The 56,621-nt window shown below is 65.7% G+C and carries 51 protein-coding genes, 1 pseudogene and 1 riboswitch (2 of these 53 only partly in view); of the genes and pseudogenes, 30 read left to right on the top strand and 22 right to left on the bottom strand.

Features of this window, described 5'->3' with window-relative positions:
* The 8 genes from OU995_RS03660 to OU995_RS03695 form a co-directional block, all read left to right on the top strand.
* A protein-coding gene (locus OU995_RS03660; protein WP_267834062.1) for an alkaline phosphatase family protein crosses the window boundary here: on the top strand, positions 1–1,374 show its 3' portion. Its footprint begins 366 nt before the window's first position; 1,374 of the gene's 1,740 nt are visible here — the last part of the coding sequence; its start codon lies off the left edge, out of view; the stop codon is at positions 1,372–1,374.
* Positions 1,375–1,528: 154 nt separating this feature from the next.
* Positions 1,529–2,458 (top strand): glycine betaine ABC transporter substrate-binding protein, encoded by a 930-nt coding sequence (locus tag OU995_RS03665; protein WP_267834063.1) that lies wholly within the window; start codon positions 1,529–1,531, stop codon positions 2,456–2,458.
* A gap of 211 nt (positions 2,459–2,669) precedes the next feature.
* A complete protein-coding gene (locus tag OU995_RS03670; protein ID WP_267836166.1) occupies positions 2,670–4,589 on the top strand; it encodes an ABC transporter ATP-binding protein in 1,920 nt (639 codons plus the stop codon).
* 84 nt (positions 4,590–4,673) lie between these two features.
* Positions 4,674–5,135 (top strand): hypothetical protein, encoded by a 462-nt coding sequence (locus OU995_RS03675; protein WP_267834065.1) that lies wholly within the window; start codon positions 4,674–4,676, stop codon positions 5,133–5,135.
* A gap of 173 nt (positions 5,136–5,308) precedes the next feature.
* Entirely contained in the window at positions 5,309–5,974 is a 666-nt protein-coding gene (locus tag OU995_RS03680; RefSeq protein ID WP_267834066.1) for a hypothetical protein, read from the top strand.
* Positions 5,974–6,282 carry an HPr-rel-A system PqqD family peptide chaperone gene (locus tag OU995_RS03685; RefSeq protein WP_267834068.1) on the top strand — a complete coding sequence of 103 codons (309 nt, stop codon included), beginning with the start codon at positions 5,974–5,976 and terminating at the stop codon, positions 6,280–6,282. Before OU995_RS03680 ends, OU995_RS03685 begins: the two co-directional genes overlap by 1 nt.
* A complete protein-coding gene (locus tag OU995_RS03690; RefSeq protein ID WP_267834069.1) occupies positions 6,279–7,193 on the top strand; it encodes an HprK-related kinase A in 915 nt (304 codons plus the stop codon). The genes OU995_RS03685 and OU995_RS03690 overlap by 4 nt, the downstream gene beginning before the upstream one ends.
* Positions 7,190–8,356 carry a nucleotidyltransferase family protein gene (locus tag OU995_RS03695; protein ID WP_267834070.1) on the top strand — a complete coding sequence of 389 codons (1,167 nt, stop codon included), beginning with the start codon at positions 7,190–7,192 and terminating at the stop codon, positions 8,354–8,356. The genes OU995_RS03690 and OU995_RS03695 overlap by 4 nt, the downstream gene beginning before the upstream one ends.
* Positions 8,357–8,359: 3 nt before the next feature.
* Here OU995_RS03695 and OU995_RS03700 read toward each other — a convergent pair whose 3' ends face one another.
* Positions 8,360–9,919 (bottom strand): S41 family peptidase, encoded by a 1,560-nt coding sequence (locus OU995_RS03700; protein WP_267834071.1) that lies wholly within the window; start codon positions 9,917–9,919, stop codon positions 8,360–8,362.
* 211 nt (positions 9,920–10,130) lie between these two features.
* On the opposite strand from OU995_RS03700, the gene pssA reads away from it, so the two are divergent.
* Both pssA and OU995_RS03710 read left to right on the top strand, forming a co-directional pair.
* Positions 10,131–10,748: a CDP-diacylglycerol--serine O-phosphatidyltransferase gene (gene pssA / locus OU995_RS03705; protein ID WP_267834072.1), complete on the top strand. Its 618-nt coding sequence runs from the start codon at positions 10,131–10,133 to the stop codon at positions 10,746–10,748.
* A 10-nt stretch (positions 10,749–10,758) separates the two neighbouring features.
* Complete coding sequence (locus OU995_RS03710) at positions 10,759–11,283, top strand: GNAT family N-acetyltransferase (RefSeq protein ID WP_267834073.1); 525 nt, start codon at positions 10,759–10,761, stop codon at positions 11,281–11,283.
* A 146-nt stretch (positions 11,284–11,429) separates the two neighbouring features.
* Here the strand turns inward: OU995_RS03710 and OU995_RS03715 are convergent, their stop codons facing one another.
* From OU995_RS03715 to OU995_RS03740, 6 genes are all read right to left on the bottom strand, one after another.
* Entirely contained in the window at positions 11,430–13,013 is a 1,584-nt protein-coding gene (locus OU995_RS03715) for a S41 family peptidase (RefSeq protein ID WP_267834075.1), read from the bottom strand.
* A gap of 366 nt (positions 13,014–13,379) precedes the next feature.
* Positions 13,380–14,501: an alpha/beta hydrolase family protein gene (locus tag OU995_RS03720; protein WP_267834077.1), complete on the bottom strand. Its 1,122-nt coding sequence runs from the start codon at positions 14,499–14,501 to the stop codon at positions 13,380–13,382.
* Positions 14,502–14,671: 170 nt separating this feature from the next.
* Positions 14,672–15,643 (bottom strand): DMT family transporter, encoded by a 972-nt coding sequence (locus OU995_RS03725; RefSeq protein ID WP_267834078.1) that lies wholly within the window; start codon positions 15,641–15,643, stop codon positions 14,672–14,674.
* Positions 15,644–15,664: 21 nt separating this feature from the next.
* Entirely contained in the window at positions 15,665–16,492 is an 828-nt protein-coding gene (locus tag OU995_RS03730; protein ID WP_267834079.1) for an AraC family transcriptional regulator, read from the bottom strand.
* 49 nt (positions 16,493–16,541) lie between these two features.
* Positions 16,542–17,570, bottom strand: coding sequence for an AraC family transcriptional regulator (locus OU995_RS03735; protein ID WP_267834080.1), 1,029 nt, complete (start codon positions 17,568–17,570; stop codon positions 16,542–16,544).
* The gene (locus OU995_RS03740) at positions 17,567–18,460 is read right to left on the bottom strand and encodes a GGDEF domain-containing protein (protein ID WP_267834081.1); all 894 of its coding nucleotides are present in this window, start codon (positions 18,458–18,460) and stop codon (positions 17,567–17,569) included. Before OU995_RS03740 ends, OU995_RS03735 begins: the two co-directional genes overlap by 4 nt.
* A 188-nt stretch (positions 18,461–18,648) precedes the next feature.
* On the opposite strand from OU995_RS03740, the gene OU995_RS03745 reads away from it, so the two are divergent.
* Positions 18,649–21,318, top strand: coding sequence for a TonB-dependent receptor (locus tag OU995_RS03745; protein ID WP_267834082.1), 2,670 nt, complete (start codon positions 18,649–18,651; stop codon positions 21,316–21,318).
* 40 nt (positions 21,319–21,358) lie between these two features.
* Positions 21,359–22,990 carry a phytase gene (locus OU995_RS03750; RefSeq protein ID WP_267834083.1) on the top strand — a complete coding sequence of 544 codons (1,632 nt, stop codon included), beginning with the start codon at positions 21,359–21,361 and terminating at the stop codon, positions 22,988–22,990.
* Between the two features lie 52 nt (positions 22,991–23,042).
* Here OU995_RS03750 and OU995_RS03755 read toward each other — a convergent pair whose 3' ends face one another.
* Positions 23,043–23,588, bottom strand: a complete 546-nt coding sequence (locus tag OU995_RS03755; RefSeq protein ID WP_267834085.1) for a diguanylate cyclase domain-containing protein — start codon at positions 23,586–23,588, stop codon at positions 23,043–23,045.
* 294 nt (positions 23,589–23,882) lie between these two features.
* Here OU995_RS03755 and OU995_RS03760 point away from each other — a divergent pair, with 294 nt between their 5' ends.
* From OU995_RS03760 to OU995_RS03815, 12 genes are all read left to right on the top strand, one after another.
* The gene (locus tag OU995_RS03760) at positions 23,883–24,437 is read left to right on the top strand and encodes an ECF-type sigma factor (RefSeq protein WP_267834086.1); all 555 of its coding nucleotides are present in this window, start codon (positions 23,883–23,885) and stop codon (positions 24,435–24,437) included.
* Between the two features lie 151 nt (positions 24,438–24,588).
* Positions 24,589–27,369: a serine/threonine protein kinase gene (locus OU995_RS03765; protein WP_267834087.1), complete on the top strand. Its 2,781-nt coding sequence runs from the start codon at positions 24,589–24,591 to the stop codon at positions 27,367–27,369.
* Complete coding sequence (locus tag OU995_RS03770; RefSeq protein ID WP_267834088.1) at positions 27,366–27,776, top strand: hypothetical protein; 411 nt, start codon at positions 27,366–27,368, stop codon at positions 27,774–27,776. The genes OU995_RS03765 and OU995_RS03770 overlap by 4 nt, the downstream gene beginning before the upstream one ends.
* A gap of 408 nt (positions 27,777–28,184) precedes the next feature.
* Entirely contained in the window at positions 28,185–28,361 is a 177-nt protein-coding gene (locus OU995_RS03775; RefSeq protein ID WP_267834089.1) for a hypothetical protein, read from the top strand.
* 38 nt (positions 28,362–28,399) lie between these two features.
* Positions 28,400–28,624: a hypothetical protein gene (locus OU995_RS03780; protein ID WP_267834090.1), complete on the top strand. Its 225-nt coding sequence runs from the start codon at positions 28,400–28,402 to the stop codon at positions 28,622–28,624.
* 528 nt (positions 28,625–29,152) lie between these two features.
* Positions 29,153–29,389 carry a hypothetical protein gene (locus OU995_RS03785; RefSeq protein WP_267834091.1) on the top strand — a complete coding sequence of 79 codons (237 nt, stop codon included), beginning with the start codon at positions 29,153–29,155 and terminating at the stop codon, positions 29,387–29,389.
* Between the two features lie 192 nt (positions 29,390–29,581).
* Positions 29,582–29,746, top strand: coding sequence for a hypothetical protein (locus OU995_RS03790; protein ID WP_267834092.1), 165 nt, complete (start codon positions 29,582–29,584; stop codon positions 29,744–29,746).
* A gap of 156 nt (positions 29,747–29,902) precedes the next feature.
* Positions 29,903–30,127, top strand: a complete 225-nt coding sequence (locus OU995_RS03795; protein ID WP_267834093.1) for a hypothetical protein — start codon at positions 29,903–29,905, stop codon at positions 30,125–30,127.
* A 201-nt stretch (positions 30,128–30,328) separates the two neighbouring features.
* On the top strand, positions 30,329–32,485 hold the full coding sequence (locus OU995_RS03800; RefSeq protein WP_267834095.1) for a peptidase domain-containing ABC transporter: 2,157 nt from the start codon (positions 30,329–30,331) through the stop codon (positions 32,483–32,485).
* A gap of 1 nt (position 32,486) precedes the next feature.
* Positions 32,487–33,737 (top strand): HlyD family secretion protein, encoded by a 1,251-nt coding sequence (locus OU995_RS03805; protein ID WP_267834096.1) that lies wholly within the window; start codon positions 32,487–32,489, stop codon positions 33,735–33,737.
* Between the two features lie 93 nt (positions 33,738–33,830).
* A complete protein-coding gene (locus tag OU995_RS03810; protein ID WP_267834097.1) occupies positions 33,831–34,346 on the top strand; it encodes an outer membrane protein assembly factor BamE in 516 nt (171 codons plus the stop codon).
* A gap of 135 nt (positions 34,347–34,481) precedes the next feature.
* Complete coding sequence (locus tag OU995_RS03815; RefSeq protein ID WP_267834098.1) at positions 34,482–36,458, top strand: RDD family protein; 1,977 nt, start codon at positions 34,482–34,484, stop codon at positions 36,456–36,458.
* A 19-nt stretch (positions 36,459–36,477) separates the two neighbouring features.
* Here OU995_RS03815 and OU995_RS03820 read toward each other — a convergent pair whose 3' ends face one another.
* Entirely contained in the window at positions 36,478–36,978 is a 501-nt protein-coding gene (locus OU995_RS03820; RefSeq protein ID WP_267834099.1) for a TerB family tellurite resistance protein, read from the bottom strand.
* Between the two features lie 32 nt (positions 36,979–37,010).
* On the opposite strand from OU995_RS03820, the pseudogene OU995_RS03825 reads away from it, so the two are divergent.
* Positions 37,011–37,175 (top strand): annotated as a pseudogene (locus OU995_RS03825) (transposase domain-containing protein); the annotation flags it as partial.
* A gap of 297 nt (positions 37,176–37,472) precedes the next feature.
* A complete protein-coding gene (locus OU995_RS03830; protein WP_267834100.1) occupies positions 37,473–38,261 on the top strand; it encodes a DUF3800 domain-containing protein in 789 nt (262 codons plus the stop codon).
* A gap of 298 nt (positions 38,262–38,559) precedes the next feature.
* On the opposite strand, the gene OU995_RS03835 is transcribed toward OU995_RS03830, so the two are convergent.
* From OU995_RS03835 to glpD, 7 genes are all read right to left on the bottom strand, one after another.
* On the bottom strand, positions 38,560–40,257 hold the full coding sequence (locus OU995_RS03835) for an ABC transporter substrate-binding protein (protein ID WP_267836167.1): 1,698 nt from the start codon (positions 40,255–40,257) through the stop codon (positions 38,560–38,562).
* Between the two features lie 140 nt (positions 40,258–40,397).
* Positions 40,398–40,706 carry a DUF2160 domain-containing protein gene (locus tag OU995_RS03840; RefSeq protein WP_267834101.1) on the bottom strand — a complete coding sequence of 103 codons (309 nt, stop codon included), beginning with the start codon at positions 40,704–40,706 and terminating at the stop codon, positions 40,398–40,400.
* Positions 40,707–40,763: 57 nt separating this feature from the next.
* Positions 40,764–41,576: a carbohydrate ABC transporter permease gene (locus OU995_RS03845; protein WP_267834102.1), complete on the bottom strand. Its 813-nt coding sequence runs from the start codon at positions 41,574–41,576 to the stop codon at positions 40,764–40,766.
* Positions 41,569–42,453: a carbohydrate ABC transporter permease gene (locus tag OU995_RS03850; protein ID WP_267834104.1), complete on the bottom strand. Its 885-nt coding sequence runs from the start codon at positions 42,451–42,453 to the stop codon at positions 41,569–41,571. Before OU995_RS03850 ends, OU995_RS03845 begins: the two co-directional genes overlap by 8 nt.
* Complete coding sequence (locus OU995_RS03855) at positions 42,450–43,577, bottom strand: ABC transporter ATP-binding protein (protein ID WP_267834105.1); 1,128 nt, start codon at positions 43,575–43,577, stop codon at positions 42,450–42,452. The genes OU995_RS03850 and OU995_RS03855 overlap by 4 nt, the downstream gene beginning before the upstream one ends.
* Positions 43,577–44,647: an ABC transporter ATP-binding protein gene (locus tag OU995_RS03860; RefSeq protein ID WP_267834106.1), complete on the bottom strand. Its 1,071-nt coding sequence runs from the start codon at positions 44,645–44,647 to the stop codon at positions 43,577–43,579. The genes OU995_RS03855 and OU995_RS03860 overlap by 1 nt, the downstream gene beginning before the upstream one ends.
* Entirely contained in the window at positions 44,638–46,269 is a 1,632-nt protein-coding gene (gene glpD, locus OU995_RS03865) for a glycerol-3-phosphate dehydrogenase (RefSeq protein WP_267834107.1), read from the bottom strand. The genes OU995_RS03860 and glpD overlap by 10 nt, the downstream gene beginning before the upstream one ends.
* Positions 46,270–46,401: 132 nt before the next feature.
* On the opposite strand from glpD, the gene OU995_RS03870 reads away from it, so the two are divergent.
* Both OU995_RS03870 and glpK read left to right on the top strand, forming a co-directional pair.
* The gene (locus OU995_RS03870; RefSeq protein WP_267834108.1) at positions 46,402–47,166 is read left to right on the top strand and encodes a DeoR/GlpR family DNA-binding transcription regulator; all 765 of its coding nucleotides are present in this window, start codon (positions 46,402–46,404) and stop codon (positions 47,164–47,166) included.
* A gap of 63 nt (positions 47,167–47,229) precedes the next feature.
* Positions 47,230–48,723 carry a glycerol kinase GlpK gene (gene glpK / locus OU995_RS03875; protein ID WP_267834109.1) on the top strand — a complete coding sequence of 498 codons (1,494 nt, stop codon included), beginning with the start codon at positions 47,230–47,232 and terminating at the stop codon, positions 48,721–48,723.
* A 71-nt stretch (positions 48,724–48,794) separates the two neighbouring features.
* Here glpK and OU995_RS03880 read toward each other — a convergent pair whose 3' ends face one another.
* The 3 genes from OU995_RS03880 to OU995_RS03890 all read right to left on the bottom strand — a co-directional run bounded on the left by OU995_RS03880 (position 48,795) and on the right by OU995_RS03890 (position 52,298).
* Positions 48,795–49,373: a TMEM165/GDT1 family protein gene (locus tag OU995_RS03880; RefSeq protein WP_267834110.1), complete on the bottom strand. Its 579-nt coding sequence runs from the start codon at positions 49,371–49,373 to the stop codon at positions 48,795–48,797.
* 2 nt (positions 49,374–49,375) lie between these two features.
* A riboswitch (yybP-ykoY riboswitch) is annotated at positions 49,376–49,608 on the bottom strand.
* Complete coding sequence (locus OU995_RS03885; protein WP_267834111.1) at positions 49,588–51,030, bottom strand: M16 family metallopeptidase; 1,443 nt, start codon at positions 51,028–51,030, stop codon at positions 49,588–49,590. (Overlaps the previous riboswitch by 21 nt.)
* A complete protein-coding gene (locus OU995_RS03890; protein WP_267834112.1) occupies positions 51,027–52,298 on the bottom strand; it encodes a M16 family metallopeptidase in 1,272 nt (423 codons plus the stop codon). Before OU995_RS03890 ends, OU995_RS03885 begins: the two co-directional genes overlap by 4 nt.
* 308 nt (positions 52,299–52,606) lie before the next feature.
* Here OU995_RS03890 and OU995_RS03895 point away from each other — a divergent pair, with 308 nt between their 5' ends.
* On the top strand, positions 52,607–52,990 hold the full coding sequence (locus tag OU995_RS03895) for a VOC family protein (RefSeq protein ID WP_267834113.1): 384 nt from the start codon (positions 52,607–52,609) through the stop codon (positions 52,988–52,990).
* 45 nt (positions 52,991–53,035) lie between these two features.
* Here the strand turns inward: OU995_RS03895 and OU995_RS03900 are convergent, their stop codons facing one another.
* Positions 53,036–54,340, bottom strand: coding sequence for an NAD(P)/FAD-dependent oxidoreductase (locus tag OU995_RS03900; protein WP_267834114.1), 1,305 nt, complete (start codon positions 54,338–54,340; stop codon positions 53,036–53,038).
* 61 nt (positions 54,341–54,401) lie between these two features.
* On the opposite strand from OU995_RS03900, the gene OU995_RS03905 reads away from it, so the two are divergent.
* Positions 54,402–55,094 (top strand): helix-turn-helix transcriptional regulator, encoded by a 693-nt coding sequence (locus tag OU995_RS03905; RefSeq protein ID WP_267834115.1) that lies wholly within the window; start codon positions 54,402–54,404, stop codon positions 55,092–55,094.
* A gap of 21 nt (positions 55,095–55,115) precedes the next feature.
* Here the strand turns inward: OU995_RS03905 and OU995_RS03910 are convergent, their stop codons facing one another.
* Entirely contained in the window at positions 55,116–56,201 is a 1,086-nt protein-coding gene (locus tag OU995_RS03910) for an acyltransferase family protein (RefSeq protein ID WP_267834116.1), read from the bottom strand.
* A gap of 271 nt (positions 56,202–56,472) precedes the next feature.
* Positions 56,473–56,621, bottom strand: the final stretch of a protein-coding gene (locus OU995_RS03915; protein WP_267834117.1) for a CoxG family protein. 436 nt of this gene lie beyond the right edge of the window; the window shows 149 of its 585 coding nt (coding positions 437–585); its start codon lies off the right edge, out of view; the stop codon is at positions 56,473–56,475.

Consider the following 56,621-nt stretch of genomic DNA (forward strand, 5'->3'; position numbering starts at 1 on the left):
CGCAGCGGCATCATCGGCAACGAGTGGCGTAACCCGAAGACCGGCGAGGTGGTCTACAACACCGAAGACACGCGCTATCACTACATCGACCACGCCACCGACCCGCATGCCGGCACCAGCCCCAGCAACTACAAGGCGGAGACGGTGGGTGATGTGCTGAGAACGGCGCAACCGGCGTCCAAGGTGATTGGCATCTCCGGCAAGGACCGCGGCGCCATCCTGCCGGCCGGCCACAAGGGCACGGCCTACATGTACATGAGCAGCGATGGCCAATTCGCCTCCACCACCTATTACATGAGCAGCCATCCGGCGTGGGTGCAGGCCTTCAACCAGGCGCGTCCCGCCGATCAGTTCTTCCACAAGTCGTGGTCCTTGCTGCTGCCGGAAGCCGCTTATGCCCGCAGCGCGCCGGACGGCCAACCCTGGCAGAGCGATGCGGGCAACGGCAATCGCCTGCCCGCCGTGATGGGGGAGAAGCTGGACAAGCCCGGCCCCAAATACTATGCCGGGCTGCTGCCGTCGCCATTCGGCGATGAGCTGACACTGGCATTTGCCCGTGCCGCCATCGAAGGTGAACAACTGGGCGCGGACGACCAGACCGACATCCTGACGGTCAGCCTCTCCAGCCATGACTATGTGAACCATGCCTTCGGACCGGAATCGCGGCTGTCGCAGGACCATTTGCTGCATCTGGACCGCTATCTGCAGAGCTTCTTCCAGTATCTGGACGCCCGCGTCGGCCGTGACAACTATGTGCTGATGCTCACCGCCGACCATGGCTTCATGGACACGCCCGAATGGGCCCGGCGCCAGGGCCGCGACGCGGGCCGCGTGGCGCCTGCGCAGGTGATCGCAACCCTCAACAGGGGCTTGTCGGAACGTTTTGGCGATGGCCGCTGGGTCACCCACTTCTCTGCCACCGGGCTGCTGTTTGACGAGAAGCTGATCCAGTCCAAGGGCCTGAAGAGCGACGACGTGTATGCCGCCGCCAAGGCCCTGGCCGAGCAGATTCCCGGCATCCAGGCGGCCTTCACCCGCGCCCAGCTGGCAGGAGACGACACCGCCACGCCCTATCTGGCGCAGATGCGCCGCTCCTGGCATCCGGACGTGGCGGCGCCGCTGCAACTGGTGCCCAGACAGGGCTACATGTTCTCCAGCCGTCCCACCGGCACCACCCACGGCTCGCCGTATGAATACGATAGCCATGTGCCCCTGCTGACCTGGGGCCCGACCTGGGTGGGCCAGGGCGAAGTGAAGGCCCGCGTGGAGATGGTGGACGTGGCGCCGACGCTCTCGCGCCTGCTGGGCATTGCGACGCCTGCGCAGTCGCAGGGTCAATGGCTGCCACTGCCGGTCAAAGCCGCCCCGCAATAAGGTCAGGAACTGGCCAACGTCCAACACAACCGTTGCGCTTGGAGTTTCAAGCGCGGGCGCAGACTGTTTCTCCACCGGCCCCCTTCATCAGAAGGGCCTCGCCGGGAATGATCACCGGGTACGCCGTGATGGCACGGTGTCTGGAGATGTTTGCATGACCGTTCATGACCGCCGCACCTGGCTCAACAGGTTGGCTGGCTTCGCAGGATTTGCGGGATTGGGCGCGGGATGGGGAGCCGCCCCCGCCCTGATCGCCAGCAAGTCGGCCCTGGCTCAGACGCCGCGGCGCAGCATCCGGCTGGGCGTGATTGACCTGAGCTTTCACCATGCCACCGCCGCCGTGGTCGCCGCCCTGCTGCAGCGGTTGGGGCACCCCGTCGAGCGCACTTTTGCGCTTCACGAAGCATGCTTCGAGCACTTGCGGCAGGGGGAAGTCGACATGGTCGCCTCGGCCTGGCTGCATTCGAGCCATGGGGTGTACCGGGCTCGCGTGGAGGAGGTGGTCTCCACCACCGCCCTGGGGCTGCACTACACCCCTTACGCGCTCTGGGGCGTGCCGGACTATGTGCCGGCCTCGGCCGTGGCCAGCGTGCCGGATCTGCTGCGTCCGGAAGTCCGGGCGCGTATGAACCCGCTGATCCAGGGCATCGGCCCCGGGGCCGGCATCACCCGTTTCTCCATCCGCATGATGGAGGCCTACGGCCTCACCGAAGCCGGTTACCACTTCCAGACCGGCACCCCGGACGACTGCTTCAATGCATTCGAAACCGCCGTCGCCCGGCAGCAGTGGGTGGTGGTGCCGCTGTGGCATCCGCAGTTTCTGCATGCCCGGCACCGCATCCGCGATCTTCAAGACCCCAAGCAGTTGCTTGGTGGCGTGGACCATGCCGTGCTGCTGGCGCGTGACGATCGGCTGAAGACGCTGCCGGCCGACACGGTCCGGGCGCTGGAGCGGGTGCGGCTGTCCAACGCGGTGGTGGCGCAATTGGATCACGCCATCAACCGGGAGGGTCTCACCGCCGACCAGGCCGCAGCCCGCTGGCTGGCCGACCATCGCGACTTCGCCCCCCCAGGGGCGAGCTGATCGGTTTGCGCCCATCCACCGTCCCCATCCACCGTCCCCATCCACCGTCCCCATCCGCCATCCAGACACGCCCACGGCCACTGATCGCAGGGAGATGCCCAGGCGTCACCGAGCTCCTGTAGGCTTGCCAGTCTTTGCCAACACTGTGCCGATCGGCGTCGTCCGCGCCGCCGATCCGCTGGCATTTCTGCATCTGATCCGGGAGACGGCCGTGATGGGCTGGTTCGAAAAACTTGTAGACCCTTTCCCCAGCAGCCCGGCGCCGCAGCCGCCGAAGGGCTTCTTTCCCTTCGTCTGGGCGGCGACGGCGGGCATCCGCGGCCTGCTGCTGATCCTGATCCTGCTCACCGCCGGCATCGGCGCCTTTGAGGCGCTGCTGTTCTCGATGCTGGGTTCGGTGGTGGACTGGCTCAGCCAGGTGGCACCCGCGCAATGGTGGGCCACCCAGCGGCATCACCTGCTGCTGCTGGGCGGCATTCTGCTGGCCAGCCCGGTGCTGATCGCCTTGCAGGCATTGGTGAAATACCAAGGCATTGCCAGCAACTTCCCGATGCGCTTGCGCTGGAACTTCCACCGCCACCTCCTGGCCCAGAGCATGAGCTTCTACCAGGATGAATTCGCCGGCCGGGTGTCGGCCAAGCTGATGCAGACGGCGCTGGCAGTGCGCGAGTGCGTGATGATCGTGACCGACATCCTGGTCTTCATCAGCATCTACTTCGTCACCATGCTCAGCGTGGTGGGTGGCTTCGACCTGCTGCTGCTGGCGCCGTTCCTGGGCTGGCTGGCCTGTTATGTGCTGGCGCTCATCTACTTTGTGCCACGTCTGGGGAAGGCGGCGGCAGCCCAGGCCGATGCCCGCAGCCTGATGACCGGGCGCGTCACCGACGCCTACACCAACATCAGCACCGTCAAGCTGTTCTCCCACAGCCAGCGCGAAGCCGGCTTTGCCCGCAGTGCGATGCTGGATTTCCTGAGCACCGCCTACCGGCAGATGCGCCTGATCAGTGGCTTCGAGGTGGTGAATCACGCCCTCTCCATGGGCCTGATTGCCGCCACCGCCGGCATGACCCTGTGGCTGTGGACCCAGGGCCAGGTGGGTGTGGGGGCCGTGGCCGCCGCCACTGCCATGGCGCTGCGGCTCAATGGCATCTCCCACTGGATCATGTGGGAGATGGCCAGCCTGTTCGAGAACATCGGCACGGTGCAGGACGGCATCACCACCCTCTCCCGCCCGATTGCCATCACCGATGCCACGGAGGCCCGTCCGCTGCAGGTGAGCCAGGGCGAGGTGGTGTTTGATCGGGTGGACTTCAGCTACGGTGGCAAGAAGCCGGTGCTGCAGGCCTTGACGCTGCACATCCGCCCCGGCGAGAAGATCGGGGTGGTCGGGCGTTCCGGTGCCGGCAAATCGACGCTGCTGAACCTGCTGCTGCGGTTTTATGACGTGGACCGAGGCCGTGTGCTGATCGACGGGCAGGACATCGCCCACGTCACCCAGGACAGCCTGCGGGCCCAGGTGGGCATGGTCACCCAGGACACCAGCCTGCTGCACCGCTCGGTGCGGGACAACCTGCTGTATGGACGGCCGGACGCCACCGACGACGCCATGCGTGCTGCGGCCGCCCGGGCTGAAGCCGAGCACTTCATCGACGGGTTGACCGACCCCAAGGGCCGCAAGGGCTATGACGCGCATGTGGGCGAGCGTGGCGTGAAACTCTCCGGCGGCCAGCGCCAGCGGGTGGCGATTGCCCGGGTGATGCTCAAGGACGCGCCCATCCTGCTACTGGACGAAGCCACCAGCGCCCTGGATTCGGAGGTGGAAGCCGCCATCCAGCGCAGCCTCTACCGGCTGATGGAGGGCAAGACGGTGGTGGCCATTGCCCACCGCCTCTCCACCATTGCCGCCATGGACCGCCTGATCGTGATGGACCAGGGCCGGATCGTCGAGCAGGGCGACCATGCCAGCCTGCTGGCGGCCGGCGGCCTGTATGCCAAGCTCTGGGCTCATCAGAGCGGCGGTTTCCTGGTGGAGGACGGGCTGCAGGACAGCGTGCAGGCGGGGGGCGACCCTGCAGTGGCCCGCGCCACCCCCAGCGCGGATCAGGATTGTGTGGAGGACGCCGCAGACTGACGCCGGCCCCTACGCGTTCACACGGATGCCGGTCGGCGAGGGTCCGCTGAAGATCAAGCGCGGACATCGTGGGGACAAGATCCGGTGAAACTCGATATTCACGCCTTTGTGCAAGGTCCATTTCAGGCGCACGGGCAGATCGAGATGTGGCGCGAAGGTCCGGTGGTGCGCTTGCGCGCCCAGGGCCCCTTCAACCGTGAGGCGGTGCTGGCGCTGGGCCGGGCCATGAGCGACCTTCTGGCCGCCGACCCGCCGCCAGAGCGCTTCGGCGACATTCTCGAACTGAGCGTGAGCATGGTCACCTCGCCTGAATCCATGGAGGAGCTGGAGCGCTTCCTGGAACAGATGGGAACCCGGCACCTCCCGCCCGTCGCCGTGGCCTATGTGGCGGGGCTTGAGGTGGAGGGGCGCGATTTCATGATGCCCCTGTTCGAGGCGCTGTACCTGCGGCAGGGCCGTCGTTTTGGTGCATTCGAGACGCTCGACGCCGCACGGACCTGGATGCTTCAACAGCTCGCCTACGAACCGCAGGCCAATAGCCGGTGAGCAAGTGCAAACTTATCCTCACAATCAAGGACAGGGGATGCCACCCGTTCAAGGGGTCCATCGGCTTGGCGATGGCGTGCCTTGTATGAAACACTTCCATTGCAGCCCGGTCCTTGCCGGGCGGCATGAGCATCCGCCCAATTTTTGGGCACATGCACACGAAAGCTTAGCTTATGGATCACCACAGCGACTCACAACAGCCATCGGCCCCGGCTCCGAACGCGGGCCCCGTGGTGTCGTCGCGCCGCCGCCGCTTTTTGCAGGCGGGTGTGCCTGTGGGCCTGACCCTGGCCAGCCGCCCTGTCATGGCCTGGCATTGCAACACCACCTCGGCCTGGGGCTCGGCGGTGCTGCGCAATGGCGGCGCCAGCGTCCAGGCCCGTGCTGCAGCAGCGGTGCTCACCAACACGGAATGCTGGACCATCAGCAACTGGGTGAACAACACCGCGCGCTCGGCGGTGTCGACCTCGCCCCCGTGGAGCTTCATTGCGGCGTATTGGTACTCCGGCCGCTCGGTCAGCTACTGCAAGAGCAACCTGACGGTCGCCAAGGTCTACCCGGGCGGCCTGAAAAACGTGTCGTCCTCCGCCAAGGTGGCCGACCTGTTTGCCGCCAATGCTGGCAGCTACGCCACCATGATGCTGGTGGCGCGCCTGAACACGCTGTTTGCCGGCCATAACGTCGCGCAGTGCGTGGTCTCCTCCACCGGCGAAGACATGCTGGTGAAGATGGCGTCGGTCGGCCCGAACAGCTTCAAGCCGAACAACGCCGGCAGCACGGCGGCCTGGACGGAAAGCGACTTCCGCAGCTACCTCTACAGCAATTACCTTGTGAGCTGATGGCGCTCACGGCGACGTGGCGCTGCGCACATCGATTGAATGAGGTGCTGCGCGCCTGGGAGGGCGAGCAGCATGCGGTGTTTTTCAACCCCGCCAGCGGGGACACCCACCTGGTGGCTGCCCTCGGTGCCCAACTCGCCGAGTGGCTCAGCGCGGCCCCGTTGACCCGCACACAGTTGCTGCATCGACTGACCCATGAGGTGGATTGGGACGAACAACCGGACCCGGATGCCCTGGCCGACCTGCTGGACCTGCATCTGCGCCGTCTGGTCGACATCGAGCTGCTGCTGGAGGAGCCTGCGGCGTGAAACTCGCCGAGCTGTCACGGGACGATCTTCGCCGGCATCTGCGGGGTGACGGCCTGGCCCTGCGCCTGGCGCCCTTCACGGTGAAGGTGCGTTCGGACCTGCCGCATCTGGCCGACGACCTCGCGCAGATGTACGACCGCTTCGAGCTGGTACCACCGCAGGACTTCATCGACTTCCATGTGGCCGTGCTGCGCAGCCCGCACTGGCGCTCCCGGCTGATGGGCCGCGCCGAATTCTGGTTCGACGGCCAGCGGTCCTTCACCCCGCTGCCCGGCGCCCAGGCGCTTGCCATGCTGGAGTGGGGCATCAACTGGTGCATTGCCGCCCATGCCCATCAATACCTGCTGATCCATGCGGCGGTGCTTGAACGGGGCGGCCGTGCCCTGGTGATGCCAGCCCCCCCCGGCTCCGGCAAAAGTACCTTGTGTGCGGCCCTGGCGCACCGCGGCTGGCGGCTGCTCTCGGACGAGCTCGGCTTGCTGGACCTGCGCACCGGTCAACTGCACGGCATGGCCCGGCCGATCAACCTCAAGAACGCCTCCATCCACCTGCTCAAGGACTTTGCGCCCCATGCTCGCTTCAGCGCCTCCATGCCCAACACCAGCAAGGGCACGGTGGCCCTGGTGCGCGCCCCCGAGGAGGCCATCGCCCGCCGCCAGGTTCCGGCCCTACCGGCCTGGGTGGTGCTGCCCGCCTGGGTGCCCCAGAGCAGCGCACGGCTGGAGCCGATTGAGCGGGCCCGGGCCTTCATGACCCTGGCGGAACAAAGCTTCAACTACGACCTGCATGGCCAGATCGGCTTCCATGCACTGGGCCAGTTGGTGGACCGATGCGAGTGCTACCGCTTTGAATACAGTGCGCTGGACGAGGCCATCCGGCATTTCGACTCGCTGGCGGAGGGGGCGGAATGAGCGCACGCCTGCAGGCCGGCGCTCTGCCCGCACCGCAACACTCCCCGGCGCCCGACCGACCTTTGCTGGTGCGGGTGCTGCTGGCACCAGCGCTGGGGCCAGGCTTGTCACTGACCGAATGGGATCTGCTGCTGCGGCAGGCCCGCCGGGCCAACCTGGCCGGCAAGCTTGCGCATCTGGCGCAGTCAGGCGGCTGGCTGGACGAGCTGCCCGCCCCCGTGCAAGCTCACCTGCGCTCAGCGCTGCTGCTGTCTGAACGACAGGCGCAGATGCTGGCCCGGGAGGCTCGTTTTCTGGCGCAGGCCCTGGCCGAGCTGGCCGGGCCGGTGATTCTGCTCAAGGGTGCGGCCTATGCGCTGGGCGGCCATGCGCCGGCCCCGGGGCGGATGTTCACCGACATCGACCTGCTGCTGCGCGCCGACCAACTGCCCCGTGCCGAGATCGCCTTGATGGTGCATGGGTGGGACTTCGATCCCCTGGACGATTACGACCAGCGCTACTACCGCGAGTGGATGCATGAACTGCCGCCGCTGCATCACCGCCGCCGCGGGACCTCACTGGATGTGCATCACAGCCTGCTGCCGCCGACCGCGCGAACCCCGTTGAACACCACTGCATTGTTCGACCATCCGCGTGCCCTGCCCGGCCATCCGGGCCTGTCGGTGCTGCCGCCGGAGGACATGCTGCTGCACAGCGCGGCTCACCTGTTCCATGAAGGCGAGTTGCCCAATGGCTTGCGGGATCTGTTCGACCTGGATGCCCTGATCCGCGAGTTCAGCGTCATGGAGGGCTTCTGGCCGCGCTTGCTGGGGCGTGCAGCCCACATCGGGCTGCAGCATCCGCTGGCCCTGGCGCTGCGCTACGCCCAGCGCTGGCTGGACACACCGGTGCCGGTGGAGGCCACTGCAGCGCTGGCGGATCAGGTGCGGGGCTGGCATCAGCCGCTGCTGGACGCCGCCTACCGCCGGGCGCTACGGCCACCGCATGACAGCTGCCGACTTCCGGGGCAGGCGCTGGCTGAACTGGCGCTGTATGTCCGAGCCCACTGGCTGCGCATGCCCGCGCCGCTGCTGGCCCGGCACCTGGTGCGCAAGGCCTGGGGTCGCCTCACCGCCGCCCCGCAGACCGTCAACGACGGTCCACGCCCGGGCGACGGCGCCTGAGCCTCACTGCACACGCGAGCGCCCGGTGCTCAGATCCAGCGGCGCCGTCCGAGTCGTGAGCGGACGCAGGGTCTGGGTCGCACCGGAGCGCGCACCACCCGCCTGCGCGGTCGCTATCGGACATTGGCCGGAGGATCGGAACGACAGCGCTGTGGCCAGCATCTGTTCCTCCGGATCGCCGAGCGCATGGGTGAGGTCGTCCTGTGCGTTGCACCCGGGCAGCCCCGTCGGCCCGGTGCCGCCGGGCTGGAAGCCATCGACGTAATCCCCAAAGCCCTTGGCATTGGTGGCCTGCATCTCGATGGCGAAGGTGGTGACACCGCAGTTACTGGCCCCTTCATACCCGTAGGGCTTGCCACAGGTGCCGCTGCCCACCTGGATCACTTCGATGTCGACGCCACGCAGACCATTGATCAGCAGCTCGCTGGCGGAACAGGTGTTGGGGCCGGTGAGGACAAAGACCCGCCGAAGGTTCAGCGTTGGCAGGGGCTCGCCGGGTTGGCAGCGGTCGTCGCCGTCCAGGCAGGTCGTGGCGATGAAGGGCATGTCGCTGGCTTGCCCTGCAGCGGTTCGACGCGCGTTCATCCGTACCCGGTTGAACACCCGGTTCGGTGTGGCCTGCCCGGCCACCATGTAGGCCAGCTGGCTGGCGATGAACCCCTGCCCACCGCCGTTGTAGCGCAGGTCGAGAACAAGGTCCCGCACTTGAGCGGCCGCCAACTGGGTGAAGGCGACTTTCAGCGCCTGCTGGGCGGGCTGAGTGAACTCATTGAAGAGCAGATATCCCACCGGCCCGGGCGCACCGTCGGCGGTGGGCAGCACCTTCACCTGGGGCACGGCCAGCGACTGGAAGGCCTGGGCCACCACGGTCTGGCTGAACTCTGTGGTGCCCCCGCGCCGCCAGACCCAGCGTGCGGAGGTGCCGGAGGGCGCCGACAGCAGCCGGTCGTCCAGTTGCGCACGCTGCGCGGCATCCTCCACGGAGACGGCCACGCCATCCAGGGAGACGACTTCGTCCCCTCGCTGCATGCCTGCCTGAGCGGCCGGACCAAGCGGATCGATCCAGGTGATCGCGATGCGCCGTGGGTGCTCCGTCACGGCGGCCAACTGCACGCCCCACCCGGCCACCGTTCCCGTGTCAGCCGCGTCTTTTTCCGCCGTGTTGATCCGGTAGCTGAAACGATCCCGGCTGGTGTCGCCATGCGGGCGCACCAGATCGTCCAGCCAGCGGTTGAGCGCCGTGACATGGTCCACCGGTTGGCCGGGTGCCCCCTGGTAGACCGGTGCGCTCATGTTGAGCGACGGCAGGTCTTCGTTCCAGAGATAGCGCTCCTGCAGCATGGCCCGCAGCCAGGCCATTTCGGTACGGCGGCTGCCGCTGCGTTGCGACGGGTCGGCATCCGGATTGTCCGGGGCGCATTGATTGGCATAGGCGGCGCTGGGCAGGGACAAGGTTGCAGTCGCCGCCGGGTCGGAGGCCTGCCCACCCTCACCACAACCGGTCAGGGCCACCACCGTCAGGCCGGCGAGCCACGCGGCGTGCGTTCGCTTCCATGGGCGCATGGGAAGTCTCCTTCATCGTCTTGAGGTCGATGCGGACTAGTCGCTGCGGGGAGGTGCCGGGTTCACGTGGCGATGCAATATAAGGGTTCGACGCATCCAGCCAGGGCGAGTGAGGCTGCTGTCTGTCGGTGTGAGCCGCCCGAGACCGGTGCCAGTGCGGCGGGCGCGGACTTTGCCGCGAGGGGGCAAGACCTTCGCTTATGCTCGCATCATGAACAGACCCAAGCCTTTTTCGATGATCCGCGAGTTCCATCTCGCCGACTGGTTTACGCTGGGAAATGCTTTCTGCGGCGTCGGCGCCCTGTTCTCGGTGATGACCTATCTCCAGAACCGCGAGCTGCTGCACCTCTTCTACGCCTGCGGACTGATTCCGGCGGCCCTGGTGTTTGACGTGCTGGACGGGCGCATCGCGCGCTGGCGTCAGAAAAGCTCGGCCATGGGCCGGGAGCTGGATTCGCTGGCCGACGTGATCTCGTTCGGCGTGGCGCCGGCGATGATTGCCTACGGTTGTGGCATGCAGGGTCTGTGGGACCGCATCATCCTGGGCTTTTTTGTGGCTGCGGGTGTGTCGCGGCTGGCCCGCTATAACATCACGGCAGAAACGCTCAGCGCCGATACCGGCAAGGTGACGTACTTCGAGGGCACACCGATTCCCACGTCACTGCTGCTGGTGATCGTGATGTGGGTGGCCGCCGCGCAGGGCGCCACCGGCGATGCGCTGTGGTTTGGGGAATGGAAGCTGGCGGGCTTCGTGCTGCATCCGCTGGTGCTGATGTTTGCGGTGTCGGGCTCGCTGATGATCAGCCGGATTCGGATTCCCAAGTTCTGAGTACGGCGCCATGCCCCAGCACCTTGTGGAACTGCAGCCCTGGTCCGACCTTTCCGAACGACTGCGCAGCGAGGTGCGATCTCTCGTCATCTCGCCGCAGCAGATCGAGTACGCGGGCTCGGGGGACGCGCAGATTCGAAGGGTCGAGACGGCATCGGGCAACAACCTGGTGGGGCTGGCCATCGTTCATGGTGACGAAGCCGTGGGCTTTCTTGTCCTCAAACGCGGCAGCGAAGCGCCGGATTGGGCGGAGCCAGAGGCTGCCGTCATCAGCGGCATGCGACTCGGGGCGGCGCATCAAGGCAAAGGGCTGGGCCGCACGGCCCTTCTGGCACTGCCGGCATGGCTGTGCAAGCACTGGCCAGCGTGTAGCTCGATCACCTTGTCTGTGGACGAAGACAACGTCGCTGGCATCAAGGCCTATGCGGCTGCAGGCTTTGTGGACCTTGGCCAGCGAGTTCAAGGCCGGATCGGTTGGGTCCGGTACATGAGCCGACCGCTGGAGGGGCGATGGTCGGCGCAACGCATGGCTTGAGGACCCGAAGCCCATTGCGTTGCTCGGCCTGGTACAACAAAGGGCGCCCCTTCTGAAGGCCCCTCCAGAGCTTGGACGGGTGTCCGACTTCCGGGGTGCCATTCATTCAGAGCGCCCTTGGGGGAGGGATTCGAACCCTCAACCGATTACGGACGGCCCCCCGCAATGCGGTTGCTACGAGCCGCCAGGCGCTGAAGGCTGATGGCCACGGCATCTGACGACGACGCGGCCGACAGTGCCGATACACGCCCGCTGGCGCCGACCGGCTTGGCCGGGCAGGTGCCATTGCTGCGGTATTGCAGTGCCGCAGCCAGCATGCTTTCCGAGGTATCACCCAGTTGACGCGACAGATCGTCCGTCATCGAGCACCCCGGCACGCCCGTCGCACCGCTGCCAGCCGCCACAAAGCCATCGGCATAGTCGCCGAAGCCCTTGTTGTTGGTGCCGACAAACTCGATCGGGAAGTAGCTGTAGCCGCAATTGTCCTTGCCGGTGAAGCCATAGGGCTTGCCGCAGGTCGTGCCGCCAATCAGCACCACCTGCACATCCACGCCGCGCAGGCCGTTGATGATGGCTTCGCTGGCCGAGCACGTCCCTTCCTGAGCCAGCACAAATACGCGGCGCAGATTCAGCGTGGGCAGCGGCTTCTCGTTGGTGCACTTGCCGTTGGAGAGGATGCAGGACGTGTCATAGAACGGCGTGCGAGAGTCGCTGCTGTTGGTGTCGGCATTGCGCTGGCTGTTGTAGCGCAGTTGCTCAAACACCTTGCCGCTGGTCGGGGTGGCGCCGGCAATCATGTAGGCCAGTTCGCTGGCGATGAACAGATAACCGCCGCCGTTGTAGCGAATGTCCAGCACCAGGTCCGACACGTTCTGGCTCTTGAAGTCCTCCACCGCAGCAATCAACTGCGCTTCGGACGTGGCCACGTGGTCGTTGAAGACCATGTAGCCCACCTTCGCTCCGTCCCCGGCGGTGATCACCTGGCGCTTGAGCACCGGCGTCTTGGTCACATTGCTGGCCACCAGAGTGACATCACGTGTGCCCCCGCCGTTGGGCGTCAGCACAAAACGGTGGCTGATGGTCGCACGCGACGGGAACAGCGCTTCATTCAGCACGTCCACACCTGCGGCGGTGCTGTCATCGGCCCCCGTGCCGTCGGCAGTGACCAGCGTGTCACCCCGCTGCACGCCTGCGGCGGCGGCCGGGCTGTTGGGCTCCACATAGGCGACACGGATCTTGCGCGGCGGCGTGGCCGAGGCCAGATGCCATTCCATGCCGTACCCCAGCACCACGCCGGAATCCGACAGCGCATTCCACTCGCGGGTGGACATCACAAAGCTGAACTGGTCCTTGTGCTTGCCACTGCTGGTGATGGCGGGCGTCAGGAGCGCGGTGAAGTAGGCATTCAGGGCGGCCCCCACATCGCTGCCACTGTATTCGGAAGCGCTGGCGTTGACGCTCGGGACTTCATCGCGCCAGAGGTACGCTTCATTCATGTAGGCGCGCACCCAGTTCTTCTCAGTCGTCAGGCTGGCAGTGCGCAGGCTGGACGCTGCTTCCACGTTGTTGGCGGCGCATTGCTGGGCGTAGCTGCTGCTACCCGTCGGCGGCGCGGAGCCGCCGCTGTCGCCATCGGAACCACCCCCACCGCCACAGGCTTGCAGAACCAGAATCGCTACGGCGCTGGCCACGGCCAGGCGCGCGCGCCGCAGAGTTGCGGGCATCGTCATCGAGCTTTCCTCCCTAGGGATGTGAAGCCCGCTTTTTATCGACTTGCCCACATCCGTTAACCAACTTGAAATACTTCGAGCGCGATTTATAGCCCCAAATCGAGGCCAGACAACGACTTAAACAATTGGTTCCAACTTTAGGGTGATCTGCAGATCGCCCACACCGCTGGCGATCAGCCGCAGACGGCGCAGACGCAGCCGGTGGAACTGCGGCGTGAGGTCCAGGCTGGCGCCGGGCTGTAGCGGGAGATCCTTCGGCCAGACGGACCGGGTGATCCAGACCTGACCCTCGTGGGCTTAAAAGCGGGTGAGGCTGCAAGCCTGCGCCTGCGTCGTCCCGTCCCGTCCCGGCCCGCGCGTGCCGACCTACCCCTGCTGCCAGCTATCGCCGCGCGCCAGACCTTGCGGCTTCTTGAGCCGTTCCGCCGCTGCGACGTCCTCCAGCAGCCAGGCGCGCCACCAGTCGGTGGTGACACTTTTGATCACGGCTGAGTGATGGTCGGCCAGGGTCTGCGCCTCGGCAGGCCGACCGCGCCCCATCAGACGCTGGGCACGGCCTGCGCCAGGATCCCCGCTGCCGCCGAAGGTCTTGTGGTCCGCCCCCTCCAGCCAGAGCTGTGCCTTGGCGCCGGCTGGCAGATGATCGTAGACGGCGCGTCGGTATTCGCCGGAGCGTTCTTCCCCGAGTGGGTCGCCGTCCAGGCTACCGGTCATGCAAAGCATCGGGCGGGTGATGGTGCGCAGCCCGTCCGGATGGGTGCCCGCCGCCGGACTGAAGGCGGCAAACGCCTTGAACCGGGGCTCGGCCAGCTCGTCCCCCAGGCGAGCGGGAAAGGCGCGCCCGGCCACGGCCAGAGTGGTGTGGGCGCCGAATGAATGGCCGGACATGCCCAGGGCGTCCGGCCGAATGCGTGCCCAGCCGGGCGCGCCAGATTGCTGCAGTTGCAGCAGCTGGGCCACGGCAAAACGCACATCACGGCAGCGCGCGACCAGTTGCTCCACCGTGGCCGCCGCCTTGACGGCGCGAAGCCCACCGGACCAGATCGCCCGGTCGCTCCCGGGATGCTGGATGTGCAGTGTCGCCATGCCGGCGTCGGCCCAGGCGCGGGCCCATTCCGTGCCGCTTTCAAGGCTGCCACCCAGGCCGTGCGAGAAGATGATCAGCGGGACCAAAGCTGGGTTGCTGGATGCGCTGCGGGTTGCGCTGCCGGTTGCGCCGGCGGACGCACCGCTAGATGCAGGATGGGATGAGCCCAAAGATGCACCAACCGCCGAGCGACCGGTCGAACCCGCAGCCGTGCCGGGCATGCGGAGGCGCCAGGGCACATCCCGCTGACGAGCGGCGTCCCGCCAAAGACCTTCCGTGACGGAGCCCGACTCCGTGCCACCCTGGCTGGCTTCGGCCTTGGACCAGGCGCCGGTGGGCAGGCCGGCCGCGAGAAGCGGCAGGGCTGTGATGCTGAGGAAGCGGCGGCGAATCATCTGCATGGCTTATTGTGCAGATCTTGTCTGTGCTGCTGCGGGAATTTACGCGGTGATCACCAGCGACTTACCAAGCCTTTACCGGCTTCCCGCACCACCGCACCACTGCACGCCAAACACCAAACACCACGCCACCGCTTGAGCGCTTTGGCGCTTGACCGCCGTGCAGCGCAGGCTTACGCCCCTGGCGCCGCCCGCTCGGGCCGCACCGTCTTCAGCCTCAGCGCCCAGCAGACCCCACCCACCAGCAGCAGCACCCCCGCCACCGACAACGGGCTGGACCACTCGCCCCGCAGCACTTGCGCATAAGCCAGCGCCGACAGCGTTTCAAACACGATCAACTGCCCGACCAGGGCGGTCGGCAGGCGCTGGCTGGCCTCATTCCAGCACAGGGTGCCCAGCCAGGAGGCCAGCAGCCCGACTGCCAGCATCAGCCCGATGTAAGCCCAGGGCCGGGGCCCGGCCGGCATCGCAAAGTCCACAGGCAACACCGCCACGCCGGCTCCTTGCAACACCCCGATCGCCAGGAAGGCCAGCAGCGCCATCGGCAGTGTCACCAGGCCCTGTGCCGTGGCCCAGGCGCGGGGGCTGCGGTCCGTGTGGGTGCGCAACCAGTCCGCATTGCGGATGGGGTACCAGGTCCAGCAGGCCACGGCCACCACGGCCAACAAGGCCCCTTGCAGATATCGGGCGCGGTCGCCCACGGCCACCGCCGCCTGCTCCACCTGATTCACACAGGCGATGCCTGCGGCGATCAGCAGCAACGCGGGTGCCAGTTGCCGCCAGCGGTAGTGGCCATCCCGAACGGCGTTGCGCCGGTTTGAACACAGCGCAATCACCACCGGCAAGGTGCCGATCAGCATCGTCGGCAACGGGCCCCCAGCGCGCTGGATGGCGGCGGACAGCGTCAGGTAGTAGAGAAAGTTTCCGACGGCGCTGAGGCGGCAGGCGGACCACCAGTCAGCCCGGCTGAGCCGGGCAAGTTCGCACCGGTCCAACAGGGCCAGCGGCACGGCGATCAAACCAAACGCCAGGTAGCGCCCGGCCGTGAGCAGGGCCGCCGGGTAATCCGGCAACAGCAGGGGCGCCACAAACACCAGGCCCCACATCAGCCCAGCCGCCAGCGCAAACAGACATCCGATCCACATGCCTGGCAGTGTGCCCGGGCTTCAGCGGCGCGGTCTTGTACCCAATTGCTGCTGATAGCGGGCGGGAGTGACGCCGTAGCGGCAGGCAAAGTTGCGGGTGAGATGGGCCTGGTCGGTCAGGCCGACGGCGGCGGCCACCCCAGCGGGGGCCTCCCCACGCGCCAGCAGCCGCTTGGCTTCATTGAGCCGAAGCGCCATCAAGGCCTGCTGCGGCGTGGCGTGGTGATGGGCCTTGAAGCTGCGCAGGAAATGAAACGGGCTGAGGCCGGCCACGGCGGCCAGGGTGCCGGTATCCAGGCTCTGATCGAGATGGGCCCGCATGTAGTCGATCACGCCCTGGAAACGCGGCGTGGCGCCGTCCCGATGCACCGGCGCACGACGCGCGTGGCGGCTCAGGCTCTGCACCAGTTCCAGCAGGGCACTGTCGAAGGCCAGCGGCTCGCGGGCCTGCCACAGCGTGGCGATCAGTGCGGCCGCCCGGGTGGCTGCGGCGGCGTCAAACGCCACGGCGGCATCAAATCGCCAGGCAGGGCCGCCATACAAGCGGCTGAGCAGCGCTTCATCCAGATAGACCATGCGGTAGCCCCAGGCCTGCGGTGTGGCGGCCTCCCCGGTGTGGATGTCCTCCGGATTCATCAGCATCAGCGTCGCGCTGGGCGCGAGATGCTCACCGCCGCGCCAGCGAAAGCGCCCGACACCCTCGGTGATGGCACCCAGCCCGTAGGCTTCATGGGTGTGGGGGTCGAAACTGTGGCGAAGGATGTGGGCATGGTAGAGCTCCACCCCCTCGCGGTGGGCAGGGCGGCGGTACTCGGCCTGGTCTTCGGCATGCTCGAATGAGGGCGGCATGGCCGTAGTCTAGGCGGGCTCGGCAGTGCGCTCGTGTGGTGTCCCGCAACTAGAGCATCCCCGGTGTCATTCCCGTCCAGCGCCGGAACGAGCGGCGGAAGTTGCTCTTGTCATGGAATCCCAACGAGCGGGCGACGGCCTCGCCTCGCTGCCCGTGCAGGGCCATCAGGTAGAGCGCGGCCTGGGCACGGACCTGATCCAGTTGCGCCTGGTAGTGCGTGCCCGACAGGGCCAGTTGGCGCTTCAGCGTGGCGGGGCTGATGTTGAAACGGCGTGCGCAAGCGTCCAAGGTGGGCACCTCGCCCAGCGACAACAGCAGATGGTCATCCAGGGCCGCCAGTTGGCCCCGCCACAGGGCCTGTGGGTCCGCCCCCTGCGCCAGCGCATTGGCCGCCATGGCCGACGGCCTCGCCGCAGCCGGCCACGCTTGCAGCGCCTCCGCCAGCGGCAGCCGCATGGCGTCCACCTGGCAGCCAAACTGCAGGTCGGTGCCGAGATAGGCCGCATGCTGCGACAGCTCCCGCGGCCGCGTGCGGTTGAAACTGAAACGCCAGCGCAGCGGCTGCCCACCCAGCCAATGCGCCAGTGCAACAACAGCGGTCATCTGCATGTCCACCAGCAACGGTTGCAGCGCCGGTGGTGCGCCGCAGGCTTCGGTCCAGACCAGCAGCAGCTCATCGCCGGTTTCCAGCAGACGGGGCGTCAACAGCGGCGACAGGCGGGCCGCATAGGCACACAGCACCCGCAGGGCATGACGCAGATCGGTGGCCTGCTGAAGGGCCTGGCTGGCCAGCCCATAGTGACCCGGCAAGCTGAGCTGGCCCAGCACAAAACCGACATCACGCGCGTGCCCCTGCAACGCGGCCAACATGCTCAGCAACTGGCGCGGCGAGAGCATCTGCCCGGGAGACAGGCCCAGCGGGGTCAGCCACTCCTGCACCGCCAACCCGCGGCTGTGGGCCAATTCAGCCAGCAGCGCCCCCTGGTAGGCCCACGGGATAAAGGCGGTGTCCGCGCCGTAATGCGGCGGCGTCCCGGCGGGCAAGCTGCTGCGCAGCAGCGCCAGGGCCTCGCTCACCGCAGTTGCTCCACCAGGCGCAGAAGCTGAACTTCGGCATCTTCCGAGCGGCCCAGTGGCGCGTGGGCCATGCACGACTCAAGCCGTACCCGGGTCCGCCCATCGGCGCAGGGGTGCACATGGGCGGACAGAGCGGCCAGCAGATCGTCCGCCATGGTGCGGTCGGCAGCGGGCAGCAGCGCCACAAAGCGGTCGGCGGCGTAGCGGCACAGCAGGTCCCCCGGCCGCAGTTGCAGCAACAGCAGTGGGCCGGTGGCCTGCAGCAGCCGGTCCGCCTCGGCCAATCCGTGTTGACGGGAGAGTGCGGGCAGATCCGCCCACCCCAGCATCACCAGCGTGGCAGGCTCCCCGCTGTGCTGCTGCCGGCGCAGCTGGTCCAGCAGATAGGCGCCATCACCGAGCTGGGTGAGGCGGTCGATCTGGTCATGCTCCCGGTAGGCCCGCTCCCGGCCGCTACGCATGGCATTGAGCGCCAGTTGCTCCTGACGCCACAGATGCAGGCCCCAGGTCAGGGCGATCATGCCCACCAGGTGGAAGCTGGATTCCATGCCCAGCAGCAGCGTGTAATCACGCGGCAGCTTCCAGAACTCATCCATCAGGTCGGCCCAGCCGCCCATCAGCATGCCGGCCAGCCCCAGACACAGCCAGGTGGTGACCCGGCCCGCCGGCCGGCTGGCCCGCAACTGCACCAGCCAGAGCGACAACAGCGCCACCACCAGCCCTTCGCTGAGAATGTCGATCCACCGCCAGATCGCCACCGGCTTGGCAACCGCCCAATGTGCAAACAGCCAGGTGATGCCGCACATCACCAGCATCAGCGCGTGACCAAAATGGCGCGATCCCGCCACCGGGGCGAGCACGAGCGGCGGACGCGGCAGCACGAGTTTCATGGCGCACCATGCTATGAAGGCTTTGTGACAGTTCATGGGGGCTGCGCCCCAGGGGGTGCAAACAGCTCACGGCGCGGGGCGGAATGCGCTGTACGGCAGCCGGCATGGCGCGGATGCCGCACTGTCACGCAAGCGCCATGCAGGGTTTTGATCATCCGCTCCCATTGCTGACTCACCCACCCCTGACCATGCGCACCCCGCCTCGCCCTACCCTGCTCGCCCTGTGCCTCTCCAGCCTGTGGCTGCCACCGGCCCTGGCCCAACAGTCCGGCCCGGCTGCGGCTGCGCCGGCCACGGCAGCGTCTGCGGCTGCCACTGGAAGTTCCGCTTCGGCTGCCGGTTCGAGAACTCCGGCATCCACTGCGGCTTCCACTTCGGCTTCCACTTCGGTGTCAGCGGCTGCCGCCCCCTCCACAGCCGCGTCCGGTGCGGCCGGCACCCACAATCCGCAGAAACTCGAAACGGTCGTGACCGTCGGCCAGGCTGCCGCCCTGCGCTCGGCGGTGGACAAGCAGGCGTCCGCCAGCGGCATCGTCAACGTCGTGCATGCCGACGGCATCGGCCAACTGCCGGACAACAATGCCGCCGAAGCGCTGGCCCGTCTGCCGGGCGTGTCGGTGGAACGTGATCAGGGCGAAGGCCGATTCATCCGGGTGCGCGGCCTGGGGCCCGACTACAACATGGTCACCATCAACGGTGCCGTGGCACCGGCCTCGCAATCGGACAAGCGCGCACCCGGGCTGGACCTGGTACCCGCTGGCCTGATCCGCTCGCTGGAGGTCGACAAGACGCTGATGCCGGAGCAGGACGCCAACTCACTGGGCGGCACCGTCACGGTCCGCACGCTGAGCGCATTTGACCAACCGGGCCGCCTCTTCACCCTGGAGGCTGGAGGCAACTACGACGCCAATGCCGGCAAGACCCGTCCCCGTGGATCGGTGGCTTTTGCCGACCGCTTCGCCGGTGGCACGCTGGGCCTGGCCGTGGCCGTCTCCGCCGACCAGCGCCGCTTCGCCAGCGACAACGTCGAGACCGGCGGCGACTGGGACGGCGGCAAGCTCAACAGCTTTGAGCTGCGTCGTTACGAGATCACCCGTGAGCGCGTGGGCGCTGCGCTGAACCTGGACTATCGTCCGGACGCGTCCAACCTCTTCTACCTGCGCAGCTTCAGCAGCCGCTTCACCGATCAGGAAAACCGCCAGTCGATGAAAGTGGAATTCGACGAGGCGCAAGCGCCCGGGGAGACCGGCGACGGCACCGTCAGCCGTGGCCTCAAGCAACGTCGGGAGGTCAACAAGTCGTCGGCCGTGGTGCTGGGGACCGAGCTGACACGCGGCGTGTGGAAAGCCTGGGGTGAAGTGGGTGCTGGCCGCGCCAGCGAAGACAAGCCGGACACGCTCAGTTCGTCGTCCTTCACGGCGGATTTTTCCGGGTTGGGTTACACCAGCACCGTACGCACGATGCCCACCTCGGTGGCGGGCCTCAACGACGCCGCCAACTACAGCTTCAACAAGGCCAAGATGGAGCAGAGCCACGCCACCGACGAGGTGCGGCATGCCAAGGTGGATCTGCAGCGGGAGCTGGAGATTGCCGGCTGGGACGTCGATCTCAAGGCCGGCCTGAAGGCCACCCGGCGTGACAAGGACAATGAGCAGGAGGTGTTTGCCCCCACCGCCAAGGCACTGAAGAAGGCGCCCTACAGCCTGACCTCGTCGCAACTCAAGCTGGGCAACTTCCTCACTGGCGGCTCGGTGGACTACCCCTGGACCTCCTTCGGGCCGGCCATCGATGCGGGCAAGCTGCGCGCACTGTATGCCGGTTCGCTGCAGGACTTCCGCGATGACGTTGATTCCGAAGTCAACGACTACCGCATGCGCGAGCGCACTGACGCTGGTTATCTGCAGGCGAAGATCGAGCAAGGCGGCACGCAGTGGATTGCGGGCGTGCGGGGTGAACGGGTGCGCTTCGAAGCGGACGGCATGTCCTCCGCCGATGACACCTTGACGCCCACCCACACCAGCAACAGCACCCATCGCTGGCTGCCCGCCCTGCTGCTGCGCCAGCAGATGAGCGCGGACACGGTGCTGCGGGCAGCCATCACTCACAGCATGGTGCGGCCGTCGTTTGACCAGCTCAGCCCTGGCGTGACCATCGACGGCGATGAGGCCACCCTGGGCAACCCGCAGCTCAAGCCGCTGCGCTCACGCAACCTGGACCTGGGCGTGGAGCGGCGGCTGGGCCGTGATGGTGCGGTGTCGGCCTATGTCTTCCACAAGCAGATCCGCAATTTCGCATTCCAGACGGATCTGGCGGGCACGGCGGGTTGGGAAGGCTTCAGCCATGTGGAGACCTTTGCCAATGGCGGCAATGCCACCGTGCGCGGGCTGGAACTGTCCTGGAGCCAGGCGCTGAGCACCCTGCCGGCGCCGTGGAACGGGCTGGTGGTGGGGGCCAATGGCAGCTTTGTTCGCTCACGCGCCACCATCGGCGGTTACGACAGCGGTGTGTATACCGAGCGCCGCATCGCCTTGCCCAGCCAGTCGGACCGCAGCATCAACCTCAGCCTCGGCTGGGAATCGCCGGCATTTGCCGCCCGCCTGGCACTCAATCACAAGTCGCCGTATCTGCTGGAGGTGGGCGATGTGCTGGACGCGTCGCAGGACCGGCGCGTGGACACCCAGAACCAATTGGATGCCTCGATGCGCATCCGCCTGGCCAAGGGCTTGGACCTGCATCTGGAAGCCCTCAATCTGAGCAATGAGCGTTACTACGTCTACCAGGGCGACAAGGCGCACAACGTGCAGTACGAGCGCTACGGCCGGGCTTACAAGGTCAGCGTGAAGCTGGCGATGTTCTAAGGGGTTCGGCTTGAGCAAGAGCAACAACATGAGCAACTGCATGAGCGACATCAAGAGCAGCATCATGAACAGAAGGAGCGCCCCGCGTGGCCCATGGATCCTGGCAACAACGGTGACGGCAGTCGCGTTGGCGCTGCCCTCCGCCGGAGGGGCACAGACACTGGAACTCGCCAAGTCCGGGTTGCGGCTGCTGGACGGCCAGGGGCAGGTGAAGGCGGAGATGCCGATGCGGGCCAAGCGATGGGATCAACGCCGCCTGCCTGACGGCCGCACCGTCGCGCTGGTGCAGGACGCCGACAGCGGGGCGCTGCGCCTGATCGAGGCGCAGCAGGGGCAGTTGACCGAGCGCCGTCGCTGGGAAGGCCCGTCGTTCAACGTGGAGGCCTTGTGCCTGTATCGGCCGCCGGCCCAGCCGCTGCTTCAAGCCTTTGTGCTGGGGGATGACGGCATCGGGGAGCAGTGGCTGGTGGATGACTCGGCGGTGTCCACGTCTCCCTCACCGGTGATGCGTCGGCTGGCCAGCGTGCCGGACGCCAAGGGCTGCACGGTACGGGATGAAGAAAGCCGCCTGTATGTGGCCGAGGCCGGGGTGGGCCTGTGGGCGCAGAGCGCTGATGCGGAGCGGCATGAGCGGCGCCTGGTCGCGCCCGGGCTGGCGCCTGCGGACCTGGGCTTGTGGCTCTCGGCCCATGCGGCCGAACCGGCGCCCAGCATCCCGGTGGTGGTGCCCAGCGCCCAGACGACGCCGGTGCGCGGTAGCGGCGATGCGGCGGATGATCCGGCGATCTGGGTGAATGGTCCGCAGCCATCCGCCAGCCGCATCCTGGGCACCGACAAAAAACTGGGCCTGGCGGTGTATGACCTGCAGGGACGAGAGACTCAGTTCCTGCCCGTGGGCCGTGTGAACAATGTCGACCTGCGCCAGGGCCTGCAGTACGGCGGCCAGCGCTGGGATCTGGCCGTGGCGTCCCAGCGGGATCGTCGCACCGTGGTGCTGTTCGAGATCAATCGTCAGGGTCAGGTCAAGCCGGTGGCGGAATTGCCGACCGGGCTGGAAGAGGTCTATGGCATCTGCAGCGGCCGCAACCCTGCGGGCGGGCTGGATGTGTTCGTGAATGACAAGGACGGGCGGGTGCAGCAACTGCGGGTGACGCGGGAGGCCCAAGCGTGGCGCGGCGAATCCGTGGCGCAGTTCAAGCTGGAGACCCAACCGGAAGGCTGCGTGGTGGACGAAGCGGGCCGGCAACTCTTCATCGGCGAGGAGAAGCGGGGCATCTGGCGGGTGGCGCTGGAAGCGGACGGCCGCATGGGGCCGGCCCGCATGGTGCTCCCGGTGGGCGACTGGCTGACGGCGGACGTGGAAGGCATGGCCGTACACCGCAGCGCCAAGGGCGCCTGGCTGGTGGTGTCCGCCCAGGGCAGCGACAGTTTCGTGGTGCTGGGGGCGGACGCGCCGCACGCGGTGAAGGGCCGGTTCCGGGTGGGGGTGAATGCCGAGCGCGGCATTGACGCTGTGTCGGAAACCGACGGGCTGGATGTCACCACGGCCAACCTCGGCGGGGTCTACGGCGAGGGCCTGCTGGTGGTGCAAGACGGCCACAAGCGGTGGCCGTCTGGGCGGCAGAACTTCAAGCTGGTGCCGTGGGCGGAGGTGATGCGGGTGATGAAATAGGCGTCCATCGCTCATCCCTCATTGCTTGACCAGGTCGCGGACGCTCTGCTGGTCACCCCGCTCTGGCCTGCAAATCTGCGCGGGCCAACTGCGCCAATTCAGCTGCACGGGTACCACCTTCGGGTGAGGCGGAGGCGCCAATCTGCAGGCGCACATGCATGACCTGGCCCTCTCCCACGCCATACGAGCCCGCCAGAGCATGGTGCAGGCGCACCCTCACCAGTTCCGCCTCGGGCGCGCCGGCATCGATCAACAGCACACCAAAGCTGCCCTCCCCCACCTGCAGTACCGTATCCGTGCCACGTACGCGGCTGCGCAGGCGGCGCCCCACGGCCGTCATCAGGCTCGCTTGCAGGTCGTAGGGAGAGGCCGGGTCCACCGCCTCCACGGCCTGCGCCTCCAGCCACATCACCGCCAGCTTGGCGCCATACCGCCGGCACTGTGACAACTGGCGAGTGATCATCAGCCCGAATTCGCCCACGGAATCCACCCGCGGGATGCTCAGTTGTGGAGCCTGGCGCGGTGGCTTGGCCACCTGGGTGTCTGACGCGCCCGCCTGCGCCGGACCGGCCATGACGGGGGAACTGAACGAACTCATCGTGATCGACTCCGGACCGGGTACCTCATTCCCATGCGCGCAGCGCCCTCTACGCTGCGCACACGGTGAGGGCACAACCTGCCTACAGCAGCCCGTGTCATTCCGGCCTCCCTTGCCACATCTCAAAGTCGTGCCCTCATCAAGAAAAACGGAGATCGGCGGCCGGACCCGACATCCAATGACAACAATCTTCTAAGTGAAAACCCTTGATTGATGTCAATCCGTGCGCTTTGGGGGCCCTCATCATGATCTAGATGTAACAGTTTCATACGGTGCCCGTTAGAGTGCGGACCTATGACTGACATCACCCAACTGCTGCAAGCTGCTGGCCAAGGCGACCGCCAGGCCGCCGACCAGGTGGTGTCACAGCTGTATGGGGAGTTGCAGCGGCTGGCGAGGCAGCGCATGCGGATGTCCGGAGGGGTGACGCTGCTGGACACCACGGCGCTGGTGCACGAGGCCTGGTTGAGGTTGGCGGGTGCGCAAGCCAAGACCTTTCCGGACCGGCGTCACTTCCTGGCATACGCCGCACGGGTGATGCGCAACGTGGTGATTGACGTCGTGCGTGCGCGACGAGCTGAGCGCCGCGGTGGCGACCAACCGGAGCTGACGCTCAACACGGCGGTCGTGGAGATGGGTCCGCAATCGGACGACAACATTCTGCGCATTCATGAAGCGCTGGATGAACTCGCAGGCGTGGAACCCCGATTGGCTCAAGTGGTGGAGATGCGCTACTTTGGCGGATTGCTGGAGCAAGAAATTGCTGAAGCGCTTGGCGTGACAGAACGCACGGTGCAACGGGATTGGCAGAAGGCAAGGCTGTTTCTCTCCATCAGCCTGAAAGATTAAGCCCGGCACACTAGACGTTCTCACCCCGACCTCTGTGGGGCAGTTGTGCAGAGGTCTCCCGGAATCACAAGAAGTACACAGGCCCGAAAGAGTCCTGCACAGCGATGGGCGCCTGTTGTTTGCGCCCCCGAGAGAAGCCACAACAACGCCCATGGAAGCCCTGGATAAAGAACGCTGGATTGCATTGAGCCCGCTGCTGGATCAATTGCTGGACCAAGACGAGGAGGACCGGCAGCGATGGCTGGCGCAATTGCGCGCGCATGACGCTGCGACAGCGGATGAATTGGAAGCTTTGCTGGCAAAGGACAAAGCGCTGCATGAGCAGAACTTCCTGGGCCGGCCGGCGGCCGAGCAGATTGGGAGCCTGCCGGATGCGGCGCCAGCGCAGGGAACGGCCGCGCCGGATCTGTCGGGGCAATCGATCGGCCCCTATCAGTTGGAACGAGAAGTCGGCCAAGGGGGCATGGGCGCCGTCTGGCTGGCCCACCGGGCGGACGGGCGGTTCCAGGGCGAGGTGGCCATCAAGTTCCTGAAGGCCGGATTGTTTGGCCAAGGGGACAACGGACGATTTGCCCGTGAAGGCCAAATCCTGGGGCGCCTGTCTCACCCGCACATTGCGCGGCTGCTGGATGCGGGTGTGCATCAAGGGCATCAGCCCTATCTGGTGCTGGAGTATGTGGATGGATTGCCGATTGACCGCTATTGCCATGTGCATGGGCTGGACATCGAAGCGCGCATCCGGCTGTTCCTGGATGTGCTGGCGGCAGTGGCCCATGCGCATCAGCGGCTGATCCTGCATCGCGACCTGAAGCCCAGCAATATTCTGGTGACGGCCGATGGGCAGGTGAAACTGCTGGACTTCGGCATTGCCAAGCTGATGGATGACGCAACGCAGCCGGCGGCGGCCACTGAATTGACGCAAAGAGCGGGCAGTGCGTTTACACCGCAATACGCGGCACCGGAGCAGATCCAGCAGGGGGATGTGACGACAGCGACCGATGTGTATGCACTCGGCGTGCTGTTGTATCAGTTGCTGGGGGGGCGGCATCCGACGGCGGATGACACGCAGACGCATCTGGATCGATTGAAGGCCGTGGTGGAGTTGGTGCCGAAGCGGCTGTCTGAAGTGGCGTCCGGTCAATTGGACCCGGTGATTGCGCGTCAGGCCAAGCTGTTGAAAGGGGACCTGGACACGATTGTGGCCAAGGCGCTGAAGAAGTCAGCGGCGGAGCGTTATACCAATGCGGAGCAGTTCTCTGCGGACCTTTATCGCTGGCTAGCTCACGAACCTATCGCGGCCAGACCCGACACCCGCTTTTACGTGCTGGGCCGTTTTGTCAGAAGGCACCGGCTGGCAGTGGGCGCCAGCAGCCTCGCCGTATTGGCTCTGGTGGGGATGACAACCCTCAGCGTGGTGCAAGCACATCGGGCAGAGTTGGCGGAGCGTCAGGCACAACAGCGTCGGCATCAAGCGGATGACTTGCTGAGCTTCATGCTGGGTGAGTTCGCGGACAAGCTGCGCCCCATAGGGCGCTTGGAGTTGCTGGACAGTGTCGGCACCAAAGCGTTGTCCTATCTTGCTAGGGACGATGCGACCACCCTACAGGAGCGGCTACAGCGCGCCAAAGCTCTCACTGTGCTAGGTGAAGTCCGGGTATCGAAGCGGGATCTGGACGGCGCACTGATTCCCTTGGCCGCAGCACTGAAGTTGCTGGAGGGACCTCCGCCTGCTGACCCGACTCTGTTAGAAGACTGGTACAAGTCCAAAGGAGCTGCAGCGTTCTGGGAGGGACACAGCTACTTTTCGCAGAGGAACTTTGCAAAGGCGTCGGAAGCCATGAAGCGATACCGGCTGATATGCAAAGAATGGCTCACCGCCATTCCGAACAGCAAGGACGCACTCGCCGAACTTTCCTATGCGGAGAACAGCGTAGGATCAGTTAGCCTTGACATGGCTGACTTCCCCGGTGCCATTTCCAGCTTCGAATCCTCCATACAACTAAAGAAACGCGCAATCGCAAACGCGGATAGCCCTCCTGATCCTTCCCTTCGACTGAACTTGGCTGACAGCCTAAGCTGGCTCGGAACAACGCTTTACTGGGAGGGAAAACTCGCAAAGGCGGCCGAAGCCTTTGAACAAGCGATCGCAGAAGTTGTGGATGTCCGCAAGACCGCTCCCGGCAATGGAACATGGGCCTATCGAGAGGCTGTGTTACGCAGGTGGCTTGGAGGCGCGAATTCATATTTAGGGAGGACGCAAATTGCTGACCAACAATTTGCACAATCACTGACTATCCTTCGCGCACTAAGTGCGGAAGATCCGAGCAATCTGAGTTGGGGTATCAACCTCCTACTTACGGAGTCACTTCAGTTGCGGAATGCGGATCAAGAAGTTGAGGCGAGGAACCACTTGCCACAATGGAAGGCATTGAAGGATCGGTGGGACGAATTGGACAAGCGGTTTGGACCAGCGACCCGCAGGCAGCGACTGGAGCATCAATTTTTGGTCTACGTTGGCCTCGCCAATGCGCTTGCGAACTCAAATGAGACGGCAGCTAGCGTTGCTTTGCTTCTTGAGGTTCTCGGCTTATTGCGCACAGCTCTCGACAGCACACCCAACGACACTCATCTCCTTGGCGCTCTTGCGGAAGCCGCCGACCAAGTGTTCAAACTCGATGCCCGCATGAATGGGGAACTTCTTGCTCAGCGACGAGTGCAGATTTGTGGGGACTTAGTTGACAGAATTGAGAAGATGCGGCCTTTGATTGGGGTTCATCTGCTTATCACTTCCTCTTGGGTTCAGGCCCAATCCTGTCTGGGGAGAGGAGGCCGGGAAGATGTCCAGCGTGAAGCTGCCTGGTTGACGCAGCAGAGAGCTGCGTCCTCCTCTGTTCTCACCCCAGACAAGCCACGAGAGAAAGGAAAACTATGACCTCAACCTTCTATGTATCTGCCACCGTTAGCACAGATGGCAACTTCGCAGATTGCACCTACTATCAAAATCAGGACGGCACCGGAAAAATCATTGGATCCACCTTCAGCATTCCAAAGGACGCAGGACAGTGCACGTTCGCTTCCACTTTTGACTCGCCACTGCTCCTGATCGGCGCAACGTTCAGTACTCTTGGCAGCAACCCAAGTCTCAATTCAAGTAACTTTAAGGCGGCTGATACCAGCGGTGGTGTCGCGGTCACAATGCCGACCACCTATGTAGCCACCAAGGGAGTCGTGCTGCTTTTCTCTGATCGCGAAGTGGTGGACAACCTGTATCCGAGCAGTGATCCTCAGATCATTAATGATGGTGGCATGATCACCTCCGCAGCGCCCACCGCCAGCTGAGCGGGTCACCAACAAGCTGGTCCCAACCTGAGCTGAGCCACTTTTCGCTTGCCGGTCGGCTCCCATCTACCTCGCGAGACCTGTCCATCCCGTCACGTGGAAAGATGGAGCCCTTGATTGAACAGCGCAAAGCAGTCATTAGCAGCCCCCTGCTTGCGGCCGTCCTGGCCGCAGGCGTGGGCGGCCCTACGTCATCCCACTTATAGGATGTACGCTTGCGCTCTTGATTGAGCAGCGGCGAATTGATTGCCTGTACTGTCAAAAGATTAATGCACCGGTCTCGAGTGGGAGAAACATCATTCCGTATGCGAATCATGACAGTGTTAACACCAACGTCAATTGGACTCAGCCATGTTGACGTTACGAACGCTCAGTGTAGATACTTCGGCTCGAGTCCAAGGAGGAAAAATGAGCCCTAAAGATCTTCCGCATCAGGAAGCCGATCCCACGCTAGAGAATCAAGCTCGCGCGGGAGCTGACCTCATCCGAGAACTAACGCCGAAAGAAGTGCTTTGTATCTCCGGTGGCCCACAGATCATCAACGACGGTCTCTACCCGCCCACCCTGGATATCAGTGGTGACTGAAAGTCCCGTCGCCGCCACCGCCTAATCGGAACTACACCATGCAAAAAAAGACCTCTCCCCCCCAAACAATACGTGCTTTGCCGATTGCCATGGAAGCTGGGCTTCGGGCACTTCATGCGGACGAGCTCATTTCGGTTTCCGGAGGGCCACAGATCATCAACGACGGCGCAACGATCGGGATTCAGGAACTGACGTCTGAAGAACTGCTTGGTGTGTCCGGTGGACCGCAGGTACAAAATGACGACGTGGTGCCGCTCGGCTGAGCTTCGCGTCACTGCTTCCATTCTGTAGGCACGATCACCTAAAAGGCCAGAAGCAGCGACGTACTCTTCAGGGGGTGTTCCTCTCGCCTCTTTCCGTTTTGGCTTTCATGATGCCCCGGCCCTAGGGTCGCGTTCTCGCGACCCTTTTCCTTTTCCGCGCCCCCCTCGCATCCCTTCTCCGCCCACCCAAAGAGCCCCCCGTTGATTCCCCGCCTCGTCAACTGCCCGGCGAGCCGCGGCTTTTGCGCCGCGGATCTTCACTCGATGTGGCCGCTTTCAGGGCGCTCCCTGCAAAGCCTGAATCTCGGCATGGTATACGGACCGTATCAACTTTTCAGTTGTGTCAATTCCTTTTCTGCAGCAGTTAAAAATATGAAGACCGCACTCCCGTCACCTTCGTATGCTTACGAGGAACGCTGCTCGCAAAACTTGCCATGCCAGTGTTAACACCAAGGCCGAATCTCGTCTCCAAGGTTGACGCGGTGACATATGAGTGCTGATACTTGGGGACAATTTTCGGGAGAGAAGATGAACCAGAAAGATCCGCACTGGCTAACAGTCAGCGACTCGTTCCAAGTCGGAGCACCTTCGGGAAATGAGTTCATTCAAGAACTCACATTTCAAGAAGTCCTCAGCGTCTCCGGAGGGCCACAGATCATCAACGATGGTGGCACCATGAACTTCAGAGAACTTACCGCCAGCGAGATCCTCGGCGTAGCTGGTGGTCCTCAAATCACGAACGACGGCGTCACGCCGCCTCCATGAACCTGCCCGGTCCAGCGCAGCCTGACCCACCTTTCGCTCCTTCTGGGCGTACGGGGATGCCCTTAAATCCGCAAAAGGTGCCTGAGACTGTGTCTTCATCGGGCCGCAGTTGAGCTGGCAGAACCAACGCTGGCTTGTGATTTGGCCTTGCCCCCTCTCCCTGACTTACAGACCTATTCAATGGAGGACAGCATGGACGACGAAGCATCCAAAGTCCCTGAGATGGAGCCCGCTCCGGCACCGAAGTACATCGTGACGGAACTCTCCCAGACCGAACTAGCGGAAATTGCTGGCGGCCCCCAGATCATCAACGATGGCCTGTTGCCTCCACCACCGGCAGTTGCGAACTTTGCCTGAAGGTTTCCCGCTCTTGCTTGGATACAGCATGCCTCGTAGATGGGCCCTTCTGTACTCAAGCTGAGCGGACATGAAATTGAAGGCTATCGGCTTACCTCAATGAGGTAAGCCCAACCTAGCGCACAGAGGTCGCCACCTCCAAACCGTACCCACGCCATGGAAAACAGTAACGTTCCCCCTCAATCACAAAGTGCTTTGCCGATTGCCAGAGAAGCTGGGCTGCGCGCACTTCATAAGGACAAGCTCATTGCGGTTTCCGGAGGGCCTCAGATCATCAACGACGGCGCAACGATCGGGATTCAGGAACTGACGTCCGAAGAACTGCTTGGTGTGTCCGGTGGCCCCCAGATACAAAATGACGATGTGATACCGCCCAGCTGAGCTTCGCGTCACTGCTTCCATTCTGTAGGCACGATCGTCAGGAAAGCCAGAAGCAGCGACGTGCTCTTTAGGGGGGCGTTTCTCTCGCCTTTTTCCGTTTTGGCTTTCATGATGCCCCGGCCCTAGGGTCGCGTTCTCGCGACCCTTTTCCTTTTCCGCCCCCTCCGCATCCCTTCCCCGCCCACCCAAAGAGCCCCCCCGTTGAATCCCTTCGATTGGATGCGTGGCAAGCGCGCGCTGCCGATGTTTCACCAGTCCGAGGTCGCCGAATGTGGCCTCGCGTCGTTTGCCATGATCGCGGCCTATCACGGCCACCAGGTGGACCTCAACGGACTTCGCCAGCGCTACGCCCTCTCCCTCAAAGGCGCGACCCTGGCTGACATCGTCAAGATGGCCGACAGCCTGGACTTCGCCTGCCGCCCCCTGCGTCTGGAGCCAGAGCACCTCAATCAATTGCAGTTGCCCTGCATCCTGCATTGGGACATGAATCACTTTGTCGTCCTCCGCGAACTCCGCGGCGACACGGCCGTGATTCACGACCCCGCTCTGGGCATTCGCGAAATCTCTCCCCGCCAGATGTCCAAGAGCTTCAGCGGCGTCGCCCTGGAGCTCACCCCCACCAGCCATTTCAAGCCGGTGGAGGTCCGCATACGCGCACGCCTGCGTGACCTGTGGACCCGCGTCCGAGGCTGGCAAGGGCCCCTGCTGCAGACGCTGGTGCTCTCCATCATGCTGCAGCTCTTTGCCATGGCGGCGCCGGCCTTCCTGCAGCTCGCCATGGACGACGCCGTTTCCCGCATGGACCAGCATTTCCTGCTCATCCTCGCCGTCGGGTTCGGCGTGATGTATGCGCTGCAAGCGCTCACTGAGGCTCTGCGCAGCCTCACCGTGCTGCAGCTCGGCCAGGCCATGAGCTTCCAGCTCACCGGCAATGTGCTTCGCCATCTGCTTCGCCTGCCGGCAGAGTTCTTCGAGAAACGCATCGTCGGCGACATCCTCTCCCGCATGGGTGCGATCCGCCCCATTCAGGAAGCTTTGACGCAATCCGTCGTCACCGCGTCCATTGACGGCGTCATGACGCTGGCCACCGCGGCCCTGTTACTCATCTACAGCCCCGCCCTCGGTGGCGTGGTGCTGGGGTCGATGCTGCTGTATGCAATAGCGGTGCTCTGTGTCTATCCACTGCGCCGCCAGCGGGAGGAAGAGCAGCTGGTCGCGCAGGCCGAGGCGCAAACCTATCTGATCGAATCCATTCGCGCATCCAAGACGGTCAAGCTGTATGGGCGCGAGGCCCAGCGTGAAATGGTCTGGCGCAACTACTTCGCGCAGGTGGTCAACGCCACCATGGGCAGTGGCAAGGTGGAAGTGGCCACCTCATTCGCGCGCAGCCTGCTGTTCAACCTGCAATTGGTGGTCATCGTCTATCTGGGCGCCCAGCGCGTCATGTCCAATGAACTCAGCGCTGGCATGCTGTTCGCCATCCTGCTGTATCGCAATCAATTCGGCGACCGGGCGGAAGCCCTGATCCGGCAACTGGTGCAGTTCCGGCTGTTGCGTCTGCATATGGAGCGTTTGGCGGACATCGTCACCACACCCCGCGAGGCGGGCCTCGATGCGGCCGCTTCCCTGCCGGAGCGGGAGGTGAAGGGCGCCCTCAGTCTGCGCAATGTGGCCTTCCGCTATGCGCAGAATGAACCGCTGCTGTTGCAGGACATTTCGCTGGACATCGCTCCCGGCGATTACGTCGCCATCGTCGGCAGCTCCGGCGGCGGCAAGACTACGCTGCTCAAGCTGATGCTCAGCCTGCTGCCGCCCACACAGGGCGAAATTCTGGTGGACGGCATGCCGCTGCAGTCCTTCGGCATTCAGGCCTGGCGCCGCGCCATCGGCGTGGTGCAGCAGGATGACGGCCTGCTGATGGGCACCATCGCCGACAACATTGCGTTCTTCGACCCGCAGGTGGATATGAACCGCGTGGTGGAAAGCGCCAAGGCGGCCGCCGTGCATGACGAGATCCAGGCCATGCCGATGGGCTACCTGAGCATGGTGGGTGATATGGGCAGCACCCTCTCCGGCGGTCAACGCCAGCGGGTGCTGCTGGCCCGTGCGCTCTATCGCAAACCGGCGGTGCTGTTTCTTGATGAAGGGACGGCCAACCTGGACCCGCAGGCCGAGCGTCGCATCGCCGATCTGGTGCAGGACATGCCCATCACCCGCATCGTCGTGGCCCATCGGCCGGAGCTGGTGGACCGGGCCACCCGCGTGTTTGAACTCAGCCGCGGGCGCTTGATCGAACGACGGTCACCGGAGGCCCCGTCCGCCCTGAGCCCCCCTGCCACCTCCGAGCAGCACGCCTGATATGAGCACCAAGTCCCTGTTCCGCAAGGAGGCGATCGAGCATCGCGGGCAGCGCCTGCTGGGCGAGGTCATCCTGCAGGTGCCTGCGGGCGCCCGCTGGGTCACCGCCATGGTGGTGCTGGTGTTTGTGCTGGTGCTGGTGTTTCTCTTCTTCGGCACCTATGCCCGTCGCGAGACCGTGACCGGTTGGCTACGGCCGGAAGGCGGCGTCATTCGCGTCGAGGCCCAGGTGGATGGTGTGGTGGAACAGCTTCAGACGGCCGAGGGTGATTTGGTGAGCCGTGGGGCCCCCATTGCGTCGCTGCGGCTGGATGGCGAGTTGAGCCAGGGTCAGAGTCTTTCGACGCGGCTGCTGGCGGAACTGGGCCGTGAGCGGCAGCAGTTGGCGCAGCAGCGCGAGGCCATTCGCGCGCGCTATCAGCAGCGCGAGGCCCGGCTTCGCGAGGAAATCCGCAGCCTGGAGGCCGAGTTGGTGCAGTACCGACGGCAGATCGAAAATCTGGACCGCCGCGCAGCGCTCGCCCAACGGCAGGTGCAGGACCAGGCCGACCTCGCCAAGCAGGGCTATTTGTCTCGCCGCGATGCGGACAAGCTGGAGGACGCCGTTCTGTCCATCACCGAGAGTCGGGAATCCGTCCGGCAGGACATGCTGGCGCGGGACACCACCCTGCGCAACACCCGGCACGAGCTCTCTGGTGTCGGCAGCGAGCGGGATGCCGCGTTGGCGGAGGTCGGTGAGAAGTTGGCCGCGCTGGAGCAGCGCGATGCCGAGGCCGCACGGCGCGGACGGGTCCAACTGGTGGCGCCAATCGCCGCAAGGGTGGGCAATGTCCGCGTGGAGCGGGGCGCGTCGGTGCGCGCCGGTGCCCTGGTGGCGGACCTGTTGCCTGTTGAAGGCAGCCTCCGTGTGGAGTTGTTTGCCCCCAGCCGCGCCGTCGGGTTCGTGAAGGCAGGTGACGAGGTCCGCTTGCGCTTTGATGCCTTCCCCTATCAAAAGTTCGGCATTGGTCGCGGACGAGTGATCAGCGTGTCACGTTCCGCCGTGGATCCCCGCGAACTGCCGATGGGTCAATCCGCCTCAGGGCCGGTCTACCGCGTGCTGGTGAGTCTGGATGAGGGTGTTCCCGGCCTGGAGGGGCGCCAGGACGTGCTGCGCGCCGGCATGACACTACAGGCGGACCTGGTGCTGGAGCAGCGCAGCGTTGTGGAATATCTGTTCTCGCCGGTGCTCGGCTTGGCCAAAAACAACTGACGCACACTGCGCCGGCCGCCCCATGACCGATGCGGGACTTGCCCAGGGTCGCACAATCCGTCCATCCCCTCACGTGGAAAGACGGAGCCCCTGATGCGACAGCTCAAAGCAGTCATGAGCAGCGCCCTGCTTGCAGCCTTCCTGGCCGCAGGCCTGGGCGGCTGCGCCACCCCACTCAAGGACGAACGCCTGCGCCCGGGTGTGAGCACCGGCGCCGACATGGTCCAGTATTACGGCCAGCCCAGCCGTATCTGGCCGGAAACCGATGGCGGGCGCACCCTGGAATACGCCACCCAGCCCTTCGGCCAGACCTGTTACATGGTGCGGCTGGATGCCCAAGACCACTTTGTCAGCGCCATCGACGCCCTGGCCCCCGCCCAGCGCGAGCGCGTGCAACCCGGCATGACGCCCGACCAGGTCACCCGGCTGCTCGGCCGGGAGCGCAGCCGCGTGTTTTTCAGCAACAGCCAGGAAGACGTCTGGGACTGGAACGTGCCGCCGGAGATGAACGGCTATCTGCTGCGTTTTAATGTTCATTTCAAGGAAGGCGTCGTGCTGCGCACCAGCTACAGCGTCGTTTATCCCGACAAACGATTCCTCTGGGACTGAGCCCCGCCGCCCCTGCCGTGCGGCTTGCGCTCCCCCACCACCTGTGACGGATTGAGCGTCCATCCCCCGGAGGCAGGATCGAAGGTCGCACACGGTTCACTACACTTCCCCCTTGTTCGAGGGGGAAGAGACAACATGCGGAATCATTCGGCGGCACCGTCCACGCGGGCATTGGCCATGGTCATAGACGGCCTGCTGTGGGCAACAGGCAGCGCCGTGCTGATGTGGGTGTTTTATGGTGACCCGGTCAGCCGCTGGGATGACCTTCGCCCCGGCACTTTGGCCATCAACTGGCTGCTGCCGCTGGCCATGTGCGTGTTGTTCTGGTCCTGGCAGGGCGCCACGCCCGGCAAGTTGATCGCCGGCGTGAAGGTGGTGGATGCCCTCAGCGGCCGACGCCCCTCGCCCGTGCAGGCCGTGATCCGCTGGTTCGGCTACCTGATCTCCGCCCTGCCGCTGTTCGCCGGTTTCTGGTGGGCCAAGCTGGATGCCGAAGGCCGCACCTGGCATGACCGCCTCTCCCGCACCGCTGTGGAACGCAGCCGGCCGCTGCCGGCCAGCGGACGCGGCCTGCTGGCGGACTACGTGGTCACTCACTGGCGCGGTGAACAAAGCCTGGCGCAGAGTTTCTGGATCAACAACGTCCTGCTGACCTTCCCGTTGATGGCGGCCCTCACCGGCCTCATGAGCTGGATCCAGATGAAGGGGGATGCGCTGCAGGCGGGCAGCATCGCCATGCTGATCGGCTGGCCGCTGATGCTGGCCATCGACACCTGGTGCGTGGTGGGTGCCTGGCGCGCCGTTCGCGGGTATCTGGACGCCAACGGATCCCTGTTGTGGGCCGCGATGGCCCGCTTGATCATGTTCCTGGGGGCGCTGCAGATCCTGGCCTCGCTGGGCATCGGTTTCATTCCGCAACTGCCTGAATTCTGGAAGATGGCGCGGGGCATCGACCCGATCGGTCAGGCCGAAATGAAGGTCAGCGAGGATGGTCACACCCTGCATTTCCAGGGCCCCATCGGCATGGGCGACGCGCGCCGCATGGGCAAGCTGCTGGAGACGGCACCCAACGTGAAGTCGTTTGAGCTGGCCTCGCCGGGCGGCCGTCTGGCCGAGGCGGAAGACATGGTGGTGCTGATGCGCAAGCGCGGGGCCACCACCCGCGCGGTGGGTGACTGCCAAAGCGCCTGCACCCTGCTCTTCCTGGCCGGCGCCCAGCGCCAATTGATGCCGGGCGCACAACTGGGCTTCCATCGCGCCTCCACCGGCACCTTCAATCCAGCGTTTGACGAGATCGCCAACCAGCATCTGGCCGAGACCTATCGCAAGATGGAGCTGCCGGAGGACTTCATCCAGCGCACGCTGAAGACCTCGTCCCGCAGCATGTGGTACCCCACCCCGGAGGATCTGGTGCGGCATCAACTGATCCAGGAGCCGCCCAAGACCTTGGATGTGGCCCTGCCCGACGGTCCCAAGCCGGGTGAGCCGGCGTCGCTCTCCGAATATCTGGCGGCCTTCAAGTCCAACCCGGTCTGGTATCAACTGAACGAACGCTTCCCGGGTCTGCTGAACCGCGCGGCCACCCAGATGCGCACGGCACGGCTGGCCTTGGCCGGCACCGAGCAGGAGTCTGACGGCGCCCAGATGGCCGCACAGATGGCCATAACGGCGGAGGTGCGGCAGCTGGTGCTGTCCGGCTCGGCGGAATCGCGCCGTCGGTATCTGCAAGTGGTGCGGGGGCAGATGCGGGCGATGCAGGCCCTGGGTGCGGACACCTGCCAGGCATGGTTGGCCGGTTCTCCGGCCACCCGGCGTCTGATGCCCGCCGACGTGATGGCCTGGGAGACCAGCTGGCTGGCCAACGCTGCGCAGGAAGACCCGCCTTCCCGCACCCGGGCCGGCGAGGCCTCGCGGCTGGAGCTGGAGGTGGTGCACCGCACGCTGGGCCCGCAGGCGCCGGGGTTGCTGTCGCACCTGTGGTCGGACGATGCCAGCGGCGACCCCGCCTCGGTGGTGAGCTGCGACCGTGCAGCGCAGTTGCTGGACCAAATTCAGCGCCTGAAGGTCGCGCCCCGCGAACTGGCGGAGCGGGTGGTGTTCCAGACCCGCTGAGATGCGGGCGGCTCGCCGGTCAGCGTGTGTCCGGCGTCGCGCCGCTTTCCGGTGCGAGCCCGGCGGCTTCCCGGGCACGCATGCGCGCATGCACGTAGGCGCCTTGCGGGATGTGCAGCAGGTCGGCAATGCGCCACATCACGTGGCGCTCATGGTCTGTGAGCCGGCCGTCGGCATAGGCCACGCCCCACATCAACTCGATCATCCTCAGCTTGCGGGGCATGTCCCACGCGTCCACGCGTGAGGTGAACGCAAACAGGTCGGTGGCCTGACGGGCCGTGCCTTCAGCCACGTCGGCCAGGCGATCGGCCTCATCCGGCGTCAACACGAATTTCTCGACCAGCGCCTTGCGGACGGCGGTGCGCTCCGCCACGGCGAGCCCATCGTCAGCGCGCATCACTTCCACCAGCAGTACTGCTGCCGCCAGTTGCACCGCGTGGTCATCCCCGCAGCCCTGCACACCGGCCATGGACTCAGGGGACAGCAGGCTGTCGAAGAGGTCTTTGAGGGTTTTCAGCATGGGGAGATGGTGGCACAAGCCTCTTCACCGTGGGCAGCGCGCTGGCCGAACAGCGGGCGGCCGTGGTGATGAGCCTGGTTCATTCGGCGCACATGTGCGGCCATGAGCCATGGGCCTACCTGCGCGACGTGCTTCAGCGCTTGCATACGCAACTCAACAGCAGGATCGAAGCACTGCTACCGCACCGCTGGCAGCCTAATGACATCCAGTCGCCTGCGGTCAAGGTGGGGCGGCTAGACACTCACGGAATAGCGCTCAGAGGGAGACATGATCTGTCTCTCAACTCGTGCGGCAGCAGTTTTTCCAGGCGGTGGATGGGGTGCGCGTGGATGCGCGCCAGGACGGCCTGCATTGCGGCCTCGGATGCCCTGCGCTAGAATAGCCACCGAGTCGGGAGCGCTGTCGATCACGGTGCGCTGGACGATTGTTCCACCTGGCTCCCCCATCTTGACGGGTCGCGTTATCGCGGCCCGTTTTCATTTGCGAGGCAGCCAGTGCATCTCCTGTACCTCGACGAGTCGGGCCATCCACAGGACCCGAGCACCCAGTTCTTCGTCCTGGCAGGCTTTGCTGTGTTCGAACGTTCCACGCACTGGTTGGAGTCCAGGATCAACCCGGTCGCCGCGCGGTTCAGACCGCAGGACCCCTCCGCGATTGAGTTCCATGGCTCGCCGATGTATTCGGCCAAGGACGACTGGGCGGGCATCGCTCCAGCCGATCGTGTTCAGGCCCTGGTCGATGTCCTGAGCTTGCTCAGCAACCGACAACTGCAGCTTCGTGTATTCGCCTCTGTCATCGAAAAGTCCACGATGCCGGAGGATCAGATCCTCGAGCGCTCATTCGAAGCCGTCGCGCATCAGTTCGACCAGTACCTAGCGGACATGTGGGCCCGGCGCGGCGATGCGCAGCGCGGACTGGTCGTCTGCGACAAGGCTTCGTACGAGCAGAAGCTGCAAGCGCTTTCGTCCTTGTTCAAACACCAGGGCCACGCGTTGGGCCGCCTGCGCAACTTCGCGGAGGTCCCGCTCTTCTTGGACTCAAAGGCGTCGCGCCTCATTCAGATGGCAGACCTAGTCGCGTACTGGATCTTCCGGTACTACCAATCGAAGGATGACCGTGGCTTCCGATTGATCGAGCCCTCCATCCTGCGCCGAGCAAATCAGCGGGTCGGCTTGGTGGCTTCGGTGACGCCGGCCACCGAGGCAGCGCTGGCGTCCATCGTGCCGCACAAATATCCGTTCCCTGGCCCCACCGGCGCGCCGGCAGCCGCCGACGCGGCCTGATTCCGGTGATCACGCGCGGGACCACTCCCGGCGCCACCAGCGAGCCCACAGGTTCGCAGTCCGTCGAGCCAGCGTCGTGCCAACGAGATCCTGAAGCTGGCCACTCCCCGTGCCGCAAGTCGTGCCGCCAGCATCGACACTTGCGCCCAGCCGCATCTGCCGTTGGCTGGAGCTAGAGCGCCGGTTGGTTGCCGCCGGCCGGGCCATCCAGAGGCCAGACACTATCCCCCATTCACCCCGAAAAAAAGCCGCGTGGCCTCAAGGCTCACGCGGCTTTGCCGATGGCAGCGTTGCGGGATCAGCGCACGCGGCCTTCCTTCCAGGCGCTGATCAGCTTGTCATAAGCGATCGTCTCGCCCTTGGGCTTCTCGTTGGCCAGCTTGGCCCACGGAGCGCCCTTGTCGGACAGCCACTTCTTCGGGTCTTCCTTCTTGTTGAGCTTCGGTGCGCACTTGGCCATGCCAGCACGCTCCAGCCGCGCCATCACCGAATCCATTTCGTCCGCCAGCGTGTCCATCGCCGCCTGCGGTGTCTTCTCGCCCGTCACCGCCTGCGCAACGTTCTTCCACCACAGCTGCGCCAGCTTCGGATAGTCCGGCACGTTGTTGCCCGTCGGCGTCCAGGCCACCCGGGCCGGGCTGCGGTAGAACTCGATCAGGCCGCCATATTTCGCCGCATTCTTGGTGAAGTAGTCGCTGCGGATGTCGCTGTCGCGAATGAAGGTCAGGCCCTGCACGCTCTTCTTCAGGCTCACCGTCTTGGCCGTCACAAACTGCGCATACAGCCATGCCGCCGCTGTGCGGTTGGGGTCGTGGTTGGCAAAGAAGGTCCAGCTACCCACGTCCTGATAGCCGTTTTGCATGCCCGGCTTCCAGTACGGGCCATTCGGGCCAGGGGCCATGCGCCACTTCGGCGTCCCGTCCGCATTGACCACCGGCAGGCCCGGCTTGGTCATGTCCGCAGTGAAGGCGGTGTACCAGAAGATCTGCTGGGCAATCTGGCCCTGGGCCGGCACCGGGCCGGATTCCCCGAAGGTCATGCCTGTGGCTTCCTTCGGCGCGTACTTCTTCATCCAGTCCACATACTTCGTCAGTGCATACACCGCCGCTGGCGAGTTGGTGGCACCACCACGCGAGACCGATGCCCCCACCGGTGTGCACTTGTCGTCCGCCACACGGATGCCCCATTCGTCCACCGGCATGCCGTTGGGAATGCCCTTGTCCGCCGCACCGGCCATCGACAACCAGGCATCGGTGAAACGCCAGCCCAGCGACGGGTCCTTCTTGCCGTAGTCCATGTGGCCGTAGATCGGCTTGCCATCAATGGTCTTCACATCGTTGGTGAAGAATTCGGCGATGTCCTCATACGCGCTCCAGTTGAGCGGCACACCCAGCTCATAGCCGTATTTGGCCTTGAACTTGTCCTGCAGGTCCTTGCGGGCAAACAGGTCGGCACGGAACCAGTAGAGATTGGCGAACTGCTGGTCCGGCAGTTGATAGAGCTTGCCGTCCGGCGCGGTGGTGAAGCTGGTCCCGATGAAGTCCTTCAGGTCGAGATCGGGGTTGGTGAATTCCTTGCCCGCACCGGCCATGTAGTCGGTCAGGTTCATGATCTTGCCGTAGCGGTAGTGCGTACCGATCAGGTCCGAATCCGAGATCCAGCCGTCGTAGATGCTCTTGCCGGACTGCATCGAGGTCTGCAGCTTCTCGACCACATCCCCTTCCTGGATGATGTCGTGCTTGACCGTGATGCCGGTGATCTCGGTGAAGGCCTTGGCCAGCACCTTGCTTTCGTATTCATGGGTCGTGATGGTCTCGGACACCACCGAGATCTCCTTCACGCCCTTGGCCTGCAGCTTCTTGGCGGCCTCGATGAACCACTTCATCTCCGCCAGTTGCTTGTCCTTGGACAAGGTGGACGGCTGGAATTCGCTGTCCACCCACTTCTTGGCTTCAGCCTCACCGGCCCAGGCGCTATGGACCCCCAACGCCAGCATCGCTGCCAGGGTCAGCGCGGAATACTTGCTCTTGTGCACGCTTGTCTCCTCTTTCTCTTTGAGCATCCCCCGATGAGGATTGATTCGCGGCTCCGGGGGAGCAGGAGCCGAATCCCGAAACAACAGCGCCAGGCTCGGCCTCACCCCTTGCGCAGGATGAGCGCCAGCACCAGCATCGACACCACAAAACTGATCCACACACTGGGCTCGGCTTCCAGCTGGAACCAGCCCATCATCTTTTCGCCCAGGCCCACAAAGGCCAGGTTCAGGTAGGCCGCCACCAGCAGCCCGATGAACAGGCGGTCGCCGCGCGTGGTGCGCAACGGCAGCCAGCCCTTGCGCAAGGTCGTCGGCGACTTGATCTCCCAGATCGTCATGCCCACCAGCATCAGCACCACACAGCCGAAGAACACGGCCACGGGCACGGTCCACACCATCCAATCAAACATCGATCATCCTTTCGTCTCACGTCTTCGGAAAGCCCGGCAGATCCCTGCCCCTGGCCGTCAGACGCGACCCATGGCGAAGCCTTTGGCGATGTAGTGACGCACAAACCAGATCACGATGGCACCCGGCACGATGGTCAGGGTGCCGGCGGCCGCCAGCGTGGCCCAGTCCATGCCGGATGCGCTGACGGTACGGGTCATCGTGGCCACGATCGGCTTGGCATTCACGCTGGTGAGCGTGCGCGCCAGCAGCAGTTCCACCCACGAGAACATGAAGCAGAAGAAGGCCGCCACCCCCACGCCCGCCTTGATCAGCGGCAGGAAGATGGTGAGGAAGAAACGTGGGAAGCTGTAGCCGTCGATATAGGCCGTCTCGTCAATCTCCCGCGGGATGCCGCTCATGAAGCCCTCAAGAATCCACACCGCCAGCGGCACGTTGAACAGCAGGTGCGCCAGCGCCACCGCCAGATGGGTGTCCATCAGGCCCAGGGTCGTGTAGAGCTGGAAGAAGGGCAACAGAAACACCGCCGGCGGCGTCATCCGGTTGGTGAGCAGCCAGAAGAACACATGCTTGTCACCCAGGAAGCTGTAGCGGCTGAAGGCGTAGGCCGCCGGCAACGCCACGCTGACCGAGATCACCGTGTTGATGGCCACGTAGATCAGGCTGTTGATGTAGCCGCTGTACCAGGCCGGATCGGTGAATATGGTCCGGTAGCTGTGCAGGGTGAATTCCTTGGGCCACAGGCTGAAGCTGGAAAGAATCTCTTCATTGGTGCGGAAGCTCATGTTGACCATCCAGTAGATGGGCAACAGCGCAAACAGCAGGTAGAGAATGAGGAAGAGACTTCTCTTCTTGAAGCGGCGCTCATCCATGGGCGGCCTCCGTCTGTTCGCCCTGCCCCAGCGCCTGCATCCAGTTGTAGAGGATGAAGCACAGCAGCAGGATGATGAGGAAATAGATCAGCGAGAACGCCGCCGCCGGGCCCAGGTCAAACTGGCCAACCGCCTTTTGCGTCAGGTACTGGCTGAGGAAGGTGGTGGCATTGCCGGGGCCGCCGCCGGTGAGCACAAAGGGCTCGGTGTAGATCATGAAGCTGTCCATGAAGCGCAGCAGCACCGCAATCATCAACACGCCCCGCATCTTGGGCAGCTGGATGTAGCGGAACACCGCCAGCTTGCTGGCGCCGTCAATCCGCGCCGCCTGGTAGTAGGCGTCCGGGATCGAGCGCAGGCCGGCAAAACACAACAGCGCCACCAGCGGTGTCCAGTGCCACACATCCATCACCAGCACCGTCAGCCAGGCGTCGGTGGCATTGCCGGTGTAGCTGTAGTCAATGCCCAGCGCCTGCAAGCCGGCGCCCAGCAGGCCAATGTCCGCGCGGCCATAGATCTGCCAGATGGTGCCCACCACGTTCCAGGGGATGAGCAGCGACAAGGCCACCAGCACCAGCACGGCCGACGCCTTCCAGCCCTGCGCCGGCATCGACAGCGCCAGTGCAATGCCCAGCGGAATTTCCACCAGCAGCACCGCCAGCGAGAAGCCGAGCTGGCGCAGCAGCGCACCATGCAGCTCTTCGTCCCGCATGACGGCGGTGAACCATTCCACGCCGACAAACACGCGGCGTTCCGGCGAGATGATGTCCTGCACCGAGTAATTCACCACCGTCATCAGCGGCAGGATGGCCGAGATGGCCACGCAGATGATGACCGGCAGCACCAGGAACCAGGCCTTCTGGTTGACTGGCTTCATGGTGTGGTCTCCTTGAGCGGGGACGTGGCGGCGGACATCAGTTGATCGTCCGCGCCGTAGAAGCAGGTGTGCGGGTTCAATACCCGCAGTCCGATGTGCGCGCCCACGTTGGGCGGCTGGGCATGGGCCGCCAGCCGGGTCTTGATGACGGTGTCCCCCAGGGAGGCGGTGAGCAGCCAGTAGGTGCCCAGGTCCTGCACTTGAGTGACGGTCGCGTCCAGCACGCCCTCCGCGCCGGGCTCGGCCAGCGGCAGGTATTCCGGCCGGACCCCCAGTGTGAAATCGCGCACCTGGGCCAGGGCTTCATGCCCCATGCCCGATGGCATCCGCATCGACTGCCCCGCCACTTCCAGCAGCCCTTCCGGATGGAACCGGCCCGGCAGGAAATTCATGCCGGGGGAGCCGATGAAGTGCCCCACGAATCGATGCTGCGGACGCTCGAACAGCGCCGCCGCACTGCCCACCTGGACGGCACGGCCGCGTGTCATCACCACGATCTGGTCGGCAAAGGTCAGCGCCTCCACCTGGTCGTGGGTCACGTAGATCAGGGTGAGCTGGAGCTCATGATGGATCTGCTTGAGCTTGCGACGCAGTTGCCATTTGAGATGCGGGTCGATGACGGTGAGCGGCTCGTCGAACAGCACGGCCGACACATCCTCCCGCACCAGGCCGCGGCCCAGCGAGATCTTCTGCTTGGCATCGGCCGACAGGCCTGCGGCCCGCTGGTTCAGCTGGCCGTTCAGCTCCAGCATCTCCGCAATGCGGCCGACCCGGGCGCGGATCTTGTCCGGCGCCACGCCGCGGTTGCGCAGCGGAAAGGCCAGGTTGTCCGCCACGGTCATCGTGTCGTAGATGACCGGGAACTGGAACACCTGGGCGATGTTGCGCTCTTGCGGCGTCAGGCGGGTCACGTCGTTGCCGTCAAAACTGACCGTGCCCTGCGAGGGCTTGAGCAGACCGGAAACGATGTTGAGCAGGGTGGTCTTGCCGCAGCCCGAAGGCCCCAGCAGCGCATAGGCGCCACCATCCTCAAAGCTCATGCGCAGCGGCAGCAGCGCGTAGTCGTCGTCACTGCGCGGGTCGGCGCGATAGGCATGCGCCAGATCAAGGTCGATGCGTGCCATCAGCGGCCTCCGCGTCGCTCGGGGGCGCGTGTCAGCAACCCGGCGGCATCAAAAACATGGACCTGCGAGGCCTGCAGGTAAAGCGTCAGGGGTTCGCCCAGGCCGAAGTCATGCACCCCGGTGAGCTGGGCCACCAGGTCACCCACCTCGCTGCGCACATGCACAAAGGTGTCGCTGCCGGAGATCTCCGCCAGCTCCACCTGGCCCTGGAGCGCCACATCACCGGGCTGCGCCTGCACCCGCAGTGCATTGGCGCGCACGCCAACGGTCACGGCCCCCTGGCCCGGCAGCAGCAGGTCCAGGCCCGGCTTGAGCTGGAGACGATCCCCCAGGCCCTGCGCCAGCAGCAGGTTCATCGGCGGATCGCTGAAGGCGCGGGCCACCCGCAACGAGGCCGGACGGTGAAACACCTCTGCCGTCGGCCCGTACTGCAGCAGTTCGCCGGCATCCATCACCGCCGTGTAGCCGCCCAGCATCAGCGCTTCCGCCGGCTCGGTGGTGGCATAGATGACGGTGGCATCGCCGGTGGCAAACAGCTGGGTCAACTCGTCGCGGAGTTCCTCGCGCAGCTTGTAGTCCAGGTTCACCAGCGGCTCGTCCAGCAACATCAGCGGGGCCTGCTTGGCCAGCGCGCGGGCCAGCGCCACACGCTGCTGCTGGCCGCCGGAGAGCTGCGCCGGCAGCTTGTCCAGATGCATCTCGATGTGGAGCTTGCGGGCGAGCTGGTCCACCCGGTCGCGGATGCCGGCGCGGTCCAGGGTGCCGCGCAGCTTGAGCGGTGAGGCAATGTTGTCGCGCACCGTCATCGACGGATAGTTGATGAACTGCTGATAGACCATGGCGACATCGCGCTGGCGGACCGGCCAGCCGGTGACGTCGGTGCCATCGACCTCGATGCGGCCTTCCGTCGGCCGATCCAGGCCCGCCATCAAGCGCATCAGCGTGGTCTTGCCGGCCTGCGTGGCGCCCAGCAGCACGGTGACCGCACCCGGGGTGGGACGCAGGTCCAGCGGATAAAGAAACGGCTGAGCCCCCACACGGTGGCTGACACCGTGAAGACTCAGTTCCATGACCTGTCTCTTTGCATGTGGTGGTTGTTGTCGGGGAGGGAAGGGAGGGACTGCTGGCGGAACCAGTCATCCACCGCAGCGCGTTGCGCTTCGGTGTAATGCAAGCCCAGCTTGGAGCGGCGCCACAGCACATCGTCGGCCGACTGCGCCCACTCTTCGCGGACCAGATAGCGCAGTTCGGCTTCGTGCAGGCCTGGGGCAATTTCCGGTCCGAGGTCCTGCAGGCTGTCGGCAGCGCCCAGCACACGGCCAATGCGCCCGCCATAGGCGCGGGCCAGGCGATGCGCCAGCGCCGGCGGCAGCCAGGCATGGCGCTGGCCGAGGGCGGTGAGCAGGCGCTGGAAGTCGGTGTCGGGCCGCTGGGGCGCGCCGATCCATTCCTTCAGGTCGCCGCCCGGCAGATGGGCCTGTTCGGTCCACGCGGCGCGGCGGTCGCCCAGCATCTGGCCCACCAGGTCGGTGGCATCTTCGGCCAGCTTGCGGAAGGTGGTGATCTTGCCGCCCCACACGCTCAGCAGGGGCGCGCCGCCTTCGGCATGCGTTTCCAGCAGGTAGTCGCGCGTGACGGCGGACGGATCGCCCGAGGCATCGTCCAGCAGCGGACGCACGCCCGCATAGGTCCACACCACGTCCGCCGGGGTCAATGGCTTGTCGAAATAACGGCTGGCCTGCTCGCAGAGATAGGCCACCTCCTGCGGATCGCTGCGGGCCTTGCCGAACCCGGCAAGCGCATCGGCCGGTAGTTCCACGTCGGTGGTGCCGATCAGCGTGAACTCGTTTTCGTAGGGGATGGCAAAGATGATGCGCTTGTCGGGGTTCTGGAAGATGTAGGCGTGGTCGTGCTCAAAGGCCCGGCGCACGACGATGTGGCTGCCCTTGACCAGCCGCAGGCTCTTGGTGGCCAAGGTTTCGGCGCCCGCCGACTGGGCATGCTCACGCAGGAAGCTTTCCGCCCAGGGGCCAGCGGCATTGACCAGCGCCCGGGCCCGAACCTGGAACTCCCCCTGAGGACCGCGCAGGGTCGCCACCCAGTGGTCGGCATGGCGGCGGGCGGCCACGACGGTGGTGCGGGTGTGCAGGCTGGCGCCCTTGTCCCGTGCATCCAGTGCATTGAGCAGCACCAACCGGGCATCATCCACCCAGCCGTCGGAGTACACAAAGCCGCGGGTGTATTGCGACTTCAGCGGCCGTCCCAGGGGCGACTGGCGCAGGTTCACCCCGGTGGAGCCGGGCAGCACTTCGCGGCGCGCGAGATGGTCGTAGAGGAACAGGCCGATACGGATCATCCACGCGGGCCGCATGGCCGCGTCGTGCGGCATCACAAAGCGCAGCGGCCACATGATGTGCGGCGCGCTGCGCAGCAGCACCTCGCGCTCCTGCAGCGCCTTGCGGACCAGCGAGAACTCGTAGTACTCCAGATAGCGCAACCCCCCGTGGATCAGCTTGGTGGATGCCGACGAGGTGTGGGCGGCGAAATCCGAGGCCTCGGCCAGCACCACGGACCAGCCGCGCCCGGCCAGATCCCGCGCAATGCCGGCGCCATTGATCCCCCCGCCCACCACCAGCACGTCACACGACGCGGGCAGGGCGGTGCCTTCAAAAGCAGCAGGGCTAGCGGTCACAGCGTCTCCTGGCGCACCCGTTCAAGGCACGCGCTTGTGTTCTTCTTTTTTCTTTTTAGCGCGCTTTGCCGCGTTTAAGACCAGGGATAACCCGGTGTTCTGTTCGTTTTGGTTCGCTTTAGTCTGCGCGCCATGAATCCGAATCCCCGCCAGAACGACCTGCTGCAAGAGGTAAGAGCCCGCGGCTCGGTGAGTGTGGAGGCGCTGGCCGAGCGCTTTGGCGTCACCCTGCAGACCGTGCGACGCGATGTGCAGCGCCTGGCCGAAGCCGGGCTGGTGGCGCGTTTCCACGGCGGTGTGCGTGTGCCCTCCTCCACCACTGAAAACATCGCCTACCGCCAGCGCCAGGCCCTGCAGGCCGATGGCAAGGCGCGCATTGCCCGCGCGATTGCAGCGCGCATTCCGGCGGGCTGCTCGCTGATCCTGAACCTGGGCACCACCACCGAGGCGGTGGCCCATGCGCTGCTCAACCACAAGGGCCTGCGCGTCATCACCAACAACCTGAACGTGGCCACGATCCTGAGCGACAACCCGGACTGCGAGCTGGTGATGGTGGGCGGCTCGGTGCGGCACCGGGACCGTGGTGTGGTGGGTGAAGCGGCGGTCGACTTCATCCGCCAGTTCAAGGTGGACATCGGCCTCATCGGCATTTCCGGGATTGAATCCGACGGCAGCCTGCGCGACTTTGATTACCGCGAAGTGATGGTGGCCCGGGCCATCGTGGAACACTCGCGCGAGGTGTGGGTGGCGGCCGATTCCACCAAGTTCAACCGCCCGGCGATGGCCGAAGTGGCCCGCCTGCCGCAGATTGACGCGCTCTTCACCGATGCACGCCCGCCCGAGCCCTTCGCCGGCCTGATGGCCGATGCCGGCGTGGAGCTGGTGGTGGCAGACTGAGAAGGCACGGCCAGGCCGCAGCGGCACAGACCGCTTCAGAACAACGACATCGCGAGACAAGTCATGACCTATCTGCTGGCCCTGGACCAGGGCACCTCAAGTTCACGCTCCATCGTGTTTGATGCGCAAGGGCGCATTGTGGCGATGGCCCAGCGGGAGTTCCGCCAGATCTATCCGCAGCCCGGATGGGTGGAACACGATGCCCAGGAAATCTGGGACACCCAGCTGGCCACCGCACGGGAGGTGCTGGCCAAGGCCAACTTGTCGGCAGCGGACCTAAAAGGCCTGGGCATCACCAACCAGCGTGAGACCACGCTGGTGTGGAACCGCAAGACCGGCCAGCCGGTCTATCACGCCATCGTCTGGCAGGACCGCCGGGCGGAGCCGCAGTGCGCGGCCTTGCGCGAGCAGGGCCACACGGCCATGGTGCAGCGCAAGACGGGGCTGGTGATCGACGCGTATTTCTCCGGCACCAAGCTGCAGTGGATTCTGGAGCATGTGCCGCAGGCCCGTGAGCAGGCGGAGCGAGGGGAACTGGCCTTCGGCACCATCGACAGCTGGCTGATCTGGCAGCTGACGCATGGGGAGGTGCATGTCACCGATGTCAGCAATGCCGCACGGACCATGCTGTTTAATGTGCATGAAAACCGCTGGGATGACGAACTGCTGACCCTGCTGCGCATTCCGCGTTCGGTGCTGCCCGAGGTCCATCCTTCCGCTCATGAATTCGGCGTGGCGTCGGCGGACCACCTGGGTGCCCCCGTGCTCATCGGCGGCATCGCAGGGGACCAGCAGAGCGCCCTCTTCGGCCAGGCCTGCTTCGAGGCCGGCATGGCCAAGAACACCTACGGCACCGGCTGCTTCATGCTGATGCACACCGGCGGCCGCTTCCAGACCAGCGGCAACGGGCTGATCACCACCAGCGCCGCCCAGCCGACCACCACGCCGCAGTTCGCGCTGGAGGGCAGCGTGTTCATCGGGGGCGCGGTGGTGCAGTGGTTGCGGGACGGCTTGAATGCCATCAAGGCCAGCGGCGAGGTGCAGGGGCTGGCGGAAAGCGTGCCGGATGCCGGCGGCGTGATGTTTGTGCCGGCCTTCACCGGGCTGGGTGCGCCGTATTGGGATGCCGAAGCACGGGGTGCCATCGTGGGCCTGACGCGCGGCTCCACCGTGGCGCACATTGCGCGCGCAGCGCTGGAGAGCATCGCCTTCCAGAGCGCCGCGCTGCTGCAGGCCATGAGCCGCGATGCGGTGGCCGCCGGCGGTGCGCCGGTGAGCGAGCTGCGGGTGGACGGCGGCGCCTGCGTGAACAACCTGCTGATGCAGTTCCAGGCGGACCTGCTAGGCATTCCGGTGGTCCGGCCCAAGGTCATTGAGACCACGGCGCTGGGTGCCGCCTATCTGGCAGGCCTGACCGCCGGTGTGTATGGCGGCACATCGGACATCGGCAAGAACTGGCAGACCGAACGCACCTTCCTGCCCACCATGTCCCGCGACCGTGCCGGGCAGCTCATGACCGACTGGGAACGGGCGGTGCGGCAGGCCTGCACCCGCTGAAACCGGACACGGCCAGGAGGGCCGCAGGGCGCCGGGGCGCCTGCTGCCCCCGATGGTGCCCCGGCCGGCGATCAGACGCCGAGCGCTTCGCCCGCGCCCAGCAGGGTCGCCACCCCCAGCACCGCAAAGATCACGGCGGCAATGCCATGCACCAGGCGGACCGGCAGCTTGTGCGCCAGCTTGTCACCAATCAGCACCGCCGGCACGTTGGCCAGCATCATGCCGAGGGTAGTGCCCGCCACCACCGGCCACAGGTCGTTGAAGCGCGCCGCCAGGGCCACGGTGGCGATCTGCGTCTTGTCGCCCATCTCGGCCAGGAAGAAGGCCACGATGGTGGTGCCGAGCACGCCCAGCTTGAAGCGGCCGCCGGTTTCTTCCTCCTCGATCTTGTCCGGAATCAAGGTCCAGATGGCCATGGCGATGAAGCCAACGCCCAGCACCCAGCGCAGGATCTGCGGCGACACCTGAGACGTGATCCAGGCCCCGATGGCGCCCGCGCAGGCATGGTTCACCAGGGTGGCGATGAGGATGCCGAGGATGATGGGAATGGGGCGGCGGAAACGTGCCGCGAGGATGAAGGCCAGCAGCTGGGTCTTGTCGCCAATTTCGGCGAGGGCCACCAGGCCTGTAGAGATGAGAAAAGCTTCCATGGAACACTCAGCGGCCGTGTTGAACCTATGACCATGCCCACCCCCGGCCGCAACCCGGGGGGCATGGTCAAAGGTCTCGCCAGGCTGGGAACCGGGAGGTTCCTGGCTACCTCGCGCCATGAGCTGGGCGGACACTCAAAAGAGTTCCAGAGGCTCAAGTCTGTTGACGCGGGTCTGCTGAATGGGCACCTCGGGGAGGTGCGGGGTGCAGCGGCTACTCCCCAATGACAGCGCTCATTCTAACCACAGCCAGGCCCGGCCAGGCGCGTTGCAGGGGCTCCGGCGCGCCCGCCTCGCCCACCAGCAGCACCTGCGTGCCGGATTCACGCCAGCAGCTGCCCATCAGGAGTTGCAGCACCGGCGCGCTCACGGCGCGCAACCGTTGCGGCCACTGCAGCGTGTCGTCCAGGTCGCCCTGGCCAATGGCGTCGGCCAGTAGCGCATCCGGGGCGGACACCAGACGGCTTTGCCATTCCCCCAGTGCCAGGGCCTGAGCCAGGGCCAGGTCGTCCGGGGTGACGGCTTCGGCCGCCAGCCGTGGCAGGTGTTCCCGAGCCTGAGCCAGCAGTTCGGGCACGGCTTCCGGCGGCAGGCTCAAGGACAGGCGCCAGCACGCGGGGCCGCCGGGCGCTTCCATGTCGCTGCGCCAGGCCCAGGGCAGGCTGTCCAGCAGCCGCTCCTGCATCAGGTGGCGGGCCAGTGCACGCAGCGCTGCTGGCGTGCTGCGCGGTACGGCGGTCTGCAACACCACACAACAACCGGTGGCACGCGGCAGCGGGATCATGCGCGCCACGGCGGGCGGCTGGGCCGCTGCAGCCACAGCAGCTTCGGCAATCCGCGTGGTCAGCGTGGCCGGCGCTGGCTTGGGGGCGCGCCAATCCTCGAACAGGTCCTGCGCCAGGTCGCGGGCCGTGTCCATGGAGAGGTCGCCGCAGAGCAGCAGCTGGGTGTGGTCCGGCCGCCAGTAGAGGCGATGGAAGGCCTGCACCTCGTCGCGCTTGAGACGCTTGAGCGTGCCGGCACTCGCCAGCGGATAGGCGCCCCCCCAGAACAGCCGTCGGCCGGCCCAGGGCGCCAGTTGCTCCGCATCCGCCCGGCGCAGCAGCAGGGCATCCTGCGCACGACCGCGCACATGCTCCAACGCTTCGAAGGTCAGCGTGGGCGCACCGACCAGATCCGCCATCAGGCTGACCGCGTCGTCACATTGGTCCGGCAAAGCCTCCAGCGCAATCTCCGCCGACGCCGGTGAAAGATCCAGCCGCAATGGCCGGCCCAGCAGGTCGGAGGCATAGGCGATGTCGGCGGAATCCATGGTTTCGTCGCCGCGGGACGCTCCCTGGGCGAGCAGGGTCAGCGCCACTTCCGCCAGGCCTTCGCGGCCGGCGGGATCCTTGAGCCAGCCACCCGCACCGATCAGCCGCAAAGAGGTCCGCACGGCCCCGGGGCGAGGCAGCACCAGCAGGCGCAGGCCGTTGGGCAGACGGGCCTGTTGCAGGTTCAAAGACGCCACGGCGGGGGCCGGCGGCGCTTCAGGCGGGCTTTCAAATCCGGAGGGCGGCGGCGGCACAGCGCCTTGTGAGCGAGCCTGCACTGGCAGCATCGGCAAGGCGGTGGCCAGGCTGGCGCCCAGCATCAGGTCACGTCGTTTCAGGCTCATACCACCACTCCCGAGGCGCCTGATGCTGCGGCGGCTCCGACATCGGCCAGCAAGGTCAGGACCGGCGCGCGCACGATCTGGCTGCGCCAGAGCTGCTGCACATCCCTGGCTTCCAGCCGGGTCCAGGCGGCGGCGTCCTTGGCCGCTGCCTGCAGGTCACCCCGGACGGCCCACGCCGTGCCGAGGCTGCGGGCCAGGGGGTCGGCGCTCCATTCCAGCGCCTGCCAATCACGCTTGAGCAAGGCCTTGGCCTTGTCCAGCTCTTCGTCGCTCACCGGTTCATCGGCCAGGCGGACGACTTCATTCTGCAGCGCCTGCGCCAAAGGCGCGGCGGTCTGCCCATGGGCGGCCAGGCCCTGTGCCATCAGCAGGCCCGCCTGCTGGCGCTGGCTCAGCCACAGATGGAGACGATGGGCCACTGCCAGTTCGTCCACCAGGGTGTCGGTCAGGCGGCCGGAGCGGCCCCGGGCCAGCAGCGCATGCGCCAGCTGCCAGATGGGGGTGCTGGCATCGTCCGCGCGCGGCACCTGCCAGACCAAGGCTGCCGCCGGCAGCGGCGCCTGCGGCAGCGACAGCTTCACCGTCTGGCTCTGCGAGCGACGCGGTTCCTTGACCTCCCGGAACTCCACCGGCGCGGCCAGCGGGGGGCGGATGGAACCGAAGTGATGCTGCACCCAGCGCGCCAGCGTGGCCTCGTCATACGGGCCGGTGATCACCAGCAGCGCGCGGTCGCAGCGGAACCCGGCAGCGTGAAAGGCACGAACGGCTTCGAGGTCCAGATCCTTGAGCTGATCGGGATCGCCCAGGGCTCCGCGCTGGTAGGGGTGGCTGAGATAAGCGTTGCGGGCCATCGCCGGTTCCAGGCGGCCGTACGGGCGCATCAAGGGCTGCCGCACGGCCTGCTGCACCTGGGCGCGCGCGCGGTCCAGGTTGTCAGGTTCCAGGCGCGGGTTGCTCATGCGTTCGGCTTCGGCCCAGAGGATGCGCTCCAACTGGTGAGCAGGCACGACGGTCTGGAGCGCGGCGAAGTCCTCATCCAGTTCCAGGCTGGTGGTGCCACCGGCCTGGGCCACCAGGCGGTGGAACTGCCCGGCCTCGAGATAACGGCTGGCTGCGGCCACCAGGCGCAGGGTCAGATGGGTGAGGCCGGAGCGCCCGGTCGGGTCGTCCTTGGCGCCCACGCGATAGACCACCCGCACGGCAACATGCGGACCGGGCGCAGGACGGGCGACCCAGAGCAGGCCATTTCCCAACATGTTCGCCAACATGTTCGCTGAACTGTTCGCCACAGTGTTCGGCTGAGGGGACTGTTGAGCGGCCGAGGAAACGCCCGAGGGGCTGGTCGGCAGACGCTGGGGCTCAAGACTCGGACTGGACATAGGCCCAGCATAGCTGCCAATCCGGTGTCAGCAGCCTGCCGTCATGATCCGCACCACGGCTGCGCCCCAGAGCTCGGGGACAGCCGTGAACCGCCTCTCCCCGCCCCCTCCCACCACGGCACCGTCGGCACCGTCAGTACCGGCGATGTCGGCTGCTGGTGGCCATCCCGTCCGATCATTGAAACAGGAGTCACCACATGCAAATGGCCTACACCATCGTCTATGTCTCGGATGTCGCCGAGTCCCTGGCCTTCTTTGGACGCGCTTTCGGGGTGCCGCAGCGCTTCCTGCACGAGTCCGGCGCCTACGGCGAACTCGAGACCGGCAGCACCACGCTGGCCTTCGCCCGGCATGACATTGCCAGGGGCAATCTCGGCCATGACTACCGTCGCGCTTCCGATGGGGCGCCGCTGGGGATGGAGGTGGGGCTGGCCACCCAGGATGTGCCCGCTGCCTATGCCCAGGCGGTGGAGGCCGGTGCACAGGGCCTGACCCCGCCGGTCACGAAGCCCTGGGGGCAGGTGGTGGCGTATGTCCGGTGCCCGGATGGGACGCTGGTGGAGCTGTGCACGCCGATGTGAGGGGGCGTGCGGTGCGGCGGGCCAGAACCGCCGCACCGAGGGTGCTCAGGCCTCGTCCGGATCCCCCCGCTGCTGCGGCTCCACCACAATCCGCGCATGCCGCTGGAAGGTGAAATACGCCCAGGCCCAATCGGCAAACACACGCAGGCGGTTGCGGAACCCGATCAGGAAGTACACGTGTACAAACAGCCAGAACAGCCAGGCCGAGAAGCCGCTGAACTGGATGCTGCCCAGGTCCGCCACCGCCGCCTTGCGGCCGATGGTGGCCAGGGAACCGTAGTCCCGATAACGGAAGGCGCCTTCGGAGCGGCCTTGCATCCGCGCCAGGATCTGGAGCGCGGCATGACGGCCCGCCTGCTTGGCCCCGGGGCTCACGCCCGGCACCGGCTTGCGGCTGCCGTCCTTCTCGTAGCTGAGCGCTGCCGCCATGTCGCCCACCACATACACCTCCGGATGCCCCGGAATGTTCATGTGCTCGTCCACGATGACGCGCCCGGCCCGGTCCAGCGGAACCTCCAGCGTGCGCGCCAGCGGCGAGGCCGCCACACCCGCCGCCCACACCTTGGTGTGTGAGGCGATGCGCTCGTGGCTGCCATCGGGCAGTTGCAGATCCACGCCGGTCTCATCAATGCCCACGACGCGGCAGTTCGTCCGCACCGTCACACCCAGCCGCTCCAGCTGGGCCTGCGCCAGGGCCGACTGGGCCGGCTTGAAGGTCGCCAGCACACGGTCCGAGCCTTCCACCAGCAGGACTTTCGCCTTGCTGGGGTCGATGCGCCGGAACTCATCGCGCAGGGTGTGCCGGGCGATTTCCGCCAGCGTGCCGGCCATTTCCACACCGGTCGGGCCACCGCCGATCACCACAAAGGTGAGCCAGCTTTCCCGTTGCGCCGGCTGGTCCGCCAGCGTCTCGGCCTTTTCAAAACCGCTCAGCAGCCGCGCCCGCAGCTTGAACGCATCGGCCAGGGTCTTGAGGCCCGGCGCATGCGTCTGCCACTGGTCATTGCCGAAGTAGCTGTGTGTGGCGCCGGCCGCCACGATCAGGTGGTCATAGACCAGTTCCTGCCCATCCCCCAAATGCACCCGACGCTGCGTTTTGTCGATGGCCGTGACCTCGGCCATCAGCACGGTCAGATTGCGCTGGTGCCGCCGCATATGGCGGATCGGCGAGGCAATCGAGGGCGCGGACAAGCCTGCGGTGGCCACCTGGTAGAGCAGCGGCTGAAACAGATGATGGTTGCTGCGGTCAACGAGGGTCACCCGCACCGGCGCGCCCTCCAGCACCTTGGTGGCTTCCAGGCCACCGAAGCCGCACCCAACGATCACGACATGAGGTAATTCGGCATTCATGCCACAGATACTAACGGGATGACGACCGGCTTCAGTCAATGCGTTCGCTGACAATGCCGCTATGCGCCGCGCCGACCGACTGTTTCAGATCGTCCAACTCATCCGCGGACGCCGCCTGACCACCGCTGAATTCCTGGCCCAACGTCTGGAGGTGTCCATCCGCACCGTCTATCGGGATGTGGCGGCCTTGCAGCAGCAAGGGGTGCCCATCGACGGTGAAGCCGGGGTGGGCTACCGCATGCGGGTGGGGTTTGAATTGCCGCCGCTGATGTTCAGCGCGGAGGAGGCGCAGTCGCTGGTGGCGGCGGTGCGGCTGGCCCAGCCGCAGTTGGATGCCGTGCTGGAGCAGCGGGCCGAAGAGGCGCTGAGCAAGATCCTGGCGGTGCTGCCGGGCACTGCGCGTGCGGCGGCGGAAAGCCTCACGGTCTACGCTCTGCAACGAGGCTTGGACGAGGCCACCCGCGCCCGGCTGACCCGGCTGCGGCAGGCGACCGAATCCCGCAACAAGCTGCGGCTCTCGTATCTGGACCTGAACGAGCAGACGACCACCCGGGTGGTGCGGCCGCTGGCTTGCTTCTTCTGGGGGCCGGTGTGGACGTTCTCGGCCTGGTGCGAGCTGCGCCAGGACTTCCGCAGCTTCCGGGTGGACCGGGTGCAGCAGCTGGAGGTGCTGGAGGACCGGTTCCGGGACGAGCCCGGCAAGACGCTGGCGGACCTGCAGCGGCAGGACAACGCCCGAGAGAACTGGGCCTGAGGGTCGGCCCGGGCCTGCGCCTCAGCGGGCCGCCGCCCCGCGCGGCAGGGCCGCTGCCCGGGGCCGCCAGCGCAGCAACGGCGCTTCCACCCAGTGATAGAACGGCAGGGCCGCCACATTGCTGAGGGCCCAGGCCGCCAGCAGGGCCAACGGGGCCAGGGCGTCCAGCATCGGCGCCGGGCTTTCGGCCCGATGCTCATACAGCGCGTTCACCAGCAGGCTGATGGGGAAGTGGATCAGGAACAGCGCATAGGCATGACGGGCGAACCCCTGCACCCGCGCCTGCAGCCAGACCGGTCCCTGCCCCTGACGCCACAGGGCAACCACGGCGGCCGTGAGACCGGCAACCACCAGTCGCTCGCGGAACTGCAGGGCCAGTGCGCAGACCATCAACACCGCCAGGGCCGCCAGCGCGGCACGGCGCCAGGGCGTCGGCCAGGTCTGGCACCAGAACAGCAGCGCTCCCAGGCCGTAGGCACCAAAGAAATAGATGGCGTAGGCGTCCAGCGACGCCATGCGGTTGAACTGCAGCAGCGAAGCGGCACACAGCGCGCCCACCACGGCGGTCAGCAGATGCTGGCGGGTGGCACGGGGCAGCGGCAGGCGGCGCAGGCCCCACATCACCAGCAGCAGCAGGGCAAACAGCTGGAAGTCGATGGCCACATACCAGGCGCCCACGGTGAGTGCATCCACACCCAGCAGGTCATGCAGCAACAGCGCATGCGCCATCACCTGCACCAGCTCCACCTGGGCCGGCACCAGTTCGGGCAGCAGCGGCTTCACCAGCCAGGAGGCCAGCAGCGTCAGGACAACGGCGGCCATGAAGGGCGGCACCAGGCGCCAATAGCGCTGGGCCAGCAGGGCCGGCGCGGACTGATGCAGTTGCGATTCCTGCGCGGACAGGGCGCGGGCACTCAGATAACCACCCAGCACCAGGAAGACCTGCACCGCCATGCGGCCATAGTCGAACAGCCAGCCCGTCAGCAGCGGAAAGAGCGAATGCATCGCTTCGGCGATCGGTCCGTAGGCGGACAGATGGTGCAGAACGATCAGCTGCGCTGCGACGGCCCGAAGGGCGTCCAGCGGAAAAAGACGGGCGGCGGCCATGGCAAAGAACGATCAGGAAAGACGACAGCCAGGCAGGGTGGCCGTCAGACGGAGCGCGATTTTAAAGGGGATGCGCGGGATGGCCCTGGCCGGGTGGCGCTGTTCGCCCACATCACCGCAGCCATTGGGGAGGCCGGGCCGATCAGCGGCGCCGATTCGAAGTCATCGCGCAAGGCGGCGGGATCACCGGGGCCCGCTGGCAACGGCCATGGCTAGGTTCAGCAAGGTTCAGCAAGGGGCCGCAAGGGTCAGCACAGGCCATGCCCCCGAGTCACTTCGGCGGCGGCTCGCTTGGCGGCTTCGGCTTGGGCAACGGGTAGAGCGTGCCGTTGAAGATTCCGGCGAACCAGCCCAGATACCAGTCGATCAAGCGCTGGGGCCAGGGCTTGCGGACGGGGGGTGTGGGCAGTGGCAGATGGC

This window comes from Roseateles sp. SL47 (genome assembly GCF_026625885.1).
GTDB lineage: Bacteria > Pseudomonadota > Gammaproteobacteria > Burkholderiales > Burkholderiaceae_C > Roseateles.

Excerpts from the sequence above, each read along its gene's own strand:
- OU995_RS03780 (WP_267834090.1), top strand. The coding sequence starts at position 28,400 with ATGCAAAAAAAGACCTCTCCCCCCCAAACAATACGTGCTTTGCCGATT.
- OU995_RS03715 (WP_267834075.1), bottom strand. The coding sequence starts at position 13,013 with ATGACGATGCCCGCAACTCTGCGGCGCGCGCGCCTGGCCGTGGCCAGC.
- OU995_RS03900 (WP_267834114.1), bottom strand. The coding sequence starts at position 54,340 with ATGAATGCCGAATTACCTCATGTCGTGATCGTTGGGTGCGGCTTCGGT.
- OU995_RS03885 (WP_267834111.1), bottom strand. The coding sequence starts at position 51,030 with ATGAGCCTGAAACGACGTGACCTGATGCTGGGCGCCAGCCTGGCCACC.
- OU995_RS03760 (WP_267834086.1), top strand. The coding sequence starts at position 23,883 with ATGACTGACATCACCCAACTGCTGCAAGCTGCTGGCCAAGGCGACCGC.
- OU995_RS03700 (WP_267834071.1), bottom strand. The coding sequence starts at position 9,919 with ATGCGCCCATGGAAGCGAACGCACGCCGCGTGGCTCGCCGGCCTGACG.
- OU995_RS03740 (WP_267834081.1), bottom strand. The coding sequence starts at position 18,460 with ATGAAACTCGTGCTGCCGCGTCCGCCGCTCGTGCTCGCCCCGGTGGCG.
- OU995_RS03665 (WP_267834063.1), top strand. The coding sequence starts at position 1,529 with ATGACCGTTCATGACCGCCGCACCTGGCTCAACAGGTTGGCTGGCTTC.
- OU995_RS03855 (WP_267834105.1), bottom strand. The coding sequence starts at position 43,577 with ATGGCACGCATCGACCTTGATCTGGCGCATGCCTATCGCGCCGACCCG.
- OU995_RS03795 (WP_267834093.1), top strand. The coding sequence starts at position 29,903 with ATGGAAAACAGTAACGTTCCCCCTCAATCACAAAGTGCTTTGCCGATT.
- OU995_RS03880 (WP_267834110.1), bottom strand. The coding sequence starts at position 49,373 with ATGGAAGCTTTTCTCATCTCTACAGGCCTGGTGGCCCTCGCCGAAATT.
- OU995_RS03895 (WP_267834113.1), top strand. The coding sequence starts at position 52,607 with ATGCAAATGGCCTACACCATCGTCTATGTCTCGGATGTCGCCGAGTCC.
- OU995_RS03725 (WP_267834078.1), bottom strand. The coding sequence starts at position 15,643 with ATGTGGATCGGATGTCTGTTTGCGCTGGCGGCTGGGCTGATGTGGGGC.
- OU995_RS03910 (WP_267834116.1), bottom strand. The coding sequence starts at position 56,201 with ATGGCCGCCGCCCGTCTTTTTCCGCTGGACGCCCTTCGGGCCGTCGCA.
- OU995_RS03805 (WP_267834096.1), top strand. The coding sequence starts at position 32,487 with ATGAGCACCAAGTCCCTGTTCCGCAAGGAGGCGATCGAGCATCGCGGG.
- pssA (WP_267834072.1), top strand. The coding sequence starts at position 10,131 with ATGAACAGACCCAAGCCTTTTTCGATGATCCGCGAGTTCCATCTCGCC.
- OU995_RS03710 (WP_267834073.1), top strand. The coding sequence starts at position 10,759 with ATGCCCCAGCACCTTGTGGAACTGCAGCCCTGGTCCGACCTTTCCGAA.
- OU995_RS03680 (WP_267834066.1), top strand. The coding sequence starts at position 5,309 with ATGGATCACCACAGCGACTCACAACAGCCATCGGCCCCGGCTCCGAAC.
- OU995_RS03810 (WP_267834097.1), top strand. The coding sequence starts at position 33,831 with ATGCGACAGCTCAAAGCAGTCATGAGCAGCGCCCTGCTTGCAGCCTTC.
- OU995_RS03905 (WP_267834115.1), top strand. The coding sequence starts at position 54,402 with ATGCGCCGCGCCGACCGACTGTTTCAGATCGTCCAACTCATCCGCGGA.
- OU995_RS03870 (WP_267834108.1), top strand. The coding sequence starts at position 46,402 with ATGAATCCGAATCCCCGCCAGAACGACCTGCTGCAAGAGGTAAGAGCC.
- OU995_RS03755 (WP_267834085.1), bottom strand. The coding sequence starts at position 23,588 with ATGAGTTCGTTCAGTTCCCCCGTCATGGCCGGTCCGGCGCAGGCGGGC.
- OU995_RS03775 (WP_267834089.1), top strand. The coding sequence starts at position 28,185 with ATGAGCCCTAAAGATCTTCCGCATCAGGAAGCCGATCCCACGCTAGAG.
- OU995_RS03860 (WP_267834106.1), bottom strand. The coding sequence starts at position 44,647 with ATGGAACTGAGTCTTCACGGTGTCAGCCACCGTGTGGGGGCTCAGCCG.
- OU995_RS03850 (WP_267834104.1), bottom strand. The coding sequence starts at position 42,453 with ATGAAGCCAGTCAACCAGAAGGCCTGGTTCCTGGTGCTGCCGGTCATC.
- OU995_RS03745 (WP_267834082.1), top strand. The coding sequence starts at position 18,649 with ATGCGCACCCCGCCTCGCCCTACCCTGCTCGCCCTGTGCCTCTCCAGC.
- OU995_RS03890 (WP_267834112.1), bottom strand. The coding sequence starts at position 52,298 with ATGTTGGCGAACATGTTGGGAAATGGCCTGCTCTGGGTCGCCCGTCCT.
- OU995_RS03845 (WP_267834102.1), bottom strand. The coding sequence starts at position 41,576 with ATGGATGAGCGCCGCTTCAAGAAGAGAAGTCTCTTCCTCATTCTCTAC.
- OU995_RS03750 (WP_267834083.1), top strand. The coding sequence starts at position 21,359 with ATGAGCGACATCAAGAGCAGCATCATGAACAGAAGGAGCGCCCCGCGT.
- OU995_RS03765 (WP_267834087.1), top strand. The coding sequence starts at position 24,589 with ATGGAAGCCCTGGATAAAGAACGCTGGATTGCATTGAGCCCGCTGCTG.
- OU995_RS03730 (WP_267834079.1), bottom strand. The coding sequence starts at position 16,492 with ATGCCGCCCTCATTCGAGCATGCCGAAGACCAGGCCGAGTACCGCCGC.
- OU995_RS03785 (WP_267834091.1), top strand. The coding sequence starts at position 29,153 with ATGAACCAGAAAGATCCGCACTGGCTAACAGTCAGCGACTCGTTCCAA.
- OU995_RS03820 (WP_267834099.1), bottom strand. The coding sequence starts at position 36,978 with ATGCTGAAAACCCTCAAAGACCTCTTCGACAGCCTGCTGTCCCCTGAG.
- OU995_RS03815 (WP_267834098.1), top strand. The coding sequence starts at position 34,482 with ATGCGGAATCATTCGGCGGCACCGTCCACGCGGGCATTGGCCATGGTC.
- OU995_RS03840 (WP_267834101.1), bottom strand. The coding sequence starts at position 40,706 with ATGTTTGATTGGATGGTGTGGACCGTGCCCGTGGCCGTGTTCTTCGGC.
- OU995_RS03770 (WP_267834088.1), top strand. The coding sequence starts at position 27,366 with ATGACCTCAACCTTCTATGTATCTGCCACCGTTAGCACAGATGGCAAC.
- OU995_RS03685 (WP_267834068.1), top strand. The coding sequence starts at position 5,974 with ATGGCGCTCACGGCGACGTGGCGCTGCGCACATCGATTGAATGAGGTG.
- OU995_RS03695 (WP_267834070.1), top strand. The coding sequence starts at position 7,190 with ATGAGCGCACGCCTGCAGGCCGGCGCTCTGCCCGCACCGCAACACTCC.
- OU995_RS03790 (WP_267834092.1), top strand. The coding sequence starts at position 29,582 with ATGGACGACGAAGCATCCAAAGTCCCTGAGATGGAGCCCGCTCCGGCA.
- OU995_RS03835 (WP_267836167.1), bottom strand. The coding sequence starts at position 40,257 with ATGCTGGCGTTGGGGGTCCATAGCGCCTGGGCCGGTGAGGCTGAAGCC.
- glpK (WP_267834109.1), top strand. The coding sequence starts at position 47,230 with ATGACCTATCTGCTGGCCCTGGACCAGGGCACCTCAAGTTCACGCTCC.
- OU995_RS03720 (WP_267834077.1), bottom strand. The coding sequence starts at position 14,501 with ATGCAGATGATTCGCCGCCGCTTCCTCAGCATCACAGCCCTGCCGCTT.